Here is a 55602-nt window from a genome sequence, read left to right as displayed (position 1 = left end):
CCATGACGGCCACGGCGGCGGCGAGCTTGGGGTCCGAGGTCAGCTCGGCGTACCCGGTGCTGTCGGCGGAGGGGTAGGCGAGCAGGATGTCGTCGAAGCCGGAGCGTGCCAGCCACAGGGACTCGGCCAGAGTGAAGGACATGAGGCCCGCGAAACCGTCCTTGGCGAGGACGCGTTCGAGCAGTGCCCGGCACCGCACGGACTTGCTGGCCACACGGATCGGCTTGCCGCCGGCCCGGTGGACGAGGTCGTCCGCGTTGGAGTCGAAGGCGTCCAGATCCACGATCGCCACAGGAGCGTCGAGGTGAGCGGTGGCCCGGTCGTACCGGGCCCGGTCGGCGGCGCGCGCAGTCATGAACGAAGCCTGCCAGACAGGATTACCGCAGGGTAGGGGGACGTTCCGGGCTAAAGCCCCGGGCTCGTGGACTGGTTCCCGTCCGGCCGGGGACAACCCGTAGAGTGACGCGCACGCATGTGAGGACGGCAGGGGCCCGAGTCAGGGGATGCCGGTCCGTCCGTGCGGGTATGCGTGCCCGGGCGGGCCTGTTCGCACCGGGGACGACGACGGACCCGGGCACAAGGGAAACGGGGGGCGCATGAGCACGGAAGCGCGGCACGCCTCCATCCCTCCGCGCCCCACGACACCGCCACGCCCCACGGACCCTCCGAAGACGGGCCCCGAGGCCACGGACCGCGAGGAACCCGGGCGCACGCCCGGCACCACCGAGGAACGGCCACCGGCCCAAGGATCGGTCACGCGGCCGACGGGCGGGGCTCCCGCGCCGACGACGGCTCTGCCCCCGTTGCCGGGTACGCGACCGGGAGAGCGGCAGGGGGCGCGTGCGGTGCCCGCGGGTGGCGCGGGTTCGCCCCGGCGCGGCGATACCGCGGAACCGGCCCGTAACACCTCCCTGGACACGGCTCCCCGCTTCCCCCGCCTGCGCGCCCCGTCCTCCGGCGGCTCCGCCCCCTCGACCCCGCCCCCGCCGAAGGCCTCCGCCCGCTTCCCGGACACACCACCGGCCCCCGGCCAGGACACCCCCGGAACCCCCACGCCGCCCCGCCCCGCGACACCCCCGCGCCGCAACGGCACGCCCCCGGAAACGTCCTTCGAAACCACCTTCCGCCTCCGCCCGGTACCGGTCGAGCCGGACTCCTCCCCCCTGGGCCGCCCCACGCCCCCCGACGCACCACCCCGACCGGGCACCCGCCCGTCTGCTACCTCCGGCTCGAAGGCGCCCGCCGGCGCTCAGCCCGGGTCAGGCCCTCGCCCGTCCTTCACGCCCGGTCCGACGACGCCTGCCGGCGCTCCGCCCGGGTCGGGCACCCGCCCGTCCTTCACGCCCGGTCCGACGGCGCCCTCCGGCGCTCCGGCCGGTGTGCCGCCTCGGCCCGGCTCCCGTCCGGCCGCCGCGTCCGGCTCCCGGCCGGTCTCGGCGCCGGTCGGCACGCCCGCGCCCGGCACCCGGTCTGCCGCGGTGCCCGCCGACGCCTTCGGCCACACCGCGCCCCCCGGAGGGAGCCCGTCCCTCCGGCAGCCCGATCCCTCTCTCTCCTGGAGCGCACCCCTGGCACCCGGTGACACCCCTGGATCCGGGCGGCCCGTCGTGTCGTTCGGGCAGCCCGAGGGGTACGACGAGCAGGCGCGGCCGCGGGTGCTCCGTCGGCGAGGTCGGATGCGGGCCGTCGGTGTGGCCGTCTGTCTCGTGCTAGGGCTCGGGCTCATCGGCGGTGCCGCGACCGGGAGTTGGCTCGTCGGGGACTCGGCCGCGGCCGGGTCCGGGGACAACTTCGCGGCGGCCGCCGGGATGTGGCACAGCGTTCCCGTCGACCAGCTCTTCCCGCCCACCGTCCAGGGACAGGGCGCAGGCCCCGGCGGCGCCGACCGGACCTGGACGCGGATCGCCGTCGCCCCGGACAGCGGCTGCAAGGACGCCTTCGACCCCCTGCTGCGCAAGGCACTCGCCCCCGTCGGCTGCGAGCGGCTGCTCCGCGCCACCTACACCGACGCCACCCGGAGCTACGTCACCACCGTCGGACTTCTCTTCACCAAGGCCGACGCCGCCGGCATGACCGCCCTCGACACCCGGTTCGGCAAGGAGAAGCTGGGCGACCGGGCCGACCTCATGCCCCGGACCTACGCCGCCAAGAACACCGTCGCCGCCGGCTTCGGCACGAAGCAGCGCGCCTCCTGGGCCGTCTCCGTCCTCACCGACGCCCCCGTCGTCGCCTACGCCGTCTCCGGCTGGGCCGACGGCCGTACCGTCGACGAGCCGGTACCCGCCGAGAAGGCCATGGAGTCCGACGCCACCACCGACATCGCCCAGGCCGGTCTCGGCCACGAGGCCCAGGGTCTCGCCGACCGCATCGAACGCGGCTTCCGCAAAACCGTCAGCTCGGCCACGGAGAAGCCGTCGTGAACGCCATGACCCGCCGCGCCGGCCTCCTCAGCGCCCTTCTCGCCGCCTCCCTCGCCCTCGTACCGCCCACCGCGGCGCACGCCGACGGCATACGCGCCCAGCAGTGGGCCCTCGAGGCCATGCACACCCAGGAGGCCTGGCAGACCACCAAGGGCAAGGGCATCACCGTCGCCGTCCTCGACACCGGCGTCGAGGACGACCACCCCGACCTCGCCGGCAACGTCCTCGACGGCAAGGACATGGTCGGCTTCGGAGCGAGCCGCGGCGACCGCGCCTGGGCCCGCCACGGCACCGCGATGGCCGGCATCATCGCCGGCCACGGACACGGGATCGGCAACGCCGACGGCGTGATGGGCATCGCCCCCGAGGCCAAGATCCTCCCCGTCCGCGTCATCCTGGAGGACGGCGACTCGGCCCGCGGCAAGGCCCGCAACACCCGCGGCAACGCCCTCGCCGAAGGCATCCGCTGGGCCGCCGACCACGGCGCCGACGTCATCAACCTCTCCCTGGGCGACGACTCCAAGTCCGCCCACCCCGAACCCGCCGAGGACGAGGCCGTCCAGTACGCCCTCAAGAAGGGCTCCGTCGTCGTCGCCTCGGCCGGCAACGGCGGCGAGAAGGGCGACCACATCTCCTACCCGGCCGCCTACCCGGGTGTCATCGCCGCGACCGCCGTCGACCGGTACGGCACCCGCGCCGCCTTCTCCACCCGCCGCTGGTACTCCACGGTCAGTGCCCCCGGCGACAAGGTCGTCATCGCCGACCCCGACCACAAGTACTACGAGGGCTGGGGCACCAGCGCCGCCGCGGCCTTCGTCTCCGGAGCCGTCGCCCTGGTCAAGGCGGCCCACCCCGGCCTGACCCCGGGGCAGATCAAGAAGCTCCTGGAGGACACGGCCCGCGACGCCCCCGTCGGCGGCCGCGACGACTCCCGCGGCTACGGCCTGGTCGACCCGGCCGCCGCGATCAAGGCAGCGGCCGAGCTGAAGCCGGAGGGACTGCAGGCGGCGTCCTATGGCGAGAAGTACTTCGGCCCGGGCCCGGACGCGGCCGAGGAGGAGGACGACGCGGCAGGCTGGGCGGCCCCCCTGGCCGGCGGCGCGGGCGGTGTCCTGCTGATCGCGGCCGTGGTGTTGTGGCGGGGCCGTCGGGAAAACCACGAAGAACTCTGAGCTGCCGACCCGGGTTCGGACAACGCCGGTAGGGGCGCGGGGCTGTATCAATGTGCGGCTACCGCCGCGTGGGCGCGACCAGCCACAACGCTGCCGCACCCCGGCGACGGCCTGTTGAGGCGCTCTCAACCCGCGAAAACCGACACCGCAGCCTGAGAAGCCGACTCCACGAGCGACACCCCCTTCTCCTTCGTCGCGTTACCGTTCGACAGCGCGACAACCAGATACGCGCGACCGTCCGACGCAGTGACCCGCCCGATGCTGTTGATGTCCCACAGCCCGGTGGTCGATCGCGGCAGCCAGCCGTTCTTCAAAGCCCACGCGGATCCGTCCGCCGCGGCCGAGACTCCCCAGTCCTGGCCGACGGCTATCCGCCCCATCAGCCCCCGCACATACTCCCGCGACGCCGAGCTCAACTCCGAGTCGTCCCCGAACACCTGCCGAAGCAACGTGAGCTGGTCCGCCGCCGTGGTCTGGGTCAGCCCCCACAACATCCCGTCACCGCCCTCGGTGCCCGTGAGCCCGAGCCGCTCGTTCGCCGCGTCGAGCCCCTTCGCCTGCCCGATGATCCGCCACAGTGCCGACGCGGAGGCGTTGTCGCTGTTCTCGATCATCGAGGTGGCGTACGACTTCTCGGCCGCCGTGAGGTGCCGGTCCTCGTCCTGCGCCTGGAGCAGCAGCGCCGCCAGGATGTCGACCTTGACGATGCTCGCCGTGTCGAAGGCGGCGTCCCCGTACGTGGCGCTCTCCCCGGAGTCCAGGTCGAGCACGGCGACCGAGACGTCCGCGTCGCCCGGCACGGTCACCGACTTCATGGCCGTGGCAAGCAGCTTGTCGTGGTCCACCGTCGGCTGCGTCACGGGCTCCACCGATGCCTCCTCGCTCGTCGCCGCCGCGGTCGGCGACGGGGCCGACGATACGGAGGGAGCGCCGGAGTGCGCCTGCGCCTTCACATACACGGTCCCCCCGGCCGTGGCGCCGACGATCGCGACGGAGGCGAGGGCGGTGTACATCAACGGGCGCCGCCGGGGCGGGCGCGAGCGACGGCTTCGGCGGGCTCTGGAGGACTCCATGACCGTGATGGTCGGGCCACCGACTGTGTGGGCCGTTAGACGAAAGTTAGATGTGTGTCAGGGAAATCTGAGATTCCGGTGAAGAGCGTCACGGAGAGGTTTCCGGGGCCGCACAAGCCCAGCAGCATCCCCCCTATAGGGTCGGTGACCGTGGCGAACAAGAACATTCCCGACTCCGGCTTCTCCGACGACGACGGCTCCGCCGACGCCGGGCTGAGCGCGGCGCTCGCCGCCTGGACCGAGGACCGCACCGCCGTGGGACCCGTCCTGGAGGCCCTGAAGGGCGCCCGGCTGCTCGTCCCCGTCGTGGCCGTGCTCGGCGAGGTCGAGGAGGACGAGAACGGACTGCGCCGCGAGAAGACCAGCGACATGGCCGTCCCCACCCTGAAGGCCGGCGGCCGCACCGCCCTGCCCGCCTTCACGTCCACCGACTCGCTGGCGCTCTGGGACCCGGCGGCCCGCCCCGTCGCCGTACCCCTGCACCAGGCGCTCCAGGCCGCCGCGCACGAGAAGGCGGACACGGTCGTCCTGGACCTGGCCGGACCGGTGCCGTTCGAGCTGACCGGCCCCGCGCTGCTCGCCCTCGCCGAGGGCCGTACGACGACGGACCCGCTCGCCGACCCCGCGGTCGTGGAGGCGGTACGTGCCGCCGTCGCCGCGGTGGGCGCGGTGGAGCGGGCCTACCTCGGACCCGGCCAGGGGGACGGCACTCTCGCCCTGGTCCTCGACCCCGTCGTCCCGCACGACGCCGGTGTCCACGCGGTCGCCCGGCGCCTCGCCGCCGACGAAACGCTGAGGGCCCGCCTGGTGCGCGGCCTCGACCTGGCACTGCTGCCGGCCGGGGCGACGCCTCCGGGCGAGCCCTTGTACGTGCGGTAGGGACTCAGCCGTAGACCGGGCCCGTGTACTTCTCGCCCGGGCCCTGGCCCGGCTCGTCCGGGACGAGCGACGCCTCGCGGAACGCCAGCTGGAGGGATTTCAGGCCGTCGCGCAGCGGGGCCGCGTGGAAGGAGCTGATCTCGGTCGCGCTGCCGTCCAGCAGACCGGCCAGGGCGTGGATCAGCTTGCGGGCCTCGTCCAGGTCCTTGTACTTGTCGCCCTCCTCGGTCAGACCGAGCTTCACCGCGGCGGCGCTCATCAGGTTCACGGCGACCGTCACGATCACTTCGACGGCGGGGACCTCGGCGATGTCGCGGGTCATCTCGTCGAAGTCGGCGGGGGGCTCAGGAGGGGTGTCACTCATGGCCCACACGATAGGCGGTCCGTGCTGCCGTTCCTCCAATTGGTCCTTGTCAAGCGATCCTGCTAATCTGGTTGACGACCGGCTGGACACTCACGTGCCCGGCCCACAAGTGGAGGCTCCGATCTCCCACCTGACCGTCCCCCGGGACGGCGGGTCACCCCGGTCAGGCGGCCACCATCGTTCCGTACGGACGATGGAGTCGCCCGAATGCGCGCCCCGCGATCATCGCGGCGGTGCTCCGGCAGTGTTTTGGAGCCCCGTCTTGTGATCGTCCGGGGCATTTTTTGTGCTTCGGCGCGGTTAGGTCTGTCGAGAAGAAGACAAACGCGGCTGTCCGCCAGACCGCCGTGTGGTGCTAACCGAGGAGGATCCATCAGCGCCGAGCCCCGCATCAACGACCGGATTCGCGTTCCCGAGGTGCGACTTGTCGGTCCCAGTGGCGAGCAGGTGGGCATTGTCCCACTGGCCAAGGCACTGGAGCTTGCGCAGGAGTACGACCTGGACCTGGTCGAGGTCGCGGCGAACGCCCGTCCGCCCGTGTGCAAGCTCATGGACTACGGGAAGTTCAAGTACGAGTCGGCCATGAAGGCCCGTGAGGCGCGCAAGAACCAGGCGCACACGGTCATCAAGGAGATGAAGCTCCGGCCGAAGATCGACCCGCACGACTATGACACCAAGAAGGGTCACGTCGTCCGGTTCCTCAAGCAGGGCGACAAGGTCAAGATCACGATCATGTTCCGTGGTCGCGAGCAGTCCCGGCCGGAGCTCGGCTACCGACTGCTGCAGCGTCTCGCGTCGGACGTCGAGGACCTCGGTTTCGTTGAGTCGAACCCGAAGCAGGACGGCCGAAACATGATCATGGTTCTCGGTCCGCACAAGAAGAAGACCGAGGCGATGGCCGAGGCGCGCCAGGCGCAGGAAGCCCGCAAGGCTGAAGCGAAGGCCAACCCCGGCAAGTCGCAGAACGCCGCGGACCCCGACGCCGTGAACGCGGACGCCGAGGATGCCGAGATCGCCGATGCTGCCGAGGCTCCCGCCGAGGCCCCTGCCGAGGCCTCCGCCGAGGCGTGATCCCAGGGGACGCGAGTCCCCCAGGACGTAACCGATACAAGAGCGACGCTCCACCGTGTGCCCGGTTTCACGACCGGGCACCGGAGCGCCACCCAGAGGAGAGAACGGCGCTATGCCGAAGAACAAGTCGCACAGCGGTGCCAGCAAGCGCTTCAAGATCACCGGCTCCGGCAAGGTGCTCCGCGAGCGTGCCGGCAAGCGCCACCTGCTCGAGCACAAGTCGTCCCGCGTGACGCGCCGCCTCACCGGCAACGCCGAGATGGCCCCGGGCGACGCCGCGAAGATCAAGAAGCTTCTCGGCAAGTGACGTACGCGGCGCTTCGCTTGAGCGCCGTACGTCTGGACCGGGACCCCATCGATTCCGGGCCGTGTGAGTCCAACCACGGCCCCGCTACAAGGAGTTAACAAGTGGCACGCGTCAAGCGGGCAGTCAACGCCCACAAGAAGCGCCGGGCGATCCTCGAGGCGGCCTCCGGCTACCGCGGTCAGCGTTCGCGCCTGTACCGCAAGGCCAAGGAGCAGGTCACCCACTCGCTGGTCTACAACTACAACGACCGCAAGAAGCGCAAGGGTGACTTCCGTCGGCTGTGGATCCAGCGCATCAACGCCGCTGCCCGCGCCAACGGCATCACGTACAACCGCTTCATCCAGGGTCTGAACGCGGCGAACATCGAGGTCGACCGCAAGATCCTGGCCGAGCTGGCCGTCAACGACGCCACCGCGTTCGCCGCGCTGGTCGAGGTTGCGCAGAAGGCCCTGCCGGCGGACGTCAACGCCCCCAAGGCGGCCTGACGCCTGGCTTTGAGCCGACGTGACATGAGGGACCCGCAGGCTTTCGGGCTTGCGGGTCCTGTTGTGTAGTTCTGAAAGTGAGCCTCATGCACTCCGCAACCCCCGAGCTGATCTCCGCCCGTTCCCCCCGCGTCTCCGCCGCCCGGCGGCTCGCCAAGCGGAACTTCCGGGGCAAGGAGCGGCTGTTCCTGGCCGAGGGGCCGCAGGCCGTGCGGGAGGCCGCCGGGCACGGGCTCGTGGAGTTGTTCGCCACCGTCGAGGCCGCCGAGCGGTACGCCGACATCATCGCGGAGGCCCGCGCCGTCGAAGCGCGTGTACACCTCGCCTCCGAGGACGTCATCGCCGACATCTCCACCACCGTCACCCCGCAGGGGCTCGTCGGTGTGTGCCGCTTCCTCGACACTCCCTTCGAGGAGATCCTCGCCGCCCGCCCCAAGCTCGTCGCCGTGCTCGCGAACGTCCGCGACCCCGGGAACGCCGGGACCGTCCTGCGGTGCGCGGACGCCGCCGGGGCCGAGGCCGTCGTACTGACCGACGCGTCCGTGGATCTCTACAACCCCAAGGCCGTACGGGCCTCCGTGGGCTCCCTCTTCCATCTCCCCGTCGCCGTCGGTGTCCCCGTGGAGCAGGCGGTCCAGGGGCTCAAGGACGCCGGCGTGCGGATCCTCGCCGCCGACGGGGCCGGGACCGACGACCTCGACGACGAGCTCGACAAGGGGACCATGGGCGGACCGACCGCCTGGATCTTCGGGAACGAGGCGTGGGGGCTCCCGGAGGAGACCCGCGTGCTCGCGGACGCCGTCGTGCGCGTCCCGATCCACGGGAAGGCCGAGAGCCTGAACCTGGCGACCGCCGCCGCCGTATGTCTCTACGCGTCGGCCCGTGCACAGCGCGCCTCCGGAGGGTGCCGCTCCGTCACCGAGAGCTAGTAGGGTGACCAGCTCGGGGGCCCTCCGTCGAAGAGGTGGGGTACGGGGATATGAGCGTCGGCACGAGCAGCGCACCGGGAGCACGGGACGTGCGGCACGGGTCCGCGTCCGGCCCCGGTGATCTGGCCGGGCTCGGCATCGACCCCGACCTCCTGCCCGACGGACTGGTCGTCGCCGACGAGCACGGCCGGGTCGTCTGCTTCAACGCCGCCGCCGAGCGCATCACCGCCGTACCGGCCGCCGAGGCCCTCGGACAGCGGCTCGACAAGGCGCTGCCGTTAGAGGACCTGGAAGGGCGACGCTGGTGGCAGGTGACGGACCCCTACGGGGGGCTCGCGATTCGGCGTCGCCAGCCCGAGCGGAATCTGCTCCTTCCCCGCGGACGTGAGGTCCTCGTCTCCGCCCAGTACGTGCGCACCGAGCCCACCGGGCCCGTCCACCGCGTCGTCGTGTGCCTGCGCGACACCGAGGCCAGGCGCCGCACCGAGCGCAGTCACGCCGAGCTGATCGCCACCGTCGCCCATGAACTGCGGTCACCGCTCACCTCCGTCAAGGGCTTCACCGCCACGCTGCTCGCGAAGTGGGAGCGGTTCACCGACGACCAGAAGCGGCTGATGCTGGAGACCGTCGACGCCGACGCCGACCGGGTCACCCGGCTCATCGCCGAGCTGCTCGACATCTCGCGCATCGACTCCGGGCGCCTGGAGGTGCGGCGCCAGCCCGTCGACATCGGGGCCGCGGTGGGGCGACACATCCAGGCGTACGTCGCCGCCGGGCAGACCGCCGACCGGTTCCTGCTGCGCATCGAACAGCCGCTGCCCATGCTGTGGGCCGACCCCGACAAGATCGACCAGGTGCTCAGCAACCTGCTCGAAAATGCCGTGCGCCACGGCGAGGGAACGGTCACGATTGACGTCACGCCCTCGGCGTCGCCCCGGGAAGGGGAGGACGTCGGTACGTCGGTCACGGTGAGCGACGAGGGGTCCGGCATCCCGGAGGAGTCCATGAACCGCGTCTTCACCCGCTTCTGGCGGGGCAGCAAGCGCGGTGGCACGGGCCTCGGGCTGTACATCGTCAAGGGCATCGTCGAAGCCCACGGCGGCACCATCACCGTCGGCCGCGCCCCCGAGGGCGGCGCGGAGTTCCGATTTACGTTGCCCGTGGCGGCGCCGGCGTATCTCGCCTAGCGGCCCACGGGCGCATTCGTACACCCCCACCCCGTTAGACTCGGCCTTTGGCACCTTTGTGTCCCATGGACGGCCCTCTGACCTCTGTGTGAGTCGGTGACGGGGACCTTCAGCCAGCCAATCGGAAGCACGGGAAGAGATGTCGGCACCGAACAAGTCGTACGACCCTGTAGAGGTCGAGGCGTTGAAGCCAGAAGAGATCGAGCGCATGCGGGACGAGGCGCTCGCCGCCTTCGCCGCCGCGGACTCCCTCGACGCGCTCCAGGAGGCCAAGGTCGCCCACACCGGCGGCACCTCGCCGCTGGCCCTCGCCAACCGCGAGATCGGCGCCCTGCCCCCGCAGGCCAAGGCCGCCGCCGGAAAGCTCGTCGGACAGGCCCGCGGCGCCGTGAACAAGGCGCTCGCAGGCCGTCAGACCGAGCTCGAGGCCGAGCGCGACGCGCGCGTCCTGGTCGAGGAGTCGGTGGACGTCACGCTGCCGTACGACCGCGTACCGGCAGGCGCCCGCCACCCGCTCACCACCCTGTCGGAGCGCATCGAGGACGTCTTCGTGGCCATGGGCTACGAGGTCGCCGAGGGCCCGCAGGTCGAGGCCGAGTGGTTCAACTTCGACGCCCTCAACATCGGCCCGGACCACCCGGCCCGCGGCGAGGCCGACACCTTCTTCGTGCAGGGCCCCGAGGGCGGCACCGAGTCCGGTGTCGTGCTGCGCACCCACACCTCGCCCGTGCAGATCCGCTCGCTGCTCGACCGTGAGCTGCCCGTGTACGTGATCTGTCCCGGTGTCGTCTACCGCACCGACGAGCTGGACGCCACGCACACCCCGGTCTTCCGCCAGGTCGAGCTGCTGGCCGTCGACGAGGGCCTCACCATGGCCGACCTCAAGGGCACGATGGACCACATGGTCCAGGCCCTGTTCGGCGAGGGCATGAAGACCCGGCTGCGGCCGAACTTCTTCCCCTTCACCGAGCCGTCCGCCGAGATGGACATGGTCTGCTACGTCTGCCGCGGCGAGTCCGTCGGCAACCCCGACCGCCCCTGCCGTACCTGCTCCAGCGAGGGCTGGATCGAGCTCGGCGGCTGCGGCATGGTCAACCCCAAGGTGCTGACCGCCTGTGGCGTCGACCCGGAGAAGTACAGCGGGTTCGCCTTCGGGTTCGGCATCGAGCGGATGCTGATGTTCCGCCACAACGTCGAAGACATGCGAGACATGGTCGAGGGTGACGTCCGGTTCACTCGGCCGTTCGGGATGGAGATCTGATGCGGGTCCCGCTTTCTTGGCTGCGGGAGTACGTCGACCTGCCGGCGACCGAAACCGGCCGTGACGTCCAGGCCAAGCTCATCTCTGCCGGCCTCGAGGTCGAGTCCGTCGAGCACCTCGGTGCCGACCTCAAGGGTCCCCTCGTCGTCGGCCAGGTGCTGACCATCGAGGAGCTGACCGAGTTCAAGAAGCCCATCCGCTTCTGCACCGTGAACGTCGGCCAGGCCAACGGCACCGGCGAGCCCCAGGAGATCGTCTGCGGCGCCCGCAACTTCGCCGTCGGCGACAAGGTCGTCGTGGTCCTCCCCGGCGCCACCCTGCCGGGCGGCTTCTCGATCTCCGCGCGCAAGACGTACGGCAAGACGTCCCACGGCATGATCTGCTCCGGCGACGAGCTGGGCATGGGCGACGACGGCAGCCACGGCATCATCGTGCTGCCGCCGGAGACCGAGGTCGGCAAGGACGCCATCGAGCTCCTGGAACTGGTCGACGAGGTCCTGGACATCGCCGTCACCGCCAACCGCGGCGACTGTCTGTCCATCCGCGGCGTCGCCCGCGAGACCGCCATCGCCTACGGCCTGCCGCTGCGCGACCCGGCGCTCCTGGACGTCCCGGGCCCCAACGCGTACGGCTACCCGGTGCAGGTCTCCGAGCCGCTCGGCTGCGACCGCTTCACCGCCCGCACCGTGTCCGGACTGAGCCCCGAGGCCCGCTCCCCGCTCTGGCTCCAGCGCCGGCTGCAGAAGGTCGGCATGCGCCCGATCTCGCTCGCCGTCGACATCACCAACTACGTGATGATGGAACTCGGCCAGCCGCTGCACGCCTACGACCGCAAGCTGGTCCAGGGCACCATCGGCGTCCGCCGGGCCGGCGAGGGCGAGGAGATCGTCACCCTCGACGGCGCCAAGCGGAAGCTGCACGCCGAGGACCTGGTCATCACCGACGAGCGCGGCCCGATCGGCCTCGCGGGTGTCATGGGCGGCGCGAACACCGAGATCGCCGACCACGAGGAAGGCGAAGGCACGACCGATGTGGTCATCGAGGCCGCGCACTTCGACGCGGTCTCCATCGCCCGCACGGCCCGGCGCCACAAGCTCTCCTCCGAGGCGTCCCGGCGCTTCGAGCGCGGTGTCGACCCGGCCGCCGCCGCGGCCGCGGCCCAGCGCACCGTCGACCTCCTCGTGCTGCTCGCGGGCGGCACCGCCGACGCCGGTGTCACCGAGGTCGCCACGCCGTCCGCGCCGCACAGCATCGCCGTCGCGGCCGACCACCCGGACAGGGTCGCGGGTGTGGAGTACGGCCGCGAGACCGTCGTACGCCGTCTCCAGCAGGTCGGCTGTGATGTGTACGGGCAGGACGAGCTGATCGTCACCGTGCCGTCCTGGCGTCCCGACCTCACCGAGGTCAACGACCTGGCGGAAGAGGTCATCCGCCTGGAGGGCTACGAGAACCTGCCCTCCACGCTGCCCAAGCCCCCGTCGGGCCGCGGCCTCACCCACCGGCAGCGGCTGCACCGCCGCGTCGGCCGGGCGCTGGCCGGTGCCGGGTACGTCGAGGCGCCGAACTACCCCTTCTTCGGTGAGCAGGTCTTCGACCAGCTGCTGCTGGAGGCCGACGACCCGGCCCGCCGCGTCGTCAAGCTGACGAACCCGCTCAACGACGAGGAGCCCGCGCTCCGTACGTCGCTGCTTCCGGGTCTCCTCGGTGCGCTGCGGCGCAACGACGGGCGGGGCTCGCACGACCTGGCCCTCTTCGAGACGGGCCTGGTCTTCAACCCGCGCGAGGAGCAGCGCGTCGCCGTTTCGCTGCCCGTCGACCGGCGTCCCACGGACGAGGAACTCGCCTCGCTGAACGCCGCGCTGCCCGCGCAGCCGCGGCATGTGGCGGCCGTTCTCGCGGGCGCCCGTGAGCAGGCCGGCTGGTGGGGCAAGGGCCGTCCGGCGGACTGGGCCGACGCGATCGAGGCGGCGCGGGCCGTCGCCCGTGAGGCCGGTGCCGAACTGGTCGTCCGTGGTGGGCAGTACGGGCCGTGGCACCCGGGGCGGTGCGCCGAGCTCGTGGTCGTCGCCGAGGGTGTCGAGAAGGTCGTCGGGCACGCCGGTGAGCTGCACCCGCGGGTCGTGAAGGCGTTCGGGCTGCCCGCGCGTACCTCCGCGATGGAGCTGGACCTGGATGCGCTGGAGGCCGTCGGCGACGACACGCCTCAGGCGCCGAGCATCTCCACGTTCCCTGTCGCCACGCAGGATGTGGCGCTGGTCGTGGACCAGTTCGTGCCGCACACGGATGTCGAGGCGGCGCTGCGTGAGGGTGCGGGTTCGCTTCTTGAGGCGATCCGGCTCTTCGACGTGTACGAGAACGCGGAGCAGATGGGTGATGGCAAGAAGTCGCTGGCGTATGCGCTGCGGTTCCGGGCGGCTGATCGCACTCTGACCGTGGATGAGGCTTCGGCTGCGCGGGATGCGGCTGTTGCTCTTGCGGGTGAGCGTACGGGAGCGGTGCTGCGCGGCTGATGCCGTGTGCCGGGTGCGGGTGGGCCGTGGCTGGTCGCGCAGTTCCCCGCGCCCGTGGCGGCATACTGTCACCTCACTCAATAGGGTGACGTTTGCTGGTGATCTGGTCCTTCCGGGTCATGCTGTCGACAGAATCGGACCGGCCTTTCGGGGTCGGTCCTTCTGTGCTGTCTGGGCCTATTGGGGGGCCATCGGCATGATCCGTATCAGGGGTCGGGTTCCCCGCAGGGTGCTCTCGCTGGGGTTACCCACCGCGTGGGGGGCCGTGGCGGTCACGTACAAGCTGACCTGCCCGCTCGCCCAGCAGACCGGCTTCGAAGCACGCCTCGCGACCAGTGCCGTGTTCTTCGCCGTCGGCACCGGGCTGATACTTCACGTCCGGCATGCGCTGCTGCGCGAACTCCGGCAGATCCGGCAGGTCGCCGGTGCCGCGCAGAGTGCCCTGCTGCGACCGCTCCCGCCGCGCGTCGAGGGGCTGGACATCGCCGCCGCCCAGCTCTCCGCGGACCGCGGTGCCTCTGTCGGCGGTGACCTGTACGAGGTGATCGCCACCGAGCACGGCGTACGGGTCGTCATGGGCGACGTCCGTGGGCATGGCCTCGCCGCTCTCGGTACCGTCGCCGCCGTACTCGGCAGCTTCCGCGAGGCGGTCCATGACGAGCCCGAACTCGGCGGTGTGCTGCGCCGGTTGGAGCGCGCGCTGGGCAGACATCTGCGCGAGCGGGCCCGGGACGACGACCCGGTCGCCGAGGAGTTCGTCACCGTACTGCTCCTGGAGATCGGCCGGGACGGCGACGTATGCGCACTGAACTGCGGCCACCCGTGGCCGTACCTGCTGAGCGGCGCACGAGTGGACCCCCTGACCCGAGCGGATCCCCTCCCTCCGCTCGGGCCGTTCCCGCTCCCGCCCGAACTGCCGCCCATGCAATGCGGTTACCTCCTCCCCGGCGAGACCCTGGTCCTCCACACGGACGGAGCGGAGGACGCCAGAGACGCTCATGGCCGGTTCTTCTCCCTGCCGGGGGCACTGGCAAAGGCCGCGGGCGAGAACCCCCAGGCGGTACTGGGCTCGGTCTTCGCGGGTCTGCTGCGCCACGCGGGGGGAGCCCCGACGGACGACATCGCTCTACTCGTACTGCGAAACGACCGGCAACTCCATCGGACCTCAGGGGCGCGGGGAACTGCGCGACCAGCCACGACGAGCCCGCAGCCGACAACGCCCCTTTGAGCACAACGGCGTTCAGTCGCTCGGTCAAGCCGGCGGCTGCCGTCCGCCCCGCCACGGAGTGTCGGGCAGGCAGCTGGGCGGACGGCGCGGATTCGGGCCGCCGCACTGTACGAGGGGGAGCCGGCGGCCCGGCCGGCCTCTTGCGAGGCATTTCAGTCAACCGGCTGGAAACTCTCCGCGACAGTGCGCGCACGCTACGGATTCGAGCACTCCGTTCACACCCCGTGTGAAGCCACACCCACTACTCTGACGGCACCGAGCCATCCGGGGGGCATATATGCAGCCCAACACTCTGCTCGACGCGATCCTGGACGAAGCGGGAATCTCGCACGCGGGGTTGGCCGCGCACGTGAACCAGGCCGGACGTGCGCGCGGGCTCGCGCTCCGGTACGAACACACCGCCGTAGCACGGTGGTTGAAGGGCCAGCGCCCCCGCGGTCAGGTGCCCGACCTGATCTGCGAGGTGCTCGCCGCCCGGCTGCACCGCACGGTCAGCCTCGACGACATCGGCCTCGGTGTCCCCGGTGAGCCCTCCGCCCCGCACGGCACCTCGCTGTCCGGGTTCGTGGAGCGGGCCACCGCCCTGTGGCGCTCCGACGAGCAGCAGCGGCCGCACATACTGGGCGCCCCCGCGGTCACCGGCACACCCGCCGTCATGCCGGTGTGGGAGTGGGAGAACCCGCCCGAGGACGTCGATGTGTCGCGTGGCGGGCGGCACCGGGTCACCGCCGGCGACCTGGAGATGCTGCGCGCCGCCCGTACGCACTACGAGCAGATGTACCGGAAGGCCGGCGGCATCGCGACCCGCACCCGGATCGTCGGCTTCCTCAACGCCGAGGCCGCCCCGCTGCTGCGCGGCAGCTACACCGACGAGACCGGCCGTCAACTGCACCGGGCCACGGGAGGGTTGGTGGCCGTCGCCGGGATCTGCGCCTATGACTCCGACGCGCACGGCCTCGCCCAGCGGTACTTCCATCAGGCGCTGCGCCTGGCGAAGGCCAGCGGGGACAGAGGACTTGGCGCCTATGTGATCGCGCTCCTCGTCAACCAGTCGCTGTTCATGCGGGAGAACCGGCAGGCCGTCGCCTTCGCGGAGGCCGCGCTGCGTGCCGCGGGCCGGCACATCACCCCCGCGCTCGCCTCCGACCTGTACGCGATGCAGGCGAAGGCGTACGCGCACCTCGGCGACGGCACGAGCGCGCTGTCCTGCATCCGGCGTGCCGAGCAGGCCGCCGAACGCATCCGGCGTGGATACGAACCCGACGAAACCGGCTATGTCCAGCCGGGGTTGGTCAATGTCCAGGTGGCGGAGGCGCTGCTCAGCCTCGGCGAGCTGGTGGCGGCGCGCGAGCATGCCTCGGTGGCCGTCGACAATCCGGCCCATGACCGGGGCCGGGTGCACCGGCTCGCGATGCTCAGCACGATCGAGCTGCGTCAGGGCAACGCCGACAAGGCGGTGGCCACCGCGGTGCAGATGGCCGAACAGGCCCGCGGAATGGAGTCCCAACGCCTGCGCGACAGACTCCGCGCGGTACGCGAACACCTGGTCCGCAGCGGCTGCGCGGGCACCTCCGAGGCAGCCGAACTCATCGACGGAGCTCTGCGCGTACCGTTGTAAATCCCTGTCAACACACTGCGCCGCAGCTGTGAGAGGTCGTTCTGCGTCTGCTGCCGAACTGCTCCTGCTGCGATATTGCCACTTACTCAGCGGAAGGTGGCAGAACCGTGCAGTGGACGAAACAGAACGAACAAACTGTGTATGAAAACCGCTGGTTCAGCGTCAACCTCGCGGATGTCGAGCTGCCGGACGGTCGGCACCTCGATCACTTTTTGATACGACTGCGGCCCGTCGCCGTGGCCACGGTGGTGAACGAGGCCAATGAGGTCCTCCTTCTATGGCGCCACCGCTTCATCACCGACAGTTGGGGGTGGGAACTGGCCGCGGGCGTCGTCGAGGACGGCGAGGACATCGTGTGCGCGGCCGCCAGGGAACTCGAGGAAGAGACCGGCTGGCGACCGGGACCTCTGCACCACCTCATGAGCGTGGAACCGTCCAACGGACTCACCGACGCCCGGCACCACATCTACTGGGCCGAGGAGGGTGAGTACGTCGGACACCCCGTGGACGACTTCGAGTCGGACCGCCGGGAATGGGTCCCCCTCAAGCTCGTCCCCGACATGGTCGCCCGAGGGGAGGTCCCGGCCGCCAACATGGCGGCCGCGTTACTCCTGCTGCACCATCTCAGGCTCGGGCAGGACGCCTTGCCCTGAATCCCCCCACCGCGTCCCGCGCCCTAGTGTCCGATGGCCTGCCAGACCGTCGCGATCAGCGCGCCCACGGCCGTGACGGCCGCGACGGCGGGCAGCGGCCAACGGGCGTGCTCCAGTACGACGAGGCGTGCGCTGAGGTCGTCCAGTTCCTTGTCCGTCTCCTCCGTGCGATGGCTGAGCAGAGCGAGCCCTCCCTCGACGCGCGCGTACGCGACATCGAGTCGGCGGCGTAACTCTGCGAGTTCTCCATGGACCACGGGATGCTCCGGGTCGGCGGTCACGAGTCCGCTCCTTTCCGTAGTCGTCACATCCCTTGCATGCGCATGAAGAGTCAACTCGCCTGGTGGACGCGTGGGGAGCGTGTGCGACGGGCATATGCGGGCCCGGCGCGCACACGGTGTGTGAATACGGCGGGCCCGGCGCTCCGAAGAGTGCCGGGCCCGTGTTCGTCGCACTGTGTAATCAGCACCCTGTAACGGGCACTGTGCACACGGCCTGGAGATGTCAGGCGACGCTGTCAGCCGTAGGTGTAGAAGCCGGAACCGCTCTTGCGGCCCAGGCGGCCGGCGTCGACCATGCGCTGGAGCAGTGGGGGAGCGGCGTAGAGCGGTTCCTTGTACTCGTCGTACATCGAATTGGCGATGGAGACGATCGTGTCCAGACCGATCAGGTCGGACAGCCTCAGCGGGCCCATCGGGTGGGCGCAGCCCATCTCCATGCCGTTGTCGATGTCCTCGCGGCCCGCGATGCCCGACTCGAACATCCGGATGGCGGAGAGCAGATACGGCACGAGCAGCGCGTTGACCACGAACCCGGAGCGGTCCTGGGCGCGGATCGCGTGCTTGCCGAGCAGCTTCTCGGCGAAGGCCTGGGCGCGGCTGATCGTGCCCTCGGACGTGGTGAGCGCCGGGATCAGCTCGACGAGCTTCTGCACCGGGGCCGGGTTGAAGAAGTGGATGCCGATGACGTGGTCGGGGCGCGAGGTGGCGACCGCCAGCTTCACCAGGGGGATGGAGGAGGTGTTGGAGGCGAGGATGGCGTCCGGGCGCGTCATGACCTGGTCGAGCACCTGGAAGATCTCGGTCTTCACCTGCTCGTTCTCGACGACGGCCTCGATCACCAGATCGCGGTCGGAGAACTCGCCCAGGTCGGTGGTGAAGGACAGACGAGCCAGGGTCGCGTCGCGCTCCTCCTCGCTGATCTTGCCGCGTTCGGCGGCCTTCGTCAGCGAGTTGAACAGCCGGGTCCGGCCGATCTCCAGGGCTTCACCGGTGGTCTCGGCGACCTTCACGTCCAGTCCGGAACGGGCGCAGACCTCGGCGATGCCGGCCCCCATCTGGCCGCAGCCCACTACTCCGACGCGCTCGATGTCGGTCACATCGTCCCTTTCGCTGGTCTACGGACTGTGCAGGGATCTCTTTGTGGAGATGCTCTGCTCCGTTCGTGCACGTTACTGGAAAGTATCGATGATCGATCGGCGGGGTCGGGCATCCTGGGCGCGAACGGTCCGCGGTCGGGCGGATCCGCCGTGTTTCGGGGTGTACAGATGGGGCGTTTGTCACGCCGGGCGTTCGGGCTGGCCTTGCTTTCCACGGTCACGACGGCGTCGGGCACCGCGTCGGCCGCACCGGCCCGCCGGCCGCGCGAGGTCCGCGAGATGCGGGGCGTGTGGATCGCCAGTGTGGTCAACCGCGACTGGCCCTCCAGGACCGGGCTGACCGCCGCCCAGCAGCGCGCCGAGTTGATCACGCACCTCGACAAGGCGGTGGCGGACGGTCTCAACACGGTGATCCTCCAGGTACGGCCCACCGCGGACGCGCTCTGGCCCTCGCCGTACGAGCCCTGGTCGCAGTACCTCACCGGCACCCAGGGCAAGTCCCCCGGCTGGGACCCGCTCGGCACGGCCGTGCGGGAGGCCCACGAGCGGGGCCTGGAGCTGCACGCCTGGTTCAATCCGTACCGCATCTCCCTCCAGGCGGACCCGACGAAACTGGTCGCCTCCCACCCCGCCCGCCGGAACCCGGAGTGGGTGGTGACGTACGGCGGGAAGCTCTACTACAACCCCGGGCTGCCCGAGGTCCGCTCCTTCGTGCAGGACGCGATCCTGGACGCGGTGGAGAAGTACCCGGTGGACGCGGTCCACTTCGACGACTACTTCTATCCGTACCCGGTGGCGGGCCAGACCTTCGACGACGACGCGGCCTACGACCAGTACGGCGGCGGCTTCGCCACCCGGGCCGACTGGCGGCGGGACAACATCGACCGACTGGTGCTGGAGACCGCGGCCCGCATCCGGGAGACCCGGCCCACCACCCGGTTCGGCATCAGCCCCTTCGGGGTGTGGCGCAACGCCGCCACCGATCCGCTCGGCTCCAGCACACAGGCGGGCGTGCAGTCGTACGACGACAACTACGCGGACACCCGCAAGTGGGTCCGGGAGGGCTGGATCGACTACCTCGTGCCACAGCTCTACTGGAACATCGGCTTCGCCGCCGCCGACTACGCGAAACTGGCGCCCTGGTGGGCCGATGTGGCGCGGGGGAGCAGGACGAAGCTGTATCTGGGCGAGGCCCTCTACAAAGCGGGGGACCCGGCCCAGCCGGCCGCCTGGCAGGACCCCGCCGAACTGTCCCGGCACCTCACCCTCGCCAAGGACCACCCGGAGCTGTGCGGGCATGTCTTCTTCGCGGCCAAAGAGGTGTCGACGGATCCCGTCGGCGCGATGGCGCGCGTGGTCGCCGACCACTACCAGCAGCCGGCGAGGCCTTCACGCTGACCTAGTTCGCGGTGTCCTTGTGCCGGATCTCGGAGTCGGGTCCGGGTGAGCACACGCCCACGTGCCCGTCCTCGAAGCGGACGCGGTAGGGGGGGGTGCCCCCCTGTCCCATCACTTCGACGATCTCGCCGATCTTGTCGTTCTGTCCGACCACCCTGCCGTGCTGCACAAGCTGGTCGCCCACGGTTGCACGCATCTGTGGGTCCTCCTTACGAAGGTGCGGGAGCTGCGGTCCGTGGCCTTGAGTTTACGGCGCGGGGGCCCGGTTGGGACCGGCACGTGCGCGCCGCTCAGCCTCGCGCCCGCTGGGTGACGGCGATGCAGACGAGCACCGCCGCGGCCGTCAGTGGGGCGGCCACCGTCAGGTGCTCACCCAGCAGCAGCACCGACCACACCAGTGTGAGCAGGGGCTGGGCCAACTGCAACTGGCTGGCCTTGGGAATGCCGATCATCGCCATGCCCCGGTACCAGACGACCAGGCCGAGGAACTGCGAGCCCGCCGCGACCCACAGCAGTCCGGTCACGCTGTGCGCGGTGAGATGCACGGGTTCGTACGACAGGGCCACCACGGTCGCGGGCACGGAGAACGGCAGGCACAGCACCAGCGCCCAGCCGACGACCTGCCAGCCCGGTATGACCTTGGCCAGCCGGCCGCCCTCGGTGTAGCCGGCCGCGCACACCAGCAGGGCGCCGAAGAGATACAGGTCGGCGGAGGTGACGGTGCCGCCGCTCTGCTGCACGGTGAAGGCGAGGACCGCGGCCGCGCCCGCGAGGGCGGCCGTCCAGAAGGTACGGGACGGGCGGGTACCCATGCGCAGGGCGGAGAACAGCGCGGTGGTGAGGGGAAGCAGACCGACCACCACGGCGGCGTGGGAGGTGGTCGAGGTCCGCAGCGCGAGAGTGGTGAGCATCGGGAAGCCGACGACGACACCGCCGGCGACCACCGCGAGTCCCGCCCAGTGGCGCCGGGCGGGAACGGGAACGCGCAGCGCCAGCAGACAGGATCCGGCGATCAGCGCGGCGAGCACGCTCCGCACCCCGACCAGTGACCAGGGCCCGAAGCCCTCCAGACCCCATGCCGTCGCGGGGAAGGTGAGGGAGAAGGCGACGACACCGAGGGCGGCCACCAGGGTGCCGGCAGTGGTGTTCGGCTTGGTGCCGACCGCTATCGTGATCGGGTCAGTAGCGCTACTCTGTACTCTCATGCAAGAGCGTAGCAGCGTCGATGAGCTGGCGGAACGACTGAGAAGTGAACTGAACCGCTACTCTGCTGGTGGAAAGCTCCCGTCAAGCCGGGCTCTGGTCGAGCAGTACCGGGTGAGCCCGGTGACGGTCTCCCGGGCGCTGGCGCAGCTGGCCGCCGAGGGGCTCGTCGTCACCCGGCCCGGCGCCGGGGTGTTCCGGGCGGTGCCGCGGACGACGGTCGCACCGGTGGGGGACACCTCCTGGCAGGAGGTGGCGCTGAGCGCGGACGCCGCCACCGACCTCGTGCCGCGCTCGGTGGACGCGAGCGGTGTCCTGGTCTCCCTCACCGAGCCGCCGCCCGAGGTGATCGAGTTCACCGGCGGCTACCTGCACCCCTCGCTCCAGCCCGAGCAGGCACTCGCCGCCGCGCTCTCCCGCGCCGCACGCCGTCCCGGCGCCTGGGGCCGGCCGCCCATGGAGGGGCTGACGGAACTGCGCTCGTGGTTCGCGCGGAGCATCGGCGGCTCCGTCACGGCGGCGGAGGTGCTGATCGCCGCCGGCGGGCAGTCGGCGCTGACCATCGCGCTGCGTGCGCTGGCCTCTCCCGGGGCCCCGGTGCTCGTCGAGTCGCCCACCTATCCCGGCATGCTGGCGATCGCCCGAGCGGCCGGGCTGCGGCCCGTGCCCGTCCCGGTCGACCCGGACGGGGTCAGGCCGGAGCTGCTGGCCGACGCCTTCCGGGCCACCGGCGCCCGGGTGTTCGTCTGCCAGCCGCTGTTCCAGAACCCGACCGGTGCCGTGCTCGCCCCCGAACGCCGGGGCGAGGTGCTGCGCATCGCGCGCGAGGCCGGCGCGTTCGTCGTCGAGGACGATTTCGTACGACGGCTCGTGCACGCGGACGCGGGCGAACTGCCGCGCCCGCTGGCCGCCGAGGACGCCGACGGGGTCGTCGTCCACGTGTGTTCGCTGACCAAGGCGACCTCGCCCAGCTTCCGGGTGTGCGCGCTCGTCGCGCGGGGCCCGGTGCTGGAAAGGCTGCGCGCGATCCAGGTCGTCGACACCTTCTTCGTGCCCCGCCCCTTGCAGGAGGCGGCACTGGAACTCGTGGGGTCGGCCGCCTGGCCGCGCCATCTGCGGGCGATCTCCGCCGACTTGAAGACCCGCCGGGGCGCCATGACCACGGCGCTCGGCCTCCACCTCCCCGAACTCGCCCTCCCGCACGTCCCGTCGGGCGGCTACCACCTCTGGCTGCGCCTGCCGGACGGTTCTGGGGGCAGCTCCCAGGCTTTCGGCTCCGGGAGAGAGGCCGCGCTGACGGCGGCCGCCCTGCGCGCGGGGGTCGCGATCACCCCGGGCCGCCCGTACTTCAGCGCGGAGCCGCCGGCCGGGCATGTGCGGTTGAGCTTCGCGGCGGTGGCGGGGGTCGGGGAAATCGCGGAGGGGGTACGGCGGTTGCGGGCGGCGGCGGACGAGGTGCTCTAGCCGATCGGGGCGATACCGCACCTGAACTCGGCGGAGGCGAAGAGCCTGGGCGTCAGGCGTCAGGCGTCAGGCGTCAGGGGGAAGACCACCCAGCGCCCGCGCGACGCCCCTGGAAACCGTTCGACCCTCGCTGTCGGCCCTGCGAAGATCCCGGCATGACCGACCTCGCCGCTGGCTACGAGATCTCCACCGACCCCGACCGTATTGACGCCGCCCGGGTCCATCACTGGCTCTCCACCGACGCGTACTGGGCGATCGGCCGCCCCCGGGAGAAGCAGGACCGGGCGATCGAGGGTTCGCTCAACTTCGCGGTCTATGAGACGGCTTCGGGGGAGCAGGTGGCGTATGCCCGGATCATCACCGACCGGGCCACTTTCGCGTGGCTGTGCGATGTGTACGTCGATCCGTCCGTGCGGGGCAAGGGGATCGGGAGCGCGCTCGTCGAGGTCGTACGCGAGGAGCTGCGGCCGTACGGGCTGCGCCGCATCCTGCTCGCCACGCATGACGCGCACGGGGTGTACGAGAAGGCCGGCTTCACGCCGCTCGCGAACCCGGACCAGTGGATGGCGCACCTCTACTAGGGCCCCTCGTTTCGGGTGAGTTGTCCGGCAGGTCCTGACCTTGCAGTAAGGTTTTACCAACCCTGCGTAACTCCCGGGTAACACCTCTTGACCTGCGTACTTTCTCCACTCACCATCGCCGCATGTCACTTCGGGTCACATTCGTCGCCGCCGCCCGCAGCTCCCCGCTGCTCGCGGAGCGCTTCGAGGACGACCGGCCGCTCGACCAGGCCGGCTGGGACGAGGTGCGGCGCGCCGCGGGGGAGCTGCTGCCGCTGGCCGCGGCGGAACTGCGCTACTGCTCACCGACTCCGCGCAGTCGCGCGACCGGGGACGCGCTCGGCTATTCCCCGCTCGTGCAACTCGCCCTGCGGGACTGCGACATGGGCCGCTGGCGCGGGCTGACGCTGGGCGAGGCGATGGCGCGCGAACCGGAGGCGGTGGACGCCTGGCTCGCCGACCCACGCGGCATCCCGCACGGCGGTGAGTCGCTGCTGGCCTTCGTCTCCCGGGTCGGCGGCTGGCTCGACACCCGGCCCGTGGGCGACGGCGGCCGTATCGTCGCCGTCGCCGAGCCCTCGGTGGTCCGCGCCGCGCTGGTGTACGCCCTCAAGGCGCCGCCGTCGACGTACTGGAACATCGACGTCCGCCCCCTGTCCACGACCACCGTCACCGGCCACGCGGGCCGCTGGAACCTACGCTTCGACGGGACCCAGGCCCAGCCGTCACGGGCGTGAACCCAGCGGGCGTGACCCCGACGCATGGGGCCGTGCCCCGAGCCCTCGCGGACGCGGCTCCGGTTCTCGTGGGTGCGGTCCTGGCCGCTGCGTGATGGCTTGTCCGCTCGGGCCTCGTGGGGGTGGCCAGGCCTTGCGAGCGTGGCTCCGGTTCTCGCGGGTGCGGTCCTGACCGCTGCGTGATGGCTTGTCCGCTCGGGCCTCGCGCGCAACTCAGGTCTTGCGGGTGTGGTTCCGGTCCTTGCGGGTGGGTCCGGCTCCTGGTTCGGCGTGGTGTCGGCCTGGCCATCGTGGGCGTGTAGCCAGGTCTTGTGGGCGTGGTTCCGGTCCTTGCGGGCGGGTCCGGTCCCTGTTCGGTGCGGCGCCGGTCCGGCTCTCGCGGGTGGGGACCCAGGCGTCGTGAGTGTGGCCTCGGCCTTCGGGGTCGTGACCCGGGCCTCGTGGGTGTGGCCCTGGGCTTCGTAGGCGTCGCCCCGGGCCGTGAATGCGTGCCCGTGGCCCGTGAGCCCGGTGCTCAGCCTCCGCGTGGCGCGTCGGGCGTCCCGCGTGCGTACTCGGTCGTGAGGACGAGGTCCTTGGTGGGGCCGCCCACCCGCCAGACCGTCCGCCAGTGGTGTTCGTCGAGGACGGTGAACTCGCCGCGGTAGAGGTCCGCCGCGCAGGGGTGGTCGGTGATGTGGTGGCCGGTGGTCAGGTTCAGGTCGTGGAAGAAGCGGCCGTCGCCGAAGCGCACCTCGGCCTCGGCCGCCGAAGTCCCGGGCAGGAAGCGCAGGGTGCGCTCGGCGGGGCGGGTGACGCCCTGCCAGGTGAAGGTGCCGGATTCCTGATGCAGCAGCCCTTCGCCGTCCCATGGGCCGAAAACCGTCGTGCCCGAGAAGTGCCCGGCCTCCCCGCTCGCCAGGTCTCGCACGGAACGGTCGACCCGCCAACTCCCGGCCAGATACGTCAGTACCTCCGGTACTGGCCAGAATCCGCCCACCCGCTCCTCCCTTCCGACACTTTCGGTACCGCGCGACCCGTTGACCTCGCGAATCCCCCTCCCTATCTTGCCGTTCGAAGTGTTGATCAGCGTCTGATATCTCGAACACCTCCCCCGATCGAGCCGCGGAGTATCCATGTCACGCACCCGCTGGAGATTCGGCCTCGCCGCCACCGCGTTCCTGGTGACGGCCGGTCTCGTTCCGGCCCCGGCCCATGCCGAGGACGCCGCCGACTACGCCATCACCGTCGACCCCACCGCCAAGGGCGCGAAGATCGACGACACGATGTACGGCGTCTTCTTCGAGGACATCAACCGGGCCGCCGACGGAGGCCTGTACGCCGAGCTCGTCCAGAACCGGTCCTTCGAGTACTCGACCGACGACAACCGCTCGTACACCCCCCTCACCTCCTGGACCGTCGACGGCGCCGGACAGGTCGTGAACGACGACGGCCGGCTCAACGCGCGCAACCGCAACTACCTCTCTCTGGCCGCCGGTTCGACCGTGACCAACGCCGGTTACAACACCGGTGTCCACGTCGAGGAGGGCAAGAAGTACGACTTCTCCGTGTGGGCCCGCGCCGAGAGCGGCACGACCCTCACTGTCTCGCTCCAGGACGCCGACGGGGGCCTCGCCACCGCCCGCCAGGTCGCCGCGAAGGGCGGCTGGGCCAAGTACAAGGCGACCTTCACCGCCACCCGCACCAGCAGCAACGGCCGTCTGACCGTCGCCTCCTCGGACGCGGCCGCCCTCGACATGGTCTCCCTCTTCCCGCGCGACACCTACAAGCACCAGGCGAACGGCCTGCGCAAGGATCTCGCCGAGAAGATCGCCGCCCTCCAGCCCGGCTTCGTGCGCTTCCCCGGCGGCTGCCTGGTCAACACCGGCTCGATGGAGGACTACAGCGAGGCCTCCGGCTACCAGCGCAAGCGCTCCTACCAGTGGAAGGACACCATCGGCCCGGTCGAGGAGCGCGCGACCAACTCCAACTTCTGGGGCTACAACCAGAGTTACGGCCTCGGCTACTACGAGTACTTCCGCCTCTCCGAGGACATCGGCGCCATGCCGCTGCCCGTCGTCCCCGCCCTGGTGACCGGTTGCGGCCAGAACCAGGCCGTCGACGACGAGGCGTTGCTCAAGCGGCACATCCAGGACACCCTCGACCTCATCGAGTTCGCCAACGGCCCGGTCACCTCGACCTGGGGCAAGAAGCGCGCCCGGATGGGCCACCCCAAGCCCTTCCACCTCACCCACATCGAGGTCGGCAACGAGGAGAACCTCCCGGTCGAGTTCTTCGCCCGGTTCAAGGAGTTCCGCGCCGCCATCGCGGCCAAGTATCCGGACATCACCGTCATCTCCAACTCCGGCCCCGACGACGCCGGTTCGATCTTCGACACGGCCTGGCAGCTGAACAAGGACGCCAAGGTCGACATGGTCGACGAGCACTACTACAACAGCCCGCAGTGGTTCCTTCAGAACAACGACCGCTACGACTCCTACGACCGCAGCGGCCCGAAGGTCTTCCTCGGCGAGTACGCCTCCTGGGGCAACGCCTTCAAGAACGGTCTCGCCGAAGCGGCCTTCATGACCGGCCTGGAACGCAACGCGGACGTCGTCAAACTCGCCTCGTACGCCCCCCTGTTCGCCAACGAGGACTACGTCCAGTGGCAGCCGGACCTCGTCTGGTTCAACAACCACGCCTCCTGGAACTCCGCCAACTACGAGGTCCAGAAACTGTTCATGACCAACGTCGGCGACCGCGTGGTGCCCTCCACGGCGACCGGGACACCGTCGCTGACGGGCCCCATCGCGGGCGCGGTCGGCTTGTCGACCTGGGCGACCACGGCGGCGTACGACGACGTGAAGGTGACGGACGCCGACGGCAACTCCCTGCTGAGCGACGACTTCTCCGGTGACGCCTCGAAGTGGACCCATACAGGCGGCGGCAGCTGGAGCGTCCAGGACGGGCAGTACGTGCAGACCGACGTGGCCGCCGAGAACACCATGGTCTCGGCCGGCGACACCAACTGGCACGACTACGACCTGCATGTGAAGGCCACCAAGAAGTCCGGCAAGGAGGGCTTCCTCGTCGCCTTCGGCGTCAAGGACACCGGCAACTACTACTGGTGGAACCTCGGCGGCTGGAACAACACCCAGTCCGCCGTCGAGCAGGCCGTGGACGGCGGCAAGTCGACGCTGATCTCCAAGGCCGGGTCGGTCGAGACGGGCCGTGCCTACGACATCGACATCAAGGTGAGGGGCCGCCAGGTCACCCTGTACCTCGACGGACAGGAATGGGGCAGCTTCACCGACGACAAGCCGGCCGAGCCGTTCCGTCAGGTCGTGACCAAGGACAAGAAGACCGGTGACCTGATCGTCAAGGTCGTCAACGCCCAGTCCACGGCGGCCCGCACGGCGGTCGACCTCGGCGGCGCCAAGGTCGCGTCCAAGGCGAAGGTGACCACGCTGGCCGCCGCGCCGGACGCGGTCAACACGGAGGCCGCGACCGCGGTCGCACCGGTGACCTCCACCTTCACCGGGGTGGCGAGCGAGTTCACCTACACCTTCCCGGCGAACTCGATCACCTTCCTGCGGATCAGGCAGCGCTAGCGGATCCCGGCGGGTGCGGGCGACGCCGGCCCGCACCCGCCGGGCCTCCCGTGTCCCTCAGGCGTCCTTGCGGCGCCGGAACCAGCCGCGCCCGGGCGGCGGCAGGTGGGGGAGCGACTGCGGGGCGCCCGGCCCGCCGAACGGCGGCAGGGCCTTGAAGCGGTCGTCGAAGCTGATCGTGGGCGTGATCCGGTGCAGGGCGGCGCGCACGAGGGTGAGCGGATGGTCGGGAAACCGGGCGTCCCACTCTTCGTGGTCACCGACGTGATACGGCAGGCCCCCCGTCTGTCCCTCCGTGTAGGGGTGGGGCCGGAAGTACTCGGCCGGACCCACCTGCGCCATGATCATGGCTTCCCGCATCCCGGTCGTGGCACCCTCGGCGGCCTGCACCTTCACGACCGTGCTGGACCCTGCCCTCGGCACGGTCCACGAGCCCAGGAACGCCTGCCCGGGCCGGCTGCCCAGCGGCATCTTGACCAGCTGGCGCACCGCCGGGATGCCGTCCACGGAACCGGGCACCGCCTCGATCAGCCCGCCACCGGCCCCGGCCACGAGCTGGGCGAGTCCCGCCCCGAGCCGTTGCGGCTCGTGCAGCGCGGCGGGCAGGTCCGGGATCAGCGGGAAGAAGTGGACCGACAGGACGAGCCCCGCCGCGTCGGTCCACACCCCCGGCTCACGCTCGGTGAAGCCGGTCAGGTCCAAGCTGGTTATCGGTGTCATGGCGATCACCGGGTCGAGGTTACGCAGCCCCGCGGCATGGGCAAAGATCGCTCCGGCCCCGCCCCTGCATGGATTGCATAAACGTGCATCGATACGTATAGTCATGCCATCCAAGAGGAGGATTCCATGGCGGTACGTGCGGCAGTGGCCGGAGCGAGTGGGTACGCGGGCGGCGAAGTCCTGCGGCTGCTCCTGGCGCACCCCGAGGTCGAGATCGGCGCCCTGACCGGCAACTCGAATGCCGGGCAGAAGCTGGGCGCGCTCCAGCCGCATCTGCTGCCGCTGGCCGACCGCGTGCTCCAGGAGACCACGGCCGACGTCCTCGCCGGTCATGACGTCGTCTTCCTCGCCCTGCCCCACGGCCAGTCCGCCGCCGTCGCCGAGCAGCTCGGCCCGGACGTCCTCGTCGTCGACATGGGCGCCGACTTCCGGCTGAAGGACGCCGCCGACTGGGAGACGTTCTACGGCTCCCCGCACGCCGGAACCTGGCCCTACGGCCTTCCCGAACTGCCGGGTGCCCGCGCCGCGCTGGAGGGGTCCAAGCGCATCGCGGTGCCCGGTTGCTACCCGACCGCCGTCTCGCTCGCACTCTTCCCGGCGTACGTCGCCGGACTCGCCGAGAACGAGGCCGTGATCGTCGCCGCCTCCGGGACCTCCGGGGCAGGCAAGGCGCCCAAGACCAATCTGCTGGGCTCCGAGGTCATGGGCTCCATGTCGCCGTACGGCGTCGGCGGCGGCCACCGGCACACGCCCGAGATGATCCAGAACCTCAGCGGGGCGGCGGGGGAGCCGGTCTCCGTCTCCTTCACGCCGACCCTCGCACCGATGTCCCGCGGCATCCTCGCCACGTGCAGCGCGAAGGCGAAGCCCGGCGTCACCGCCGAGTCCGTCCGCGCCGCCTACGAGAAGGCCTTCGCCGACGAGCCCTTCGTCCACCTGCTCCCCGAGGGGCAGTGGCCCGCCACGGCGTCCGTCCACGGTTCCAACGCCGTTCAGATCCAGGTCGCGTACGACGAGGCCGCCGGCCGCATCATCGCCATCAGCGCCATCGACAACCTGACCAAGGGCACCGCGGGCGGTGCCCTGCAGAGCATGAACATCGCCCTCGGACTCGACGAGTCCACCGGGCTTTCCACGATCGGAGTCGCACCGTGAGCGTCACGGCAGCCAAGGGATTCCAGGCGGCGGGCATCGCCGCCGGGATCAAGGAGAACGGCAACCCGGACCTGGCCCTCGTGGTCAACACCGGGCCGCGCCGCGCCGCCGCGGGCGTCTTCACCTCCAACCGCGTGAAGGCCGCCCCGGTCCTGTGGTCCGAGCAGGTCCTGAAGACCGGCCAGTTGACGGCCGTCGTCCTCAACTCCGGGGGCGCCAACGCCTGTACGGGCCCCAAGGGCTTCCAGGACACGCACGCCACCGCCGAGAAGGTCGCCGACGTCCTCGGCATCGGAGCGGGCGAGGTGGCTGTCGCCTCCACCGGCCTGATCGGCGTGCTGCTCCCCATGGACAAGCTGCTGCCGGGTGTCGCCACGGCCGCCGAGGCCCTCAGCGAACACGGCGGTGAGAAGGCCGCCATCGCCATCAAGACCACCGACAGCGTCCACAAGACGTCCGTCGTCACCAAGGACGGCTGGACCGTCGGCGGCATGGCCAAGGGCGCGGGCATGCTCGCCCCCGGCCTCGCCACCATGCTCGTCGTCCTCACCACCGACGCCGACGTCGAGAGCGACGTGCTGGACAAGGCGCTGCGCGCCGCCACGCACACCACCTTCGACCGCGTCGACTCCGACGGCTGCATGTCCACCAACGACACCGTGCTGCTGCTCACCTCCGGCGCCGCCGAAGTCACCCCGGCCTACGAGGAGTTCGCCGAGGCCGTACGGGCCGTCTGCGACGACCTCGGACAGCAGCTCATCCGGGACGCCGAGGGGGCCAGCAAGGACATCAAGGTCGAGGTGGTCAACGCCGCGACCGAGGCCGACGCCGTCGAGGTGGGCCGCTCCATCGCCCGCAACAACCTCCTCAAGTGCGCCATCCACGGCGAGGACCCCAACTGGGGCCGTGTGCTCTCCGCGATCGGCACCACGCAGGCCGCCTTCGAGCCGGACCGGCTCAACGTCGCCATCAACGGCGTCTGGGTCTGCAAGAACGGCGGAGTCGGCGAGGACCGCGACAAGGTCGACATGCGCTACCGCGAGGTGCACATCGTCGCCGACCTGGCCGCAGGCTCCGAGACCGCCACCATCTGGACCAACGACCTCACCGCCGACTACGTCCACGAGAACAGCGCGTACTCATCATGAGCACTACTCGTAAGCACACGGCACTGCCGAAGGCCCAGATCCTCATCGAGGCGCTGCCCTGGCTGGTCCGGCACAACGGCAAGACGGTCGTCATCAAGTTCGGCGGCAACGCCATGATCGACGAGGACCTGAAGGCCGCCTTCGCCCAGGACGTCGTCTTCCTGCACCACGCCGGCCTCAAGCCGGTCGTCGTGCACGGCGGCGGCCCGCAGATCAGCGCCGCCCTCGACCAGGCCGGCATCGTCAGCGAGTTCAAGGCCGGGCTCCGGGTCACCACCGAGGACGCCATGGACGTCGTACGGATGGTGCTCGCCGGACGGGTCCAGCGCGAGCTCGTCGGGCTCCTCAACCAGCACGGACCGCTCGCCGTGGGACTCACCGGCGAGGACGCGCACACCATCACCGCCACCAAGCACCAGCCCGAGATCGACGGCGAGTTGGTCGACATCGGGCGGGTGGGCGAGATCACCGCGATCGACACGGGCGCGATCGAGGCACTGCTCGCCGACGGCCGGATCCCGGTCGTCTCGTCGATCGCCCGTAGCCAGGACGACGGACATGTCTACAACGTCAATGCTGATACGGCGGCTGCGGCACTCGCTGCTGCTCTGGGCGCCGAAACCCTCATGGTCCTCACGGACGTCGAGGGTCTCTACGAGGACTGGCCCAACAGCGACGAGGTGATCAGCCGCCTCACGGCTTCCCAACTGGAGAAGCTGCTGCCGGAGTTGAGCTCCGGCATGGTCCCGAAGATGGAGGGCTGTCTGCACGCCGTGCGAGGCGGCGTCACCACGGCCCGGGTCATCGACGGGCGGGTCCAGCACTCGATCCTGCTGGAGATCTTCACCGACGAGGGCATCGGCACGATGGTCGTGCCGGACGACGACAAGGGGGATGGGGAATGACCGGCACCGCGACCAACGCAGAGCTCACCCAGCGGTGGCAGGGCTCGCTCATGAACAACTACGGCACCCCCCGGCTGCCCCTCGTCCGCGGTGCGGGCCTCAAGGTCTGGGACACCGAGGGCAAGCAGTACTACGACTTCGTCGGCGGCATCGCCACCAACGCGCTCGGCCACGCCCACCCGGCGATCGTCGAGGCCGTCAGCAAGCAGATCGCGTCGATCGGCCACATCTCCAACTTCTTCATGGCCGAGCCCACCGTCGCCCTCGCCGAACGGCTCCTCCAGCATTTCGGGCGGGACGGCAAGGTCTTCTTCTGCAACTCCGGCGCCGAGGCCAACGAGGCCGCCTTCAAGATCGGCCGACTGACCGGGCGGACCCACATGGTCGCCACCAGCGGCGGCTTCCACGGCCGGACCATGGGCGCCCTCGCCCTCACCGGCCAGCCCGCCAAGCGGGAGCCCTTCCTGCCGCTGCCCGGCGACGTCACGCACGTGCCGTTCGGCGACGCGCAGGCGCTGGCCGCCGCGGTCACCGAGGAGACCGCCCTCGTCGTCATCGAGCCGATCCAGGGCGAGAACGGTGTGATCGTCCCGCCCGCCGGCTACCTGAAGGCGGCCCGGGCGATCACGGCGGCCAAGGGTGCGCTGCTGGTGCTGGACGAGGTGCAGACCGGCATCGGCCGGACCGGCCACTGGTTCGAGTACCAGGCCCACGAGGGCGTCCTGCCGGACGTCGTCACCCTCGCCAAGCAGCTCGGCGGCGGCCTGCCGCTCGGCGCGACCGTGGCCTTCGGCCGGGCCGCCGAACTGCTCCAGCCCGGACACCACGGCACGACCTTCGGCGGCAACCCCGTCGCCTGCGCCGCCGGACTGGCCGTGCTCGACACCATCGCGAACGAGGGGCTGCTCGAGAACGTCAAGCGCCAGAGCGCCGCGCTGTCCGACGGAATCGAGGCACTGGGGCACCCGCTGATCTCCCACGTCCGGGGCTCCGGCCTCCTCCTGGGTATCGTGCTCACCGAGCCGCTCGCGCCCCAGGCGCAGCAGGCGGCTCAGGACGCCGGTTTTCTGGTGAACGCGCCCGCCCCCGATGTCGTACGGCTGATGCCGCCGCTGAACCTCGGCGACGACGAGGTGGAGGCGCTGCTCCAGGCGCTGCCGGGCGTGCTGGACGTGGCCAACGGGGATGGATGAGCCGGAGAGATGAGACGTCGATGAGCCAGGCGCAGGATCACGAGCAGACCCACGGGCCTGCCGTACCGCAGACCCGCACCGCACGGCACCGCCGGATCGTGGACATCCTCAACCGGCAACCGGTCCGTTCGCAGAGCCAGTTGGCGAAGCTGCTGTCCGACGACGGGCTGAGCGTCACGCAGGCGACGCTCTCCCGGGACCTGGACGAGCTGAACGCGGTGAAGATCCGTAACAACGACGGTGACCTGATCTACGCGGTGCCGAGCGAGGGCGGGTTCCGTACTCCTCGTGCGCCGCTGGGGGAGTCCGCCAAGGAGGAGCGGATGCGGCGGCTCTCCCAGGAGCTGCTGATCTCCGCGGAGGCGTCCGCGAACCTTGTCGTTCTGCGGACGCCGCCCGGTGCTGCGCAGTTCCTGGCGTCGGCGATCGATCAGGCCGAGCTGCATGACATTCTCGGGACGATCGCGGGTGACGACACGTTGATGTTGATCAGCCGGGATCCCACTGGGGGGCAGGCGTTGGCCGAGCATTTGTTGCGGTTGGCTCAGAACGGCCACTGAGTGGGGTGGTGTTCGAGGTGTGCCGGGTGCGGGTGCTTCGTGGCTTGTCGCGCCCGCACGGCGGAGCCGCACATCGATACAGCCCCGCGCCCCTGGGTGGGTGCACTCAGCCCAGTCTTGAAGCCAGGCCGCCGGTGCACCGGACCTCGTCGCCCGCCGTGATCAAGAGTGCCTCCACGTCGGGCAGTGACTCCAGCCACCGCAAGCCCTCCCGCGACCCCATCGCGAACGCCGCTGTCGCCCAGCAGTCCGCCCAGGTCACGCTGGTGGCCACCACGGTCACCGCCACCAGGTCCGTGACCGCTGAGCGGCCGGTGCGGGGGTCGACGATGTGGGCGCCGCGCTCGGCCGTACCGGATGTCGCCACGGCCAGTTCGGTCGTACCCGCCGCCGAGACCACCGCCGCCAGGCCTCCCGGCCGCAGCGGATCCGCCACCCCCACCCGCCACGGCCGCTGCGGCCCCGGCGTCCCCAGCAGCTGTACGTCCCCGCCGCCGTTGAGGCTCACCCCGGTCGCCCCGGCCTCGGAGAGGGAGCGTGCCGCGCGTTCGACGGCCCAGCCCTTGACGATGCCCGTCGGATCCAGGTGGCCCTCGTAGCGCAGGCTGAACCAGCCGTCGCTCGCTTCCTCCGCCTTGGCGCCCAGGTCCAGGATCTCGGCGACCTCGGGGTCGCAGTCGCCGACCGTCAGTTCACCGCGGGCGAGCCGGGAGATCTGGCTGTCGTCGCGGTAGGTGCTGAAGACGGCGTCGGCGCGGTGCAGACCCGCGACCGCCTTCGCCAGGGCCGCCTCGACGGCGGCTGGTTCCCCGCCGCGGACGTCGAAGGAGAAGACGGTCCCCATGACCTCCTCCGTATGACGTACCGCGGCGGGAGCTTCTGCCGGTTCGGCCACCGTGTCAGCCACCGGCCTGGTCCAGCGCCGACTGCAGGGACTGCTTGTAGCCGGCGCTCGTGTAGGTCGCGCCCGACACCGCGTCGATGTCGGCGTTGCCCGCCGCCACCGCCGCCTGGTTGAGCTTCGGGATGGCGTTGCCGTTGACCTGGTCGCTCTGGCCGCCCTTGGGCTGCTGGACCGCCTCGGCCTTGGTGATCTTGCCGTTGGTGACGGTGACACGGACCTGGACGGGCCCGTACTGGGTCTGGGAGACGGTGCCGGTGACGACCTTGGGGGCCGCCGCCTCGGCGTTGCCTGCGCTCTCCGAGGGGGCCGGCGAGGACGCTCCCGTCGCGGCCGCCGCGTTGCCCTTGTCGATGGCGGACTGGAGCGACTTCTTGTAGCCCTCGCTGGTGTAGGTCGCCCCGGACACCGTGTCGATCTGCGCACTCTGCTTGGCGAGCGTCGCCGCGTTGAGCTTCGGCACCGCGTTGCCGGTGATCTGGTCGCTCTGGCCGCCCTTGGGCTGCTGGACCGTCTCGGCCTTGGTGATCTTGTTGTTGACGAAGGTGATACGGACCTGGATGGCCCCGTACTCGGTCTGCACGGCGTCCCCGGTGGCCGTGCCGGTGGCCGCCTGGGCGCCGCCCTGCGCGGACTCCTGGGCCGCCGCGGTCTGCTGCGGGGCCGCGTCGCCGGCCGCGGACGCGTCGGCTGCGTCGGTCCCCGGCTTCAGGGACAGCAGCAGCACGATCCCGGAGACGGTGGCCGCGCCGGCCAGGACGACACGCCGAAGGGGGTGACTCTTCCTCATCGCTTCAACAGCTCCTGAAGTCCTTGAAGTTCCTGTCGCTCACATCTCGAACGACTCGTGATGGATGCGGCGGGCGGGTACACCCGCGCCGCGCAGTGCCTCGTACACACCCTGTGCGAAGCCCGGCGGCCCGCACATGAAGACGTCGTGCTCGTCGATGTCCGGCAGCTTCTGCTGCAGCCGCTCCGCCGAGATGTCGGGCCGCTCGCCGTCCGGACTGTTGACCGCGTACATCAGCCGGGCGCCCCGCTCGTCGGCGATGGCGGCCAGCTCGTCCCAGAGCGCCAGGTCCTGGGTGCTGTTGGCCCGGTAGAGCAGGGTGATGTCACCGGACGCCCCGGGCAGCGTCTCGAACAACGCCCGCATCGGCGTGATACCGACCCCGCCCGCGACCAGCAGCACCTTGCCGCGGCTGCGGCGCTGGGCGGTGAGCGCGCCGTACGGGCCCTCGGCCCACACCTTGGTGCCGGGCGTCAGCTCGCGCAGCCGCTCGGTGTGGTCGCCGATCGCCTTGACCGTGATCCGCAGCATGTCCGGGCGGGGCGCCGCCGACAGCGAGTACGGGTGCGAGCTGAACCGCATGCCCGGCGCCTTGAACCGCCAGCGGAAGAACTGCCCCGCCTGCGCGCCCATCCGGTGCAGCTTCTTGCCGCCGATGAGCACCGAGACGATGCCCGGTGTCTCCTCGATGACCGCCTCGACGTACATCCGGTGCCGCAGGTTGAGACGGATCGGGGTGAGGATCCGGTACCAGACCACCAGCGCGGTGACCGCGCCGTACAGCCCGTACCAGAAGGTCTTCGCGGCCGGCTCCACGGCGAACTCGTTGCCGGTGCTGATCTGGTGCCAGAACGTCAGGTAGACGACCGCGTAGGTCAGCAGGTGGATGTGGTACCAGGTGTCGTACCCGATGATCCGGCGGATCCCGCCGATCGAGAGGAACGCGATGACGAACAGCATCAGGGTGCCGATGCCCGCCTTGCCCATGTCGGGCAGGGTGTTGACCGAGTCGATCGTCTGCTGGACCACGTCGCCGAGCGACTTGCCGGCCTGGAGTGCGTACGCCCACATGGTGAGGAAGACATGCGCGGCGACCAGGAAGATCGTGTAACGGCCGCTCATCGCGTGCCAGCGGGCGACCCGGTCCGAGCCCACCCGCCGTTCCAGGGCGGGCACCCGGGCCATCTGGAGCACCACGAGCGCCATGAGATAGCCGGCGAGCAGACCGGTGATCCGGCCCGCGGCGAGGATCTTGGCGGTGTTGTCCGCGAGGGACGGTGTGTTGTCCCACCACAGCCACAGCACCGCGGCCGCGCCCGCCCATAGGGCGATCACCAGCGGGACGGCCGGGGAGCGGCGCGGGCGGATGCGGCGCATCGTCTGGCGGCGGGCGGCGCGGCCGCCTGCGAGCGTGGTGGTCACGGTTCCTCCGGGAGCGGGGCAAGGGGGGTGGCGTGGTCCCTTGGCCCAGAGGTACGTGCCGCGACGCCCGTGTGTTCAGAGCCCGGTCGAGTTCGAGGCGGACTCGAGTGACTCGTGGTAACCCCTCAGTACCCGGTGATCGCCGTACGCCCGCTCGTCGTGCCGATCGCGATGTGCGGAGCGTCGTCCGGGTCGGCCCACCGGAGGATCCGCCGCATGGCGCCCGCGGACACCGACACACAACCGGCCGTCGCCCCGCTGCCGTTGACATGGAGGAAGATCCCGGCACCCCGGCCGCGCACGGGCTCGGTGTAGTTGAAGCCGATGACCATGGCGTGGGCGTACTGCTTCTCGTACGAGATCAGATGCTCGGACTCGGCGGCCCGGCAGTCCTTGGCGCGGGGCTCGCTCCAGCGGTTGTAGGAGCGGGAGTCGTTGTCCTGGCACCACCAGGATTTCGCGCGCACGGGACGGTACTTGTACGACGTCCCGCCCGGCGCCGCTTTGATGCCGAAGGCGTACGGCAGGTGGTAGAGCCCCGTCGGGGTCGTGCTGGTGCCCTGCTTGCGCGAGGCTCCCTCGACGAGTCCGTTCGCCCCGAACCGGGCCTTGGCCGAACCGGCCCGCACCCACTGCCCGTTGCGCACTTCCCACCAGGTGAGCGTGCCGGTGGTCGAGCCGGTCCTCGCGGCGACCGCGGTGATCAACTGCGTGCCGCCCCCGGTGTCGGTCATACGGGCGGGCAGGGGCTGCCCGCCGCCGGGCGCGGCACCGAGTACGAGAAGGGACGCGGAGACGAGAGCCGTGGCGACGGCGGGGGAGCCCATGGCTCAGACCGTAGAGGGCGGCAGCGGCAGTGGCAGCCCGGGTAGGCCATCCAGGCTCGTGGCGATCTGCCTCTTGGCGAAGTAGGCGCTCAGCGACTCGTCGTCCTCGCGCGCGAACCGCTTGGCGTGCAGATCGCGGTCCTCGTCGTACGTCATGAAGGGCACCGCGTAGCCGCAGGAGTCGCGGATCGTCTCGGCCGTCACGACGATGATCGCCCGCAGCCCGTGGAGACTCGGGTCGATGTCCGGGAAGTGGCCGAGGAGTTCCTTGAAGCGCGGGTCGTCCCGCAGGACCGCCTCGCCGCGGCCGTGCACCCGGACGATGTTGGGCGGGCCCTGGAACGCGCACCACATCAGGGTGATCCGGCCGTTCTCCCGCAGATGCGCGACCGTCTCGGCGTTGGAGCCCGCGAAGTCCAGGTACGCGAAGGTGAGTTCGTCCAGAACCACGAAAGAGCCCTTGAGGCCCTTGGGGGAGAGGTTGACCGTGCCGTCGCCGGAGAGAGGGGCGGTCGCGGTGAAGAAAATGGGCTGCGCCTCGATGAAGGTGCGCAGCCTGCCGTCTATGCGTTCATAGGTCTTTCCCATGTCTAACGATTATGGGTGCAACTCTTTCGCCTGTCTAATGAATTGCGGCATCCGTCCGGCAGGCGTCTGTGCACGCATCGCCGTGGCCGCCCCGGCCGGCGCTGGAGTCGGGGCGGCCACAGCACCTGTCACGTCACTGGGTGAGCGTGCAGGCGGCGAGGGATTCCAGGCCCTGCGGCTTCTCGGCGGTACGGCCGATGGAGATGGCGATGCGCTCGATGGCGGCGGTGCGCTTGCTCGCCAGCGGGCCGACGATGGCGTTCTGGACGAAGTTCGGTCCGCCCTGGCCGACCGTGTCGACCAGACGCTTGTTGGCCTCGTCGATCTGCGTCTGCAGGAGGGCGAGGTTACGGTCGACCTCGGCCTGCGCGGTCGCCGGGATCGCGGGGAGCTGGGAGGCGACGTCCGGGCAGCTGATGGTCCCGACGCCGGCGTTGCCCGCGTCCTCGCCGGCCTCGTTGCCCGCCTCCTCGCCGGCGTCCGACGCCGTGGCGCTCGGAGCGGCCTCGGCCTCCTCACCGGCGCCGGCCTCCTCGCCCGCTCCCGCCTCTTCCTCGGCGACACCGCCCGCGTTGAGAGCGCAGGGCGCGAGCGCCTCCAGACCCGCCGGGCGGTCGGCGGTGCGGCCGATGGCGGTGGCGATGCGGTTGACCACGGCGATCCGCTTGTCCTCCAGCGGGCCGAGGATGGCGTTCTGGACGAAGTTGGCTCCACCCTGGCCGACCGTGTCGACGAGGCGCTTGTTGGCCTCGTCGATCTGGGTCTGCAGGAGGGTGATGTTGCGGTCGACCTCGGCCTGTGCGGTCGCCGGGATCGCGGGGAGCTGAGAGGCGACGTCCGGGCAGCTGATGGTGCCGGGGTCGGCGAGGGTCTGCGCGTTGGTCGTGCCGTTGCTCTTGGAGGTCTCTCCGGCGAGGGCGGAACCGGCGATCACCGCACCGGTCAGCACGAGGGCGGTGGCACCGCCGATCAACGCGACGCGGCGCTTGTTGTACTTCGGAAGAGCCCTGGACATGCTGATGCCTCACAAGGGTCGAGGGGTGTCGTCGTCTCTGTGTTGTACAAACGCGGCGCCTGCGTTCGGCGGGAAGTACGGGTAAGCGGTTTCCCGTGTTCAAAGGACTCTTGAATTCGCGGCCGAACCTGCCGCAATTGACGAATCATGCATTGCACTGCATACTCATGCATGACAGTGAAGGTGCCACACCCTCCCTAGGAGCAACGCAAGTGAGCAGCAACAGCGGTGATGTCCGGCTCTGGGGCGCCCGTTTCGCCGACGGTCCCGCCGAGGCCCTGGCGAAGCTGTCCGCGTCCGTCCACTTCGACTGGCGGCTGGCGCCCTACGACATCGCCGGTTCGCGTGCCCACGCGCGCGTGCTCCACAAGGCGGGGCTGCTCACGGACGACGAGCTGACGCGGATGACCGCGGGCCTGGACCAGCTCGCGGTGGATGTCGCCGACGGTTCCTTCGTGGGCACGATCGCCGACGAGGACGTCCACACGGCTCTGGAGCGTGGCCTCCTGGAGCGCCTCGGCCCCGACCTCGGCGGCAAGCTTCGCGCGGGCCGCTCCCGCAACGACCAGGTCGCGACCCTCTTCCGCATGTACCTGCGGGACCACGCCCGGATCATCGGCGGCCTGATCGCCGAGCTCCAGGACGCGCTGATCGGCCTGGCCGAGGCCCACCCGGACGTGGCGATGCCCGGCCGCACCCACCTCCAGCACGCCCAGCCGGTGCTCTTCGCCCACCATGTCCTGGCGCACGCGCAGCCCCTGTCCCGGGACGCGGAGCGGCTGCGTCAGTGGGACGAGCGGACGGCGGTCTCCCCGTACGGCTCGGGCGCCCTGGCCGGCTCCTCCCTGGGCCTGGACCCGGAGGCGGTCGCCGCGGACCTCGGCTTCGAGCACGGCAGCGTCGGCAACTCGATCGACGGCACGGCGTCGCGTGACTTCGTCGCCGAGTTCGCCTTCATCACCGCGATGATCGGTGTGAACCTCTCCCGGATCGCCGAGGAGATCATCATCTGGAACACGAAGGAGTTCTCCTTCGTGACCCTGCACGACGCGTTCTCGACCGGCTCGTCGATCATGCCGCAGAAGAAGAACCCGGACATCGCGGAGCTGGCGCGCGGCAAGAGCGGCCGCCTCATCGGCAACCTGACGGGCCTCATGGCCACGCTCAAGGCGCTCCCGCTGGCGTACAACCGCGACCTCCAGGAGGACAAGGAGCCGGTCTTCGACTCCTGCGACCAGCTCGAGGTCCTGCTCCCCGCCTTCACCGGCATGATGGCCACCCTGACGGTCCACCGCGAGCGCATGGAGGAGCTGGCCCCGGCGGGCTTCTCCCTCGCCACCGACATCGCCGAGTGGCTGGTCAAGCAGGGCGTGCCCTTCCGCGTCGCCCACGAGGTCGCCGGCGAGTGCGTCAAGGTCGCGGAGTCCGAGGGCAAGGAACTGGGCGACCTGACGGACGAACAGTTCGCCAAGATCAGCGCCCATCTGACGCCGGAGGTGCGGACGGTACTGAACGTGCCGGGCGCGCTGGCTTCCCGGAACGGCCGCGGCGGTACGGCGCCGAGCGCGGTCGCGGTCCAGCTGGCGGAGGTCAAGGCGGACGTGGCGAACCAGCACGCTTGGGCAACGGCTCGACAGCAGGCGTAAGGGGCACGGGGAACTGCGCGACAAGCCACGAAGCGCCCGCACCCGCAATCGAGCCGTACGTCCCGAGCTCGTAGGCGCCCTGCTTCACCGAAGGTCATCGCGGGTTACGTTGGTCGGAACGCCGTACCGGAGCCGACCGATCGGAGCCCGCGATGCCCTTCGCCCGTCTGGCGACAGCAACAACCCCCACCTGCCACATCGGCTTCGGCCTCGCCGCAGTCGGCCGCCCCGGCTACATCAACCTCGGCCGCGACCAGGACCTCCCGGAGAGCCGCAGCGTCGACGCCCTGCGCGCCCGGACCCATGAACTCCTGGACGCCGCCTACTTCCAGGGCGTCCGCTACTTCGACGCGGCCCGCTCCTACGGCCGTTCCGAAGAGTTCCTCGCCGACTGGCTCAACGCACGCCCCGACATCGACGACATCGTCGTAGGCAGCAAATGGGGCTACACCTACACCGCCGCCTGGACCACCGACGCCGAGAAGCACGAGGTCAAGGACCACAGCGTCCAGACGTACGTCCGCCAGCGCAGCGAAACCGCCGAACTCCTCGGCGACCGCCTGGACCTCTACCAGATCCACTCGGTGACCCCGGACAGCCCGGCCCTCACCGACAAGGAACTCCACGCGAAGCTGGCCGAAGCGGCCGCCGCGGGCGTGAGCATCGGCTTCTCCACCAGCGGCCCCGCCCAGGCCGACGCCATCCGCGCCGCGCTCGCCGTGACGGTCGACGGCGAACCCCTCTTCCGCACGGTCCAGTCCACCTACAACGCCCTGGAGACCTCGGCCGCCCCCGCCCTCGCCGAAGCCCACGACGCCGGACTGACCGTGATCGTCAAGGAGGGCATGGCCAACGGCAGGCTCGCGGACCCGTATGCACCGGACGCCCTGAAGGCGGTGGCCGCCGAGACGGGCCTTGGCTGCGACGCGGTCGCCCTCGCCCTGATCCTGCGTCTGCCCTGGGCCGGCGTCGTCCTCTCCGGTGCCGCCACCAGCAGTCAGCTCGCCTCCAACCTGCACGCCGCGGTCGTCGACCTCGACGAGGCCCAGCTGGCCCGCCTCGCCGAGCTCGTGGAGGAGCCGCAGGCGTACTGGGCGCGGCGCGGACAGTTGCCCTGGCACTGACAGAAACACGGCTCGACGGCCGCTAGTGAGACACCCATGCCCATGATGAGACGTGAATGTCTCACATGGGCTATGGTTGTCTCATGGCTGTCGATCGTGACCACGTGCTGCGCAGTGCCGCGGCCCTGCTGACCCACAAATCCACCGCGACCATGGACGAGGTCGCGAAGGCCGCCGGGATCAGCCGCGCCACCCTGCACCGCCAGTTCGCAGGGCGCGACGCGCTCGTACGGGCCCTGGAGGCGCTCGGTATCGCCGAATGCGAGGCCGCCCTGGACGCGGCCCGCCCGGACGAGGGCCCCGCGAGCGACGCCGTACGGCGGCTGGTGCGCGAGATCGAACCGGCCGCCGCCCTCCTCGCCTTCCTCTACAGCGAGAACCAGCTGTTCGAGGGTGAGCAGAACGCGGGCTGGACCCGCATCGACGAGCGCATCGCGGCCCTGTTCAAGCGCGGCCAGGCGAGCGGCGAGTTCCGCATCGACCTCACGCCGACCTGGCTCACCGAGGCGCTGTACGGCCTGCTGGCCTCCGGCGCCTGGGCGGTGTCGGAGGGCCGGGTGGCCGCCAAGGACTTCCAGTACATGATCGTCGAGCTGTTGCTCGGCGGAGCACTACGGAGAGAGGAATCATGACCAGCACCCTGCAGCCGGCGTCGACGAACGAGGCGGTGACCAAGCGCCCGGGACGTTGGCTCGCGCTGTCCGTCCTCGTGCTCGCCGTGCTGCTGGTGGCCGTCGACGCGACCGTCCTCGGTCTCGCGACCCCCTACATCAGTGAGGACCTGAAGCCGTCCGGCACCCAGCTCCTCTGGATCGGCGACGTCTACTCCTTCGTCATCGCCGGTCTGCTCGTCTCGATGGGCAGCCTCGGCGACCGTATAGGCCGCAAGAAGATACTCCTCGTCGGCGCCACGGCGTTCGGTGCGATATCGGTCCTCAACGCCTATGCCACGACACCGGAGATGATGATCTTCGCCCGCGCCCTGCTGGGCGTGGCGGGCGCGACGCTGATGCCGGCGACCCTCGCCCTGATCCGCAACCTCTTCCACGACCCGCGCGAACGCAGCCTCGCGGTGGGCATCTGGGGCGCGACGGCCTCCGCCGGTACGGCGATCGGCCCGATCGCCGGCGGCTTCCTGCTCGAACACTTCTGGTGGGGCTCGGTCTTCCTGATCAACCTGCCCGTGATGGCGGTCCTGGTCGTCGTCGGCATCAAGCTGCTGCCGGAGTCGAAGAACCCGAACCCGGGCCCGTGGGACATGCTCAGCGTGGCCCTGTCCCTGGTCGGCATGATCGCCCTGGTCTACGCCGTCAAGGAGGCCGCCACCCACGGCTTCAGCGGCGAGGTCGCCGCCGTCGCCCTGCTGGGCGCGGGTGCGCTGATCTGGTTCGTCCGCCGCCAGCTGACCCTGCCGACCCCGCTGCTGGACATGCGGCTGTTCCGCAACCGAGGCTTCAGCGCGGCCGTCCTGGCCGACCTGCTGACCATCCTCGGCCTGTCGGGTCTGGTGTTCTTCCTCTCGCAGTACCTGCAACTCGTGCAGGGCAGGCGCCCGTTGGAGGCGGGCCTGGCCGAACTGCCCGCGGCGATCGGCGCGGTGGCGGCAGGGCTGCTCGCCGGCCGCGCGGCCCGCCGCTTCTCGGTCCGCTCGGTGGTCGCGGGCGGCCTGGCGGCGGTCGGCCTGGCACTGGCCTCACTCACGGTGATCGACCAGTCGACGGGCTACCCGCTGCTGGGCGCGGCCCTGCTGGTCGTCGGCATCGGCGCGGGCTTCTCGTTCACGGTGACGGCGGACGTGATCCTGTCGAGCGTGCCGAAGGAACAGGCGGGCTCGGCGTCGGCGGTCTCGGAGACGGCCTACGAACTGGGCGCGGCCCTGGGCATCGCCGTACTGGGCTCCATCGTGACGGGCGTGTACCGCGACTTCACAGGTCCGGCGGGGACACCGGACGGGGCGCACGAGTCGCTGGGCGGCGCGGTGGAGGCGGCGGCAGGGATGCCGGCGCAGCAGTCGGCGGCACTCCTGGACTCGGCGAGGCAGGCATTCGTGGACGGCCTGTCACTGGCGGCGGGCCTGGGAGCGGCGGTCCTGCTGGCAACGGCGGTGGCGGCATGGTTCATGCTTCGCGACCAACGGTTGGAGAACGAGGTTTAGGGGCGCGGGGAACTGCGCGATCAACCCCCACCGGCCCGCAGCCGCCGTGCGGTCCCCAGCCAGCCCCTGCATCTGCCTTTAGCTCCCTTTTCGCCCCGGCCTGATGGTCTTGGCTCCATGACACGACGCACACGAAAACTGTTCGTCACCGGAGCCGTACTGGCGGCCGCGGGCCTCACCAGCGGCGGAGTCGCCCTCGCAGCCGACAGGGGCGACGAACCGTCCCGCGACAGGGTCCGGTTCGTCGTCACGGAGAACGACCACGACTGCCCGGAGAAGAGCACGGGCACCGACACCCCGGCCTCCGACCTATGACCAGCGAGGCCGAACTCCTCGAAGAGGCCCTCTTCGAGGTCAAGCGCGTCATCGTCGGCCAGGACCGCATGGTGGAACGCATGTTCACCGCGGTCCTGGCCCGAGGCCACTGCCTCCTGGAGGGCGTCCCCGGCGTCGCCAAGACCCTCGCCGCGAAGACCCTCGCCCACGCGGCCGGCGGCCACTTCGCCCGCCTCCAGTTCACCCCCGACCTCGTCCCCTCCGACATCACCGGCACCCGCATCTACCGCCCCTCCCAAGAGGCGTTCGACATCGAACCGGGCCCGGTCATCGCCAACGTCGTCCTCGCCGACGAGATCAACCGCGCCCCCGCGAAGGTGCAGTCCGCCCTCCTGGAGGTCATGGGCGAGCACCAGGTCTCCATCGGCGGCACGACCCTGTCCGTCCCCGAGCCCTTCCTCGTCCTCGCCACCCAGAACCCCATCGAGTCCGAGGGCGTCTACCGCCTCCCCGAGGCACAACGCGACCGCTTCCTGCTCAAGGTCGAGGTACCAGCGCCCAGCGAGTCCGAGGAACTGGCCATCCTCTACCGGATGAGCGTGGACCCGCCGAGCCCCCGTCGCGTTCTCACCCCGGCCCGGCTCGTCGCCCTCCAGCGCACCGCCGACGAGGTGTTCGTGCACCACGCGATCGCCGAGTACGCCGTACGACTGGTCTGCGCGACTCGCGAACTCGCCGGGCCGGAACAGCGGTTGGCGCACGGGGCCGGTCCCCGCGCGACCCTCGGTCTCGTCGCCGCGGCCCGCGCCCTCGCCCTGCTGCGCGGCCGCGGATACGTCCTGCCCGACGACGTCAGCGACCTGACCCACGAGGTGATCGGACACCGCCTGGTCCTCTCCTTCGACGCGCTCGCCGACGGTGTCACGCCGGGCGAGATCGTCGACGAGGTCCTCGCCGCTGTGGACCAACCGCGGATCAGCCCCCGCCAGGCCGCCACCGATGTCGGGGAGGCCGTCGCATGACCCCCACCCTGCGTGAGCTCACCCCGGAGCAGGCCCTGAAACACCTGGAGTTGCTCTTCACGAGGCATCCCGACGGCCTCCTCCAGGGCGACCACCCGGCCCTCGCGCCCGGCCCCGGCGACGAGATGGCGGAGACCCGGCCCTATGTCGTCGGGGACGACGTACGCCGTATGGACTGGAACGCCACCGCCCGCACCACCGTCCCGCACGTCCGCCTCACCCTCGCCGACCGCGAGCTCACCACCTGGATCGTCCTGGACGCCTCCGCGAGCATGGACTTCGGTACCGCTCGCATGGAGAAACGGGACCTCGCGGTGGGCGCGGCGGCGGCCGTCGCGTTTCTCACCGAGCGCGCGGGGAACCGACTCGGCGCGATCTTCTCCGGCTCGGGACCCGGAGGCCATCCGCAGGGAAGGCGCGGCACGGGACCGCACGGCATCCGGCGCATCCCGCCCCGCACCGGAAGACAGCACCTCCTCACCATCCTGCGCACCGCCCTGGACCGCCCCCGCGTCGCGCCCGGTGCCTCCGCCGACAGCCTCGCCGACGCCCTCGGAGTCCTGCGCGCCCTGCCCGACCGGGGCGGTCTGGTCGCGGTCGTCTCCGACTTCCTGGAGACCGGCTGGGAGCGGCCCCTGCGGGCCGTGGCCCGTCGCCACCAGGTGCTGGCGATCGAGACGGTCGACCCGCGTGAACTCGAGCTGCCCGCAGTCGGGTTGCTCACCGTCATGGACCCGGAGACCGGACGCCGACGCGAAGTGCCCACGCACGCACGGAAGTTCCGTGACCGGTACGCCGAGGCCGCGCTGGAGCAGCGGGCTCTGATCAAACGGACCATCCACCGGGCCGGCGCCGCCCATCTGCGGCTGCGCACGGACCGGGACTGGGTGCGGGACGTCGTGAAGTACGTCGAGGACCAGCGGCGCCGAACGGGAGGCGGTGCCGCGTGACGCGCCCGCTCGCAGGAAAGGAGGGATCATGGCTCTGCGTTCACCGGGCTGGCTGCTGCTCCTGGTGCCGCTCGCAGCGCTGATCGCCGCGTATCTGCTGACGCAGCGCCGCCGCGGCCGGTACGTCGTCCGCTTCACCAACCTCGACCTGCTCGACAAGGTCGCGCCCACGCGGCCCGGTTGGCGCAAGCACGTCCCGGCGGGCGCCTTCTGCGCCACGCTCGCCCTGCTGGTGGTGGGCTTCGCCCGCCCGACCGCCGACGTACAGGTCCCGCGCGAACGGGCCACGATCGTCGTCGCGTTCGACACGTCCGGGTCCATGGAGGCCACGGATGTGGAGCCCACCCGGTTCCTGGCGGCCCAGCGCGCCGCCCTCGCCTTCGTCGACCGGCTGCCCGCACGCTTCAACACCGGGCTGGTCACGTTCAGCGGCAACGCCACCGTCGCCGTCCCGCCGACCACCGACCGCGCCCTGCTGCGCTCGGCCGTCCAGCAGCTCACCACCGGCCAGGGCACCGCGATCGGCGAGGCCGTCATCGCCGCCCGCAACGCCATCCGCGCGCTCGACAAACAGGCCGAGACCGAACCGCCGCCGGCCCACATCGTCCTTCTGTCCGACGGCTCCAACACGGTGGGCCGCTCGGTCGAGTCGGCGGCACGGGAGGCGGCCGCCGACAGGATCCCGGTCTCGACGATCGCCTACGGCACCGAGGACGGCGTCGTCGAGTTCCCCGACGGACGGGTCCTCCAGGTCCCCGCCGACGGACCCGCGTTGGAGAACCTCGCCGCCGTCACGGGCGGCGACTACCACGAGGCCGCCACGGGCGAGGAGCTCCAGGCCGTCTACGACGACATCGGCAGCTCCGTCGGCCATCGCACCGAGGAACGCGAGATCTGGCAGTGGTTCGTGGCAGCGGGCCTCGGCACCGCGCTGATCGCCGCGGCGACGTCGCTGCTGTGGTTCTCGAGGCTGCCGTGAACGGGCGGCCGAGGGCGCGTGGCGGCGGCTGCCCCAGAGCGGCCGTGCCGACAACCGGCGCCGGGATCCGGCCGCCGCCCAGCCGTCACCGACGGCCCTGCGGACAGCCACCGGCCCACCGATCCCCCTGACCAAGGAGCCAGCCGTGACAGACCCCGAGCACTCCGGCCCACCGAACTCACCGGCCCCCACCCCACCCATCGGCCTCGGCACCCCACGCGGCCCCTTCCTGGCCGGCCGCCCCCCGACGCTCCCCGCCCCGACCGCATCTCCGGCACCCACCCCGTCCCCCTCCCCGTACGAAACCCCGAAATCCCCACCCCCCAAAGGCCGCCGCACCCCCCGCCCCCTCGCCACCGTCCTCCTCGCCGCCGTGCTCGCAGGCGGCGCCGCCGGATACGCGGCCGGTGCCCTCAGCGACGACGACCCCGCCACCCCGGCCGCCGCCGCCCGCACCTCCGGTGACCTGGAAGCCGTCGCCGCGCGCGTCCTGCCCAGCGTCGTCTCCGTGGTCACCTCCGACGGCCAGGGCTCAGGCTTCGTCTTCGACACCCGCGGTCGGATCCTCACCAACGCGCATGTCGTGGACGGCAGTTCCACCGTGACCGTCGAGCTCCAGGACGGCCGCAGGCTCAGCGCCGAGGTGATCGGCGACGACCCCGACCACGACGTGGCCGTACTCCGGCCCGAGACCGCACGCGGACTGCACCCCGCCCAGCTGGCCACCCCCGGCAGGCGTCCCGGCGTCGGCGACACCGTCCTCGCCATCGGCTCCCCGCTCGGCCTCAGCGGCACCGTCACCTCCGGCATCGTCAGCGCCCTCGACCGCGACGTACAGCTGGGCGAGGGTGGTCGGCAGCAGCGGGCCGTGCAGACCGACGCCTCGATCAACCCCGGAAACTCCGGCGGCCCCCTGGTCGACTCCGACGGGCGGGTCATCGGCATCAATACGGCCATCGCGACGTTGGACCAGCAGCGGGGCGGCTCCATCGGTATCGGCTTCGCCATCCCCGTCGCCGACGCGGCGGCCGCGGCCCGCACCATCATCGACGGCGGCTGAACCGCCACGGAGACCAACGGAGACCGAGGGGGCGGACATGCGACTGCTCGTGGTCGAGGACGAGGAAGACCTGGTCGTCGCGCTCAAGGTCGGGCTGGTCAGAGCGGGTTACGCCGTCGACGTCGCCCCCGACGTCGACACCGCGACCGAGAAACTGGCCGTCAACGACTACGACCTCGTCCTGCTGGACCTCAACCTCCCCGACGGCGACGGCTTCTCGGTCTGCCGCGCCGTCCGCGCCACCCCCGGCGGCCCCCGCATCCTCATGCTCACCGCCCGGGACCGCCTCGCCGACCGGGTGCGCGGCCTCGACGAAGGCGCCGACGACTACCTCGTCAAACCCTTCGCGCTACCCGAACTCCTCGCCCGCATCAGGGCGTTGCTGCGCCGCGAGGACGGCGGCACCGCCATCGTCGAAGTCGGCGAACTCCGCCTGGACACCGCCCGCTTCGAGGCCTACCGCGGCAACCGCCGACTCCAGCTCACCCCGAAGGAGTTCAGCGTCCTGCACTATCTGATGACCCGCCCCGGCCGCGTCGTACCGGCCGAGGAACTCCTCGAACACGTCTGGGACGAATACGCCGACCCGTTCACCAACACCGTGCGGGTCACGGTCGGTTCACTGCGCCGCAAGGTCACCGGAGAACAGGAGCCGCTCATCGAGACGGTGATCCGGCAGGGCTACCGCCTGAAGGAGACGCCATGAAACGGCCGTCTCCCACCAAGGCCCTCCCCGCCTTCACCCACACCATCCGCTTCCGGCTCACCGTCCTCTACTCCGGACTCCTCTTCGTCCTCACCGCCCTCGTCCTGGGTGCCACCTACCTCGCCGTGGAACGCAGTGGCGAGGCCCACCCGGTCACCAAGCAGTTCTCGGTGACGAAGATCGTGAACGGCGAGGAGGTGGGGGAGTTCGACGCGGTCAAGGTCGCCGAGGTCGAGGCCGCCGTCAACTACGAGACCCTCGCCAACCTCCGCCGCTTCTCCTTCGCCGTCCTCGGCGGCGTCGCGGTCGCCAGCCTCGCCCTGGGCTGGATCCTCTCCGGCCGCGCCCTGCGCCCCGTCCGCTCCATCTCCCGCACCGCCGCCGACATCCAGGCCACCGACCTCAGCCAGCGCATCCGCCTCCAGGGCCCGAAGGACGAGCTGCGGGACCTCGCCGACACGGTCGACTCCATGCTCGAACGCCTGGACGAGGCCTTCCGTGCCCAGCGCCAGCTCATCGACGACGCCTCGCACGAGTTGCGCAGCCCGCTGGCGATCATCCGCGCGAACGTGGACGCCGTACTGACGGCGGAGGACTCGAACGAGGAGGAACGCCGCACGGCCGCCCGCAGCGTCGACCGGGCCACCACCCGGATGACCCACCTCGTCGAGGACCTCCTCGCCACCGCCCGCCGCAACGCCCCCGCCCTCGCCGACGCCGACGTCGACCTCGCGGCAGCGGCGGCGGAGGCCTGCGAGGAGTTCCTGCCCCTGGCCGTCGAACGCGGCCTCACCCTGCACCGCCGCCTCACCACAGGCCTGACCGTCATCGGCGACCACGACGCCCTGCGCCGCGCCGTCGGCAACCTGCTCTCGAACGCCGTACGCCTCTCCCCACCGGGCACGCTGATCACGGTCGCGGCGGGAAGGAGCACCAACTGGCTCTGGGTGGCAGTACGGGACGAGGATCCCGGCATCCTGGACGACGACCAGACGAGGGTCTTCGACAGATTCTGGCGAGCGAACGCGGCAGGCGGCCGAGACCGGCACGCGGGCCTGGGCCTGGCGATAGTCAGACAGATCGTGGAGTCACACGGAGGCGAGGTGCGCCTGTTTTCCCAGGTCGGTGAGGGCTCGACCTTCGTGCTGTGGCTGCCGGATCAGCGAGGCGCCCCCGAAGGGGCGCGGGGCTGTGCGGAAAATGCGGCCACCGCCGCGTGGGCGCGACCAGCCACGAACAACCTGCACCCGCCGTCGAACAGCCCACTGAACGGCGATTAGGCAGCCTTGGCCTTGGTCGCGTACATGTCCACGTACTCCTGCCCCGACAGCTGCATGACCTCCGTCATCACAGAGTCCGTGACCGCCCGCAGCACATACCGATCCCGGTCCATCCCCTCGTACCGGGAGAACTCCATCGCCTCACCGAACCGAACGGTGACGCGGCCGGGCCGCGGAATCCCCGCACCACCCGGCTGCACCTTGTCCGTACCGATGATGGCGAACGGAACAACCGGCGCACCGGTCATCATGGCCAGCCGCGCGATCCCGGTGCGCCCGCGGTAGAGCCGGCCGTCGGGGGAGCGGGTGCCCTCCGGGTAGATGCTGAAGACCTTGCCCTCCTCCAGCACCCGGCGCCCGGTCATCAGCGCCGCGACACCACCGCGCCCGCCGTCCCGGTCGACCGGGATCATGCCGCAGCCCGTGAAGAACCAGGCCATCAGGCGCCCCTTGAGACCCTTGCCGGTGACGTACTCGTCCTTGCCGATGAAGAAGACCTGACGGTCGCAGAAGAGCGGCATGATCATCGAGTCGATGAACGTGAGGTGGTTGCCGGCGAGGATCACCGGGCCGTCTCCCGGGATGTGCTCCGCGCCCTCCACCCGTGGGCGGAACATCAGGCGCATGATCGGTCCGAGCACTGCCTTGATGAGCGCGAAGCGGGACAACGGATCCTCCGGTGTCAAGTGAATCGGTATATGTCTGTGCAGGTGAGGACGATACTCGCGGTTCCGGGGGTCGTGCACATCGGGTGCGCCGGGTTCACCGAGGTCTTACGCACTGTTGACGCTGGTTTACCTGCGGTGGCGCACGGTGTACCGCCCGTAACCCGTTGGCCATGATGTGACGGACATCGCGTACCCCTTCTGATGAGCCGTCAACTCAAACTTGGGTACGACATCCAGCGTCACCCGCGTGTTCTGCCGGAGGTCTCCCGTCCGTCATGTACACGCACCTACGATCGGCCCGCACTGAAGAGCCGACGCAGGGAGGGCCCTCATGGGAACGCAGAACTCGGACGAGCAGGTGGGCGGGACCGGACGACGGGCACTTCTCGGCGCCGCGGTGCTCGGTGCGAGCGGAGCGGTCCTCGGACTGTCGGGTACCGCGAGAGCGGGCGAGGACCGGCATGGTGGAGGGGTGAAGAGCCTGCCCGTGCCGACGATCATCGGCCACCGGGGCGCCAGCGGCTACCGGCCGGAGCACACCCTCGGCTCGTACCAGCTCGCCCTCGACCTGGGCGCCCATGTGGTGGAGGCCGGCGACCTGGTGCCCACCAAGGACGGTCACATCGTCTGCCGTCACGAGCCGGAGATCGGCGGCACGACGGACGTCGCGGACCATCCCGAGTTCGCCGGCCGCAGGACCACCAAGCTCCTCGACGGTGTCTCCGTCACCGGCTGGTTCACCGAGGACTTCACGCTCGCCGAGCTGAAGACCCTGCGCGCGATCGAGCGCATCCCGGCCAACCGTCCTCACAACACCCTCTACAACGGCCGCTGGGAGATCCCCACCTTCGAAGAGGTCCTGAAGTGGCAGGACGAGCAGACCCGCAAGCGGGGCAAGCAGGTCTGGATCTACCCCGAGACCAAGCACCCCACGTACTTCCGCAAGCTGGGTCTGGGGCTGGAGGAGCGGGTCGCGAAGCTGCTGCGCAAGTACGGCAAGGACGGCAAGAACGCGCCGGTCATCCTCCAGTCCTTCGAGCCGACCAGCATCCAGCGACTGAACAAGCTGGTCGGCAACCCGCTGGTCGTCCTGCTCTCCTCCGCGACCAGCCGCCCCTGGGACTTCGTCGAGACGGGTGACCCGCGCACGGTCGCCGACCTGATCACGCCCAAGGGCCTCAAGGAGATCGCCGGCTACGCCCAGGGCATCGGCCCGACCCTCGACCTGGTCATCCCGAAGGACGCGAACGGCAACCTCACCACGCCGACCACCCTCGTCGCGGACGCGCACAAGGCGGGCCTGATCCTGCACCCGTACACCATGCGCAACGAGAACCCCTTCCTGCCCGCCGAGTACCGCAAGGGCACCGACGCCGACGCGTACGGCGATGTCTTCGGCGCCTACCGGACGTACTTCGCCACGGGCATCGACGGTGTCTTCACCGACAACCCCGACACCGGCCTGCTGGCCCGCCAGGATTTCGTCAACGGCTGAGCGTGCGACCCCGGTTGGGGTGACAACCGGCCGTCCGGGCAACCCGCCGCCCGGGCGGCCGCGTCGTCAGGCATATGACGCACGACCTCGTGGCCACGCTGCGCCCCCTGCTCACCGCCGAAGCCTCCGCCGAGGCACATGCCACCGGTACGGAACCGGGCGACCTGGAACAGGCGGTCTGGCTCCGCCTTCTGGAGCGCCTCGACACCGACGGCCCGCCGACCGACCTGCAGGGCTGGCTGCGCAGAGCGGTCCGCTCGGAGTCCCGCCGTACCCGTCGTACGACCAGGCTCGAACGGCCGTACGGCACCGAGCCCGCGGACGACGTCGACCACACCCCCGAACACCTCGCCCTCGCGGCGGCCCGCGGCCGGGCACTGCGTGATGCCGTACGCCGTTTGCCGGGCCGCTGCCCGCGTCTGATGGAGGCGCTGCTCTCCCCGATGGACCTCACCTATCGGGAAATCGCGGGGGAGTTGGGTATCTCACAGGGCAGTCTCGGTCCGGAACGTTCCAGATGCCTGGGTTGTCTTCGCCGATTGCTCACACCGGAGGTTGCGGCCCGCGGAGCGCGGGGATAGGAGTGAAGGACGAAATGGCGATCAGGTGAGCGGGAGGCGTGCGCACATGGGCATGAGCGTGACCATCTCGGTGGCGACCGAACAGGACGCGGAGCAGATCTTCAGGCTTCAGTACCTGTGCTTCCAGAGCGAGGCGGCGTTGTACGGCAACTACCGCATCGATCCGCTCGTCCAGACCCTGGACTCGGTCCGAGGGGAGGTCGCCGCGGACTGCGTGTACGTGGCCCGGCTCGGCGAGGAGGTGGTCGGCTCGGTGCGCGGCCGCATCACCGAGGACGGCTCGGCCGCCATCGGCAAGCTCTGCGTCCACCCCCGCCTCCAGGGCCACGGCATCGGCGCGCGACTTCTCCGCGCGGCCGAATCGGCTCTGGTCGAGGAGCGCGGCGCCACCCGGTTCCGCCTCTTCACCGGCCACCGCAGCGAGGGCAACCTGCGCCTCTACCGCAAGGTGGGCTACGAGGCGGTCGGCACGTCCAAGGGTGCGGACGGCGTACCGATGATCGTCCTGGAGAAGCCGGCCGGCGCCTACGTGGCGACGGCCTGAGGGCTTTTCAGACGGTGCGCGCCTTACGGAGCCAGTAGATGGCCGACAGCGGCAGCAGTACGGGGATGAAGACGTACCCCATGCCGTAGTCCGACCAGACGGTCGCGTCGGGGAACGCCGACGGGTCCAGCAGGGTCCAGGTGCCCACCGTCAGCACACCCACCAGCTCGGCGGCGCAGCACACCAGCGCCGCCTTGCGGGCGGTTTCCCCGCCGCGCACCAGCGTGTAGGTGATGAAGCCGTACACCAGACCCGCGACGGCGGACAGGGAGTAGGCGAGCGGCGCCCGGTCGAACTCGGTCGCGATCTGGTAGATCGAACGCGACACCGCACCGACGACCATCACGCCGTACAGCCACACCAGCAGCGTGCCAGGACCGCTGACCAATCGGTTCTTCGCCGACTCGCCCTCCGTCACGGTCACCTCAGCCTCCCCAGATGTCATAGAGCCGCACCTCGAGAACGGCCAGCACCACAGCGCCGGCGGCAGCCGTCACCGAGCCCCACTTCGACCGCTCCGACAGCGACATGAGCCCCGCGGCCGGGACGCAGGCGAACGCGCCCAGCAGATACGCCACGAAGATCGTCGTCCCCTGCTCCGGCTTCTCGCCCCGCGCCAGCTGCACGATCCCGACCACCAGCTGCACAAGCGCCAGCAGCGACACCACACCCATCCCGATGAAGTGCCAGTCCTTCGTCGGCTCATCGCGATAGGCCGCCCAGCCGCACCACGCGGCGAGCAACAGCGCGGCGACGCCGATCACAAGCGTCAGGGCATCAAGCATGCGCCGACCTTATTACGGCCCGAAAGCCCCGATGCGGCCGACCCCGGCCCTCACCTGGCGGGCTCGTCGGCGACCAGGCCGCCGATCACGCACCGCTGCCACAATCTGTGCTGCCACTCGCCGGCCCGCGGTCCGGGCCGGACGCCGAACACGGGGTTCGGCCCTGTCTCGATCAGGTGCAGCAGCGTCCAGGCCACGCCGTAACAGTTGTCGGGCCCGAAGCAGTCGGCCAGTGCGCGGGCCTCCTCGCCGGTCACCGGCCGGGTGATGTCGTCCAGCTGTGCCACTCGGCGGTCGATTTCCTCCTCTTCGGCATCCTCGTCCGGCAGCGGTCCGTCGGCCAGGAACGCCTGTATCTCAGGTCTCATGCCACGCATGATCGGCGTCCGGGGCCCCGGACGGCAAGCTCCCGCGGCCCCGTAGGGTCTAGACCATGACGATCCACGCACAAGGCCTGCTCTTCGACAACGACGGCACCCTCGTCTCCTCCCTCGCCTCGGTGGACCGCTGCTGGCGGCAGTGGGCCGGGGAGTACGGGATCACGGCCGAGGAGTTCGGGCGGGTCGAGCTGCACGGTCGTACGGCTGCCGAGATAGCCGCCGACCTGCTGCCCGCAGCGGTCGTGCCTGAGGCGGTCGCGCGGATCGAGAAGCTGGAGGTGGAGGACGTGCCGAACGGGGGCGTGCGGCTGCTGCCGGGGACGAAGGCGTTCCTCGACTCCCTGCCCGCCGACCGCTGGGCCGTCGTCACCTCCGCCACCCGGCGCCTCGCCGAGGCCCGGCTGGACGCCGTCGGCATCCTGCCCAAGACCCTCGTCGCCGCCGAGGACGTCACCCGCGGCAAGCCCGACCCCGAGCCCTACCTCCTCGCCGCCCGCGCACTCGGCGTCGACCCGGCGCACTGCGTGGTCTTCGAGGACGCCCCCGCGGGCCTGAGGGCCGGTCGAGCCGCCGGGATGATCACCGTGGCTTTGGCCACAACGCACCAGGCCCATGAGCTCGACGCGGACCTCGTCGTCGACAACCTGTCGGCCTTGTCGGCCCTGGTCACCGACGGGGGAGTGGAGATCTCCGTCCGCCCCTGACCCCTGTCCGCCGCTGTCCGGCATGCGGACAGCGGCGCTTTGTCAGGACCGTAGATCTGCTTTACTAATTCCATGACCACGACGAGCAGCCGCATCCTTGCGACCGAGGCGACCATGACGCCCGGTGCTCGCTGTATGTGTCGAATGTGCGCCTTCTAGAGGGCCCCCGCACCACCCCGAGCTCGCGCCCCGAAGCGAGACGCCGTGGCTTGTCCGTGCGCTGAATGCCGTACGTGACCGACGCCGCCCCGCGCACATGTTCTCCCCCGGCTCCTGTGCCACCGCATGAGAACCGTGCCGCGTTCCCGACCGAATGCACCCGCCAGGGCACACCCACGCCCTGCACCTGACAGTGACGGAAACCCACGTGATCACCACCTCGGGCCTGACCAAGGTCTACCGCTCCCGCGGCCGCGAGGTCACCGCCTTGGACGGCGTCGATCTCCACGTCCGCGAAGGCGAGGTCTACGGCGTCATCGGCCAGTCCGGCGCCGGCAAGTCCTCGCTCATCCGCTGCGTCAACCTGCTGGAGAAGC

The 55602-nt window shown here is 70.7% G+C and carries 57 protein-coding genes and 1 pseudogene (2 of these 58 only partly in view); 39 read left to right on the top strand and 19 right to left on the bottom strand.

Features of this window, described 5'->3' with window-relative positions:
* A protein-coding gene (locus OHU89_RS11435) for an amino acid deaminase/aldolase (RefSeq protein ID WP_266894785.1) crosses the window boundary here: on the bottom strand, positions 1 to 355 show its beginning. Its footprint begins 848 nt before the window's first position; 355 of the gene's 1203 nt are visible here — the first part of the coding sequence; the start codon lies at positions 353 to 355; its stop codon lies off the left edge, out of view.
* A 241-nt stretch (positions 356 to 596) separates the two neighbouring features.
* Here OHU89_RS11435 and OHU89_RS11430 point away from each other — a divergent pair, with 241 nt between their 5' ends.
* Positions 597 to 2420 carry a hypothetical protein gene (locus tag OHU89_RS11430; RefSeq protein WP_405642137.1) on the top strand — a complete coding sequence of 608 codons (1824 nt, stop codon included), beginning with the start codon at positions 597 to 599 and terminating at the stop codon, positions 2418 to 2420.
* A gap of 5 nt (positions 2421 to 2425) precedes the next feature.
* Positions 2426 to 3592 carry a type VII secretion-associated serine protease mycosin gene (mycP, locus tag OHU89_RS11425; RefSeq protein ID WP_405654426.1) on the top strand — a complete coding sequence of 389 codons (1167 nt, stop codon included), beginning with the start codon at positions 2426 to 2428 and terminating at the stop codon, positions 3590 to 3592.
* Between the two features lie 125 nt (positions 3593 to 3717).
* On the opposite strand, the gene OHU89_RS11420 is transcribed toward mycP, so the two are convergent.
* Positions 3718 to 4665, bottom strand: coding sequence for a serine hydrolase (locus OHU89_RS11420; protein ID WP_405642135.1), 948 nt, complete (start codon positions 4663 to 4665; stop codon positions 3718 to 3720).
* A gap of 150 nt (positions 4666 to 4815) precedes the next feature.
* Between OHU89_RS11420 and OHU89_RS11415 the strand changes: the two genes are divergently transcribed.
* Positions 4816 to 5544: an SseB family protein gene (locus OHU89_RS11415; RefSeq protein WP_405642134.1), complete on the top strand. Its 729-nt coding sequence runs from the start codon at positions 4816 to 4818 to the stop codon at positions 5542 to 5544.
* Positions 5545 to 5548: 4 nt separating this feature from the next.
* On the opposite strand, the gene OHU89_RS11410 is transcribed toward OHU89_RS11415, so the two are convergent.
* Positions 5549 to 5908, bottom strand: coding sequence for a DUF1844 domain-containing protein (locus OHU89_RS11410; RefSeq protein ID WP_405642132.1), 360 nt, complete (start codon positions 5906 to 5908; stop codon positions 5549 to 5551).
* 347 nt (positions 5909 to 6255) lie between these two features.
* Here OHU89_RS11410 and infC point away from each other — a divergent pair.
* From infC to OHU89_RS11360, 10 genes and pseudogenes are all read left to right on the top strand, one after another.
* A pseudogene (gene infC / locus OHU89_RS11405) lies at positions 6256 to 6979 on the top strand (translation initiation factor IF-3).
* A gap of 112 nt (positions 6980 to 7091) precedes the next feature.
* Positions 7092 to 7286, top strand: coding sequence for a 50S ribosomal protein L35 (rpmI, locus tag OHU89_RS11400; protein WP_003977225.1), 195 nt, complete (start codon positions 7092 to 7094; stop codon positions 7284 to 7286).
* Positions 7287 to 7387: 101 nt separating this feature from the next.
* Entirely contained in the window at positions 7388 to 7771 is a 384-nt protein-coding gene (gene rplT, locus OHU89_RS11395) for a 50S ribosomal protein L20 (protein ID WP_020132316.1), read from the top strand.
* 86 nt (positions 7772 to 7857) lie between these two features.
* On the top strand, positions 7858 to 8700 hold the full coding sequence (locus OHU89_RS11390; protein ID WP_405642130.1) for a TrmH family RNA methyltransferase: 843 nt from the start codon (positions 7858 to 7860) through the stop codon (positions 8698 to 8700).
* A gap of 50 nt (positions 8701 to 8750) precedes the next feature.
* Positions 8751 to 9887, top strand: coding sequence for an ATP-binding protein (locus tag OHU89_RS11385; RefSeq protein ID WP_405642128.1), 1137 nt, complete (start codon positions 8751 to 8753; stop codon positions 9885 to 9887).
* Between the two features lie 139 nt (positions 9888 to 10026).
* Complete coding sequence (gene pheS / locus OHU89_RS11380) at positions 10027 to 11148, top strand: phenylalanine--tRNA ligase subunit alpha (protein ID WP_171142657.1); 1122 nt, start codon at positions 10027 to 10029, stop codon at positions 11146 to 11148.
* The gene (gene pheT / locus OHU89_RS11375) at positions 11148 to 13658 is read left to right on the top strand and encodes a phenylalanine--tRNA ligase subunit beta (protein ID WP_405642125.1); all 2511 of its coding nucleotides are present in this window, start codon (positions 11148 to 11150) and stop codon (positions 13656 to 13658) included. Before pheS ends, pheT begins: the two co-directional genes overlap by 1 nt.
* Before the next feature lie 196 nt (positions 13659 to 13854).
* Positions 13855 to 14886 carry a PP2C family protein-serine/threonine phosphatase gene (locus OHU89_RS11370; protein WP_405642123.1) on the top strand — a complete coding sequence of 344 codons (1032 nt, stop codon included), beginning with the start codon at positions 13855 to 13857 and terminating at the stop codon, positions 14884 to 14886.
* Between the two features lie 277 nt (positions 14887 to 15163).
* Positions 15164 to 16504, top strand: a complete 1341-nt coding sequence (locus OHU89_RS11365; protein WP_266833363.1) for a transcriptional regulator — start codon at positions 15164 to 15166, stop codon at positions 16502 to 16504.
* Positions 16505 to 16611: 107 nt separating this feature from the next.
* A complete protein-coding gene (locus OHU89_RS11360; RefSeq protein ID WP_384173930.1) occupies positions 16612 to 17157 on the top strand; it encodes an NUDIX hydrolase in 546 nt (181 codons plus the stop codon).
* 23 nt (positions 17158 to 17180) lie between these two features.
* Here OHU89_RS11360 and OHU89_RS11355 read toward each other — a convergent pair whose 3' ends face one another.
* Positions 17181 to 17438, bottom strand: coding sequence for a hypothetical protein (locus OHU89_RS11355; protein ID WP_266894800.1), 258 nt, complete (start codon positions 17436 to 17438; stop codon positions 17181 to 17183).
* A 236-nt stretch (positions 17439 to 17674) separates the two neighbouring features.
* Complete coding sequence (locus OHU89_RS11350; protein ID WP_266894802.1) at positions 17675 to 18535, bottom strand: 3-hydroxybutyryl-CoA dehydrogenase; 861 nt, start codon at positions 18533 to 18535, stop codon at positions 17675 to 17677.
* A gap of 168 nt (positions 18536 to 18703) precedes the next feature.
* Here OHU89_RS11350 and OHU89_RS11345 point away from each other — a divergent pair, with 168 nt between their 5' ends.
* Positions 18704 to 19933, top strand: coding sequence for a glycoside hydrolase family 10 protein (locus tag OHU89_RS11345; protein ID WP_405642120.1), 1230 nt, complete (start codon positions 18704 to 18706; stop codon positions 19931 to 19933).
* A 1-nt stretch (position 19934) separates the two neighbouring features.
* Here the strand turns inward: OHU89_RS11345 and OHU89_RS11340 are convergent, their stop codons facing one another.
* Both OHU89_RS11340 and OHU89_RS11335 read right to left on the bottom strand, forming a co-directional pair.
* Positions 19935 to 20129, bottom strand: a complete 195-nt coding sequence (locus tag OHU89_RS11340) for a DUF1918 domain-containing protein (RefSeq protein WP_405642118.1) — start codon at positions 20127 to 20129, stop codon at positions 19935 to 19937.
* Between the two features lie 94 nt (positions 20130 to 20223).
* Complete coding sequence (locus OHU89_RS11335; protein ID WP_405642116.1) at positions 20224 to 21138, bottom strand: DMT family transporter; 915 nt, start codon at positions 21136 to 21138, stop codon at positions 20224 to 20226.
* Between OHU89_RS11335 and OHU89_RS11330 the strand changes: the two genes are divergently transcribed.
* From OHU89_RS11330 to OHU89_RS11320, 3 genes are all read left to right on the top strand, one after another.
* Positions 21137 to 22600 carry a PLP-dependent aminotransferase family protein gene (locus OHU89_RS11330; protein ID WP_405642115.1) on the top strand — a complete coding sequence of 488 codons (1464 nt, stop codon included), beginning with the start codon at positions 21137 to 21139 and terminating at the stop codon, positions 22598 to 22600. The genes OHU89_RS11335 and OHU89_RS11330 overlap by 2 nt on opposite strands.
* Positions 22601 to 22755: 155 nt before the next feature.
* Positions 22756 to 23181 (top strand): GNAT family N-acetyltransferase, encoded by a 426-nt coding sequence (locus tag OHU89_RS11325; protein WP_405642113.1) that lies wholly within the window; start codon positions 22756 to 22758, stop codon positions 23179 to 23181.
* 122 nt (positions 23182 to 23303) lie between these two features.
* The gene (locus tag OHU89_RS11320) at positions 23304 to 23897 is read left to right on the top strand and encodes a histidine phosphatase family protein (RefSeq protein WP_405642112.1); all 594 of its coding nucleotides are present in this window, start codon (positions 23304 to 23306) and stop codon (positions 23895 to 23897) included.
* Between the two features lie 514 nt (positions 23898 to 24411).
* Here OHU89_RS11320 and OHU89_RS11315 read toward each other — a convergent pair.
* The gene (locus OHU89_RS11315; RefSeq protein WP_405642110.1) at positions 24412 to 24876 is read right to left on the bottom strand and encodes a DUF6314 family protein; all 465 of its coding nucleotides are present in this window, start codon (positions 24874 to 24876) and stop codon (positions 24412 to 24414) included.
* 136 nt (positions 24877 to 25012) lie between these two features.
* Between OHU89_RS11315 and OHU89_RS11310 the strand changes: the two genes are divergently transcribed.
* A complete protein-coding gene (locus OHU89_RS11310) occupies positions 25013 to 27487 on the top strand; it encodes an alpha-L-arabinofuranosidase C-terminal domain-containing protein (RefSeq protein WP_405642108.1) in 2475 nt (824 codons plus the stop codon).
* 57 nt (positions 27488 to 27544) lie between these two features.
* On the opposite strand, the gene OHU89_RS11305 is transcribed toward OHU89_RS11310, so the two are convergent.
* Entirely contained in the window at positions 27545 to 28207 is a 663-nt protein-coding gene (locus OHU89_RS11305) for a hypothetical protein (RefSeq protein ID WP_405642106.1), read from the bottom strand.
* 126 nt (positions 28208 to 28333) lie between these two features.
* Here OHU89_RS11305 and argC point away from each other — a divergent pair, with 126 nt between their 5' ends.
* From argC to OHU89_RS11280, 5 genes are read left to right on the top strand one after another with little or no spacing between them, the layout of a single operon-like run.
* On the top strand, positions 28334 to 29362 hold the full coding sequence (argC, locus tag OHU89_RS11300; protein WP_405642105.1) for an N-acetyl-gamma-glutamyl-phosphate reductase: 1029 nt from the start codon (positions 28334 to 28336) through the stop codon (positions 29360 to 29362).
* On the top strand, positions 29359 to 30510 hold the full coding sequence (gene argJ / locus OHU89_RS11295; RefSeq protein ID WP_405642103.1) for a bifunctional glutamate N-acetyltransferase/amino-acid acetyltransferase ArgJ: 1152 nt from the start codon (positions 29359 to 29361) through the stop codon (positions 30508 to 30510). Before argC ends, argJ begins: the two co-directional genes overlap by 4 nt.
* On the top strand, positions 30507 to 31415 hold the full coding sequence (gene argB / locus OHU89_RS11290) for an acetylglutamate kinase (protein ID WP_266894858.1): 909 nt from the start codon (positions 30507 to 30509) through the stop codon (positions 31413 to 31415). Before argJ ends, argB begins: the two co-directional genes overlap by 4 nt.
* A complete protein-coding gene (locus tag OHU89_RS11285; protein ID WP_405642100.1) occupies positions 31412 to 32608 on the top strand; it encodes an acetylornithine transaminase in 1197 nt (398 codons plus the stop codon). Before argB ends, OHU89_RS11285 begins: the two co-directional genes overlap by 4 nt.
* 20 nt (positions 32609 to 32628) lie before the next feature.
* A complete protein-coding gene (locus tag OHU89_RS11280) occupies positions 32629 to 33168 on the top strand; it encodes an arginine repressor (protein WP_266833327.1) in 540 nt (179 codons plus the stop codon).
* A 106-nt stretch (positions 33169 to 33274) separates the two neighbouring features.
* On the opposite strand, the gene OHU89_RS11275 is transcribed toward OHU89_RS11280, so the two are convergent.
* The 6 genes from OHU89_RS11275 to OHU89_RS11250 form a co-directional block, all read right to left on the bottom strand.
* A complete protein-coding gene (locus tag OHU89_RS11275) occupies positions 33275 to 34012 on the bottom strand; it encodes an FAD:protein FMN transferase (protein ID WP_405642098.1) in 738 nt (245 codons plus the stop codon).
* 55 nt (positions 34013 to 34067) lie between these two features.
* Entirely contained in the window at positions 34068 to 34859 is a 792-nt protein-coding gene (locus tag OHU89_RS11270; RefSeq protein WP_405642096.1) for an FMN-binding protein, read from the bottom strand.
* A 39-nt stretch (positions 34860 to 34898) separates the two neighbouring features.
* Positions 34899 to 36281 carry a ferric reductase-like transmembrane domain-containing protein gene (locus OHU89_RS11265; RefSeq protein ID WP_405642095.1) on the bottom strand — a complete coding sequence of 461 codons (1383 nt, stop codon included), beginning with the start codon at positions 36279 to 36281 and terminating at the stop codon, positions 34899 to 34901.
* A 125-nt stretch (positions 36282 to 36406) separates the two neighbouring features.
* A complete protein-coding gene (locus OHU89_RS11260) occupies positions 36407 to 37108 on the bottom strand; it encodes a L,D-transpeptidase (RefSeq protein WP_405642093.1) in 702 nt (233 codons plus the stop codon).
* A 3-nt stretch (positions 37109 to 37111) separates the two neighbouring features.
* Positions 37112 to 37696, bottom strand: coding sequence for a pyridoxamine 5'-phosphate oxidase family protein (locus tag OHU89_RS11255; protein ID WP_266894870.1), 585 nt, complete (start codon positions 37694 to 37696; stop codon positions 37112 to 37114).
* Between the two features lie 133 nt (positions 37697 to 37829).
* Complete coding sequence (locus tag OHU89_RS11250) at positions 37830 to 38711, bottom strand: hypothetical protein (protein ID WP_405642091.1); 882 nt, start codon at positions 38709 to 38711, stop codon at positions 37830 to 37832.
* Between the two features lie 212 nt (positions 38712 to 38923).
* Between OHU89_RS11250 and argH the strand changes: the two genes are divergently transcribed.
* The 11 genes from argH to OHU89_RS11195 all read left to right on the top strand — a co-directional run bounded on the left by argH (position 38924) and on the right by OHU89_RS11195 (position 49909).
* On the top strand, positions 38924 to 40357 hold the full coding sequence (gene argH, locus OHU89_RS11245) for an argininosuccinate lyase (protein ID WP_266894874.1): 1434 nt from the start codon (positions 38924 to 38926) through the stop codon (positions 40355 to 40357).
* Between the two features lie 152 nt (positions 40358 to 40509).
* Positions 40510 to 41481, top strand: coding sequence for an aldo/keto reductase (locus OHU89_RS11240; RefSeq protein WP_405642089.1), 972 nt, complete (start codon positions 40510 to 40512; stop codon positions 41479 to 41481).
* 83 nt (positions 41482 to 41564) lie between these two features.
* On the top strand, positions 41565 to 42113 hold the full coding sequence (locus OHU89_RS11235) for a TetR/AcrR family transcriptional regulator (RefSeq protein ID WP_267017971.1): 549 nt from the start codon (positions 41565 to 41567) through the stop codon (positions 42111 to 42113).
* On the top strand, positions 42110 to 43636 hold the full coding sequence (locus OHU89_RS11230) for an MFS transporter (protein WP_405642087.1): 1527 nt from the start codon (positions 42110 to 42112) through the stop codon (positions 43634 to 43636). The genes OHU89_RS11235 and OHU89_RS11230 overlap by 4 nt, the downstream gene beginning before the upstream one ends.
* Positions 43637 to 43753: 117 nt before the next feature.
* Complete coding sequence (locus tag OHU89_RS11225) at positions 43754 to 43951, top strand: hypothetical protein (protein ID WP_405642085.1); 198 nt, start codon at positions 43754 to 43756, stop codon at positions 43949 to 43951.
* The gene (locus tag OHU89_RS11220; protein ID WP_405642084.1) at positions 43948 to 44934 is read left to right on the top strand and encodes an AAA family ATPase; all 987 of its coding nucleotides are present in this window, start codon (positions 43948 to 43950) and stop codon (positions 44932 to 44934) included. Before OHU89_RS11225 ends, OHU89_RS11220 begins: the two co-directional genes overlap by 4 nt.
* Positions 44931 to 45884, top strand: a complete 954-nt coding sequence (locus OHU89_RS11215; protein WP_405642082.1) for a DUF58 domain-containing protein — start codon at positions 44931 to 44933, stop codon at positions 45882 to 45884. The genes OHU89_RS11220 and OHU89_RS11215 overlap by 4 nt, the downstream gene beginning before the upstream one ends.
* 28 nt (positions 45885 to 45912) lie before the next feature.
* Entirely contained in the window at positions 45913 to 46863 is a 951-nt protein-coding gene (locus tag OHU89_RS11210; RefSeq protein ID WP_405642080.1) for a VWA domain-containing protein, read from the top strand.
* Between the two features lie 145 nt (positions 46864 to 47008).
* Positions 47009 to 47923 (top strand): S1C family serine protease, encoded by a 915-nt coding sequence (locus OHU89_RS11205; protein ID WP_405642078.1) that lies wholly within the window; start codon positions 47009 to 47011, stop codon positions 47921 to 47923.
* A 37-nt stretch (positions 47924 to 47960) separates the two neighbouring features.
* Entirely contained in the window at positions 47961 to 48629 is a 669-nt protein-coding gene (locus OHU89_RS11200; protein ID WP_405642077.1) for a response regulator transcription factor, read from the top strand.
* Positions 48626 to 49909 carry a sensor histidine kinase gene (locus OHU89_RS11195; protein WP_405642075.1) on the top strand — a complete coding sequence of 428 codons (1284 nt, stop codon included), beginning with the start codon at positions 48626 to 48628 and terminating at the stop codon, positions 49907 to 49909. The genes OHU89_RS11200 and OHU89_RS11195 overlap by 4 nt, the downstream gene beginning before the upstream one ends.
* Here OHU89_RS11195 and OHU89_RS11190 read toward each other — a convergent pair.
* Positions 49906 to 50595 (bottom strand): 1-acyl-sn-glycerol-3-phosphate acyltransferase, encoded by a 690-nt coding sequence (locus OHU89_RS11190; protein WP_266833293.1) that lies wholly within the window; start codon positions 50593 to 50595, stop codon positions 49906 to 49908. The genes OHU89_RS11195 and OHU89_RS11190 overlap by 4 nt on opposite strands.
* Before the next feature lie 313 nt (positions 50596 to 50908).
* Between OHU89_RS11190 and OHU89_RS11185 the strand changes: the two genes are divergently transcribed.
* The 3 genes from OHU89_RS11185 to OHU89_RS11175 all read left to right on the top strand — a co-directional run bounded on the left by OHU89_RS11185 (position 50909) and on the right by OHU89_RS11175 (position 53197).
* Complete coding sequence (locus OHU89_RS11185) at positions 50909 to 52072, top strand: glycerophosphodiester phosphodiesterase (protein ID WP_405642073.1); 1164 nt, start codon at positions 50909 to 50911, stop codon at positions 52070 to 52072.
* A 74-nt stretch (positions 52073 to 52146) separates the two neighbouring features.
* Positions 52147 to 52653, top strand: coding sequence for an RNA polymerase sigma factor (locus OHU89_RS11180; RefSeq protein ID WP_405642072.1), 507 nt, complete (start codon positions 52147 to 52149; stop codon positions 52651 to 52653).
* Between the two features lie 46 nt (positions 52654 to 52699).
* A complete protein-coding gene (locus tag OHU89_RS11175; RefSeq protein WP_266894900.1) occupies positions 52700 to 53197 on the top strand; it encodes a GNAT family N-acetyltransferase in 498 nt (165 codons plus the stop codon).
* A 7-nt stretch (positions 53198 to 53204) separates the two neighbouring features.
* Here OHU89_RS11175 and OHU89_RS11170 read toward each other — a convergent pair whose 3' ends face one another.
* From OHU89_RS11170 to OHU89_RS11160, 3 genes are read right to left on the bottom strand one after another with little or no spacing between them, the layout of a single operon-like run.
* On the bottom strand, positions 53205 to 53642 hold the full coding sequence (locus OHU89_RS11170) for a hypothetical protein (RefSeq protein ID WP_046261517.1): 438 nt from the start codon (positions 53640 to 53642) through the stop codon (positions 53205 to 53207).
* Entirely contained in the window at positions 53623 to 53982 is a 360-nt protein-coding gene (locus OHU89_RS11165) for a hypothetical protein (protein ID WP_266894902.1), read from the bottom strand. Before OHU89_RS11165 ends, OHU89_RS11170 begins: the two co-directional genes overlap by 20 nt.
* Before the next feature lie 50 nt (positions 53983 to 54032).
* On the bottom strand, positions 54033 to 54350 hold the full coding sequence (locus OHU89_RS11160) for a hypothetical protein (RefSeq protein WP_405642070.1): 318 nt from the start codon (positions 54348 to 54350) through the stop codon (positions 54033 to 54035).
* A gap of 65 nt (positions 54351 to 54415) precedes the next feature.
* On the opposite strand from OHU89_RS11160, the gene OHU89_RS11155 reads away from it, so the two are divergent.
* Positions 54416 to 55066 carry an HAD family hydrolase gene (locus tag OHU89_RS11155; RefSeq protein ID WP_405642068.1) on the top strand — a complete coding sequence of 217 codons (651 nt, stop codon included), beginning with the start codon at positions 54416 to 54418 and terminating at the stop codon, positions 55064 to 55066.
* Between the two features lie 313 nt (positions 55067 to 55379).
* Positions 55380 to 55602, top strand: partial view of a methionine ABC transporter ATP-binding protein gene (locus OHU89_RS11150; protein ID WP_405642067.1) — the 5' portion only. 866 nt of this gene lie beyond the right edge of the window; only the first 223 of its 1089 coding nucleotides appear in the window; the start codon lies at positions 55380 to 55382; the stop codon falls past the right edge of the window.

The organism is Streptomyces sp. NBC_00019, assembly GCF_045041015.1.
GTDB lineage: Bacteria > Actinomycetota > Actinomycetes > Streptomycetales > Streptomycetaceae > Streptomyces.
This window is presented reverse-complemented; position numbering and strand designations above follow the sequence as displayed.

What these genes read in the sequence shown, in the direction of transcription:
- OHU89_RS11430 (WP_405642137.1), top strand. Translation starts at nt 597, where the DNA reads ATGAGCACGGAAGCGCGGCACGCCTCCATCCCTCCGCGCCCCACGACA.
- mycP (WP_405654426.1), top strand. Translation starts at nt 2,426, where the DNA reads ATGACCCGCCGCGCCGGCCTCCTCAGCGCCCTTCTCGCCGCCTCCCTC.
- OHU89_RS11420 (WP_405642135.1), bottom strand. Translation starts at nt 4,665, where the DNA reads ATGGAGTCCTCCAGAGCCCGCCGAAGCCGTCGCTCGCGCCCGCCCCGG.
- OHU89_RS11410 (WP_405642132.1), bottom strand. Translation starts at nt 5,908, where the DNA reads ATGAGTGACACCCCTCCTGAGCCCCCCGCCGACTTCGACGAGATGACC.
- rpmI (WP_003977225.1), top strand. Translation starts at nt 7,092, where the DNA reads ATGCCGAAGAACAAGTCGCACAGCGGTGCCAGCAAGCGCTTCAAGATC.
- OHU89_RS11390 (WP_405642130.1), top strand. Translation starts at nt 7,858, where the DNA reads ATGCACTCCGCAACCCCCGAGCTGATCTCCGCCCGTTCCCCCCGCGTC.
- OHU89_RS11385 (WP_405642128.1), top strand. Translation starts at nt 8,751, where the DNA reads ATGAGCGTCGGCACGAGCAGCGCACCGGGAGCACGGGACGTGCGGCAC.
- pheS (WP_171142657.1), top strand. Translation starts at nt 10,027, where the DNA reads ATGTCGGCACCGAACAAGTCGTACGACCCTGTAGAGGTCGAGGCGTTG.
- pheT (WP_405642125.1), top strand. Translation starts at nt 11,148, where the DNA reads ATGCGGGTCCCGCTTTCTTGGCTGCGGGAGTACGTCGACCTGCCGGCG.
- OHU89_RS11370 (WP_405642123.1), top strand. Translation starts at nt 13,855, where the DNA reads ATGATCCGTATCAGGGGTCGGGTTCCCCGCAGGGTGCTCTCGCTGGGG.
- OHU89_RS11365 (WP_266833363.1), top strand. Translation starts at nt 15,164, where the DNA reads ATGCAGCCCAACACTCTGCTCGACGCGATCCTGGACGAAGCGGGAATC.
- OHU89_RS11345 (WP_405642120.1), top strand. Translation starts at nt 18,704, where the DNA reads ATGGGGCGTTTGTCACGCCGGGCGTTCGGGCTGGCCTTGCTTTCCACG.
- OHU89_RS11340 (WP_405642118.1), bottom strand. Translation starts at nt 20,129, where the DNA reads ATGCGTGCAACCGTGGGCGACCAGCTTGTGCAGCACGGCAGGGTGGTC.
- OHU89_RS11330 (WP_405642115.1), top strand. Translation starts at nt 21,137, where the DNA reads ATGCAAGAGCGTAGCAGCGTCGATGAGCTGGCGGAACGACTGAGAAGT.
- OHU89_RS11335 (WP_405642116.1), bottom strand. Translation starts at nt 21,138, where the DNA reads ATGAGAGTACAGAGTAGCGCTACTGACCCGATCACGATAGCGGTCGGC.
- OHU89_RS11325 (WP_405642113.1), top strand. Translation starts at nt 22,756, where the DNA reads ATGACCGACCTCGCCGCTGGCTACGAGATCTCCACCGACCCCGACCGT.
- OHU89_RS11320 (WP_405642112.1), top strand. Translation starts at nt 23,304, where the DNA reads ATGTCACTTCGGGTCACATTCGTCGCCGCCGCCCGCAGCTCCCCGCTG.
- OHU89_RS11310 (WP_405642108.1), top strand. Translation starts at nt 25,013, where the DNA reads ATGTCACGCACCCGCTGGAGATTCGGCCTCGCCGCCACCGCGTTCCTG.
- OHU89_RS11305 (WP_405642106.1), bottom strand. Translation starts at nt 28,207, where the DNA reads ATGACACCGATAACCAGCTTGGACCTGACCGGCTTCACCGAGCGTGAG.
- argC (WP_405642105.1), top strand. Translation starts at nt 28,334, where the DNA reads ATGGCGGTACGTGCGGCAGTGGCCGGAGCGAGTGGGTACGCGGGCGGC.
- argB (WP_266894858.1), top strand. Translation starts at nt 30,507, where the DNA reads ATGAGCACTACTCGTAAGCACACGGCACTGCCGAAGGCCCAGATCCTC.
- OHU89_RS11285 (WP_405642100.1), top strand. Translation starts at nt 31,412, where the DNA reads ATGACCGGCACCGCGACCAACGCAGAGCTCACCCAGCGGTGGCAGGGC.
- OHU89_RS11280 (WP_266833327.1), top strand. Translation starts at nt 32,629, where the DNA reads ATGAGCCAGGCGCAGGATCACGAGCAGACCCACGGGCCTGCCGTACCG.
- OHU89_RS11275 (WP_405642098.1), bottom strand. Translation starts at nt 34,012, where the DNA reads ATGGGGACCGTCTTCTCCTTCGACGTCCGCGGCGGGGAACCAGCCGCC.
- OHU89_RS11270 (WP_405642096.1), bottom strand. Translation starts at nt 34,859, where the DNA reads ATGAGGAAGAGTCACCCCCTTCGGCGTGTCGTCCTGGCCGGCGCGGCC.
- OHU89_RS11260 (WP_405642093.1), bottom strand. Translation starts at nt 37,108, where the DNA reads ATGGGCTCCCCCGCCGTCGCCACGGCTCTCGTCTCCGCGTCCCTTCTC.
- OHU89_RS11255 (WP_266894870.1), bottom strand. Translation starts at nt 37,696, where the DNA reads ATGGGAAAGACCTATGAACGCATAGACGGCAGGCTGCGCACCTTCATC.
- OHU89_RS11250 (WP_405642091.1), bottom strand. Translation starts at nt 38,711, where the DNA reads ATGTCCAGGGCTCTTCCGAAGTACAACAAGCGCCGCGTCGCGTTGATC.
- OHU89_RS11240 (WP_405642089.1), top strand. Translation starts at nt 40,510, where the DNA reads ATGCCCTTCGCCCGTCTGGCGACAGCAACAACCCCCACCTGCCACATC.
- OHU89_RS11235 (WP_267017971.1), top strand. Translation starts at nt 41,565, where the DNA reads ATGGCTGTCGATCGTGACCACGTGCTGCGCAGTGCCGCGGCCCTGCTG.
- OHU89_RS11230 (WP_405642087.1), top strand. Translation starts at nt 42,110, where the DNA reads ATGACCAGCACCCTGCAGCCGGCGTCGACGAACGAGGCGGTGACCAAG.
- OHU89_RS11225 (WP_405642085.1), top strand. Translation starts at nt 43,754, where the DNA reads ATGACACGACGCACACGAAAACTGTTCGTCACCGGAGCCGTACTGGCG.
- OHU89_RS11220 (WP_405642084.1), top strand. Translation starts at nt 43,948, where the DNA reads ATGACCAGCGAGGCCGAACTCCTCGAAGAGGCCCTCTTCGAGGTCAAG.
- OHU89_RS11215 (WP_405642082.1), top strand. Translation starts at nt 44,931, where the DNA reads ATGACCCCCACCCTGCGTGAGCTCACCCCGGAGCAGGCCCTGAAACAC.
- OHU89_RS11210 (WP_405642080.1), top strand. Translation starts at nt 45,913, where the DNA reads ATGGCTCTGCGTTCACCGGGCTGGCTGCTGCTCCTGGTGCCGCTCGCA.
- OHU89_RS11200 (WP_405642077.1), top strand. Translation starts at nt 47,961, where the DNA reads ATGCGACTGCTCGTGGTCGAGGACGAGGAAGACCTGGTCGTCGCGCTC.
- OHU89_RS11195 (WP_405642075.1), top strand. Translation starts at nt 48,626, where the DNA reads ATGAAACGGCCGTCTCCCACCAAGGCCCTCCCCGCCTTCACCCACACC.
- OHU89_RS11185 (WP_405642073.1), top strand. Translation starts at nt 50,909, where the DNA reads ATGGGAACGCAGAACTCGGACGAGCAGGTGGGCGGGACCGGACGACGG.
- OHU89_RS11180 (WP_405642072.1), top strand. Translation starts at nt 52,147, where the DNA reads ATGACGCACGACCTCGTGGCCACGCTGCGCCCCCTGCTCACCGCCGAA.
- OHU89_RS11175 (WP_266894900.1), top strand. Translation starts at nt 52,700, where the DNA reads ATGGGCATGAGCGTGACCATCTCGGTGGCGACCGAACAGGACGCGGAG.
- OHU89_RS11170 (WP_046261517.1), bottom strand. Translation starts at nt 53,642, where the DNA reads ATGACATCTGGGGAGGCTGAGGTGACCGTGACGGAGGGCGAGTCGGCG.
- OHU89_RS11165 (WP_266894902.1), bottom strand. Translation starts at nt 53,982, where the DNA reads ATGCTTGATGCCCTGACGCTTGTGATCGGCGTCGCCGCGCTGTTGCTC.
- OHU89_RS11160 (WP_405642070.1), bottom strand. Translation starts at nt 54,350, where the DNA reads ATGAGACCTGAGATACAGGCGTTCCTGGCCGACGGACCGCTGCCGGAC.
- OHU89_RS11155 (WP_405642068.1), top strand. Translation starts at nt 54,416, where the DNA reads ATGACGATCCACGCACAAGGCCTGCTCTTCGACAACGACGGCACCCTC.